Annotated in this window: 48 protein-coding genes and 2 pseudogenes (1 of these 50 running past the window's edge); 31 read left to right on the top strand and 19 right to left on the bottom strand. The window is 73.0% G+C overall.

Annotated elements, in window-relative coordinates:
• Both katG and ACZ4WH_RS26085 read right to left on the bottom strand, forming a co-directional pair.
• Nucleotides 1–592: the 5' portion of a catalase/peroxidase HPI gene (katG, locus tag ACZ4WH_RS26090; RefSeq protein ID WP_468184644.1), read on the bottom strand. Its footprint begins 1,634 nt before the window's first position; 592 of the gene's 2,226 nt are visible here — the first part of the coding sequence; its start codon is at nt 590–592; the stop codon falls past the left edge of the window.
• A gap of 33 nt (nt 593–625) precedes the next feature.
• Nucleotides 626–1,063 carry a Fur family transcriptional regulator gene (locus ACZ4WH_RS26085; RefSeq protein ID WP_468184641.1) on the bottom strand — a complete coding sequence of 146 codons (438 nt, stop codon included), beginning with the start codon at nt 1,061–1,063 and terminating at the stop codon, nt 626–628.
• 300 nt (nt 1,064–1,363) lie between these two features.
• Here ACZ4WH_RS26085 and ACZ4WH_RS26080 point away from each other — a divergent pair, with 300 nt between their 5' ends.
• Nucleotides 1,364–2,287, top strand: coding sequence for a hypothetical protein (locus tag ACZ4WH_RS26080; protein ID WP_468184639.1), 924 nt, complete (start codon nt 1,364–1,366; stop codon nt 2,285–2,287).
• Nucleotides 2,288–2,399: 112 nt separating this feature from the next.
• Nucleotides 2,400–2,771 carry a hypothetical protein gene (locus tag ACZ4WH_RS26075; RefSeq protein WP_468184636.1) on the top strand — a complete coding sequence of 124 codons (372 nt, stop codon included), beginning with the start codon at nt 2,400–2,402 and terminating at the stop codon, nt 2,769–2,771.
• A 260-nt stretch (nt 2,772–3,031) separates the two neighbouring features.
• Here ACZ4WH_RS26075 and ACZ4WH_RS26070 read toward each other — a convergent pair whose 3' ends face one another.
• Entirely contained in the window at nt 3,032–3,592 is a 561-nt protein-coding gene (locus ACZ4WH_RS26070) for an antibiotic biosynthesis monooxygenase (RefSeq protein ID WP_468184634.1), read from the bottom strand.
• A gap of 165 nt (nt 3,593–3,757) precedes the next feature.
• Here ACZ4WH_RS26070 and ACZ4WH_RS26065 point away from each other — a divergent pair, with 165 nt between their 5' ends.
• The 3 genes from ACZ4WH_RS26065 to ACZ4WH_RS26055 are packed head-to-tail and all read left to right on the top strand — an operon-like array spanning nt 3,758 to nt 7,429.
• Entirely contained in the window at nt 3,758–4,189 is a 432-nt protein-coding gene (locus ACZ4WH_RS26065) for a (2Fe-2S)-binding protein (RefSeq protein ID WP_468184631.1), read from the top strand.
• Between the two features lie 10 nt (nt 4,190–4,199).
• Nucleotides 4,200–5,201, top strand: coding sequence for an FAD binding domain-containing protein (locus ACZ4WH_RS26060; protein WP_468184628.1), 1,002 nt, complete (start codon nt 4,200–4,202; stop codon nt 5,199–5,201).
• Entirely contained in the window at nt 5,198–7,429 is a 2,232-nt protein-coding gene (locus tag ACZ4WH_RS26055) for a xanthine dehydrogenase family protein molybdopterin-binding subunit (protein WP_468184625.1), read from the top strand. Before ACZ4WH_RS26060 ends, ACZ4WH_RS26055 begins: the two co-directional genes overlap by 4 nt.
• Before the next feature lie 34 nt (nt 7,430–7,463).
• Here ACZ4WH_RS26055 and ACZ4WH_RS26050 read toward each other — a convergent pair whose 3' ends face one another.
• Nucleotides 7,464–8,609, bottom strand: coding sequence for a PP2C family protein-serine/threonine phosphatase (locus ACZ4WH_RS26050; RefSeq protein WP_468184622.1), 1,146 nt, complete (start codon nt 8,607–8,609; stop codon nt 7,464–7,466).
• A complete protein-coding gene (locus ACZ4WH_RS26045; RefSeq protein ID WP_468184620.1) occupies nt 8,606–9,355 on the bottom strand; it encodes a TetR/AcrR family transcriptional regulator in 750 nt (249 codons plus the stop codon). Before ACZ4WH_RS26045 ends, ACZ4WH_RS26050 begins: the two co-directional genes overlap by 4 nt.
• Before the next feature lie 99 nt (nt 9,356–9,454).
• On the opposite strand from ACZ4WH_RS26045, the gene ku reads away from it, so the two are divergent.
• From ku to ACZ4WH_RS26005, 8 genes and pseudogenes are all read left to right on the top strand, one after another.
• On the top strand, nt 9,455–10,486 hold the full coding sequence (ku, locus tag ACZ4WH_RS26040; RefSeq protein ID WP_468184617.1) for a non-homologous end joining protein Ku: 1,032 nt from the start codon (nt 9,455–9,457) through the stop codon (nt 10,484–10,486).
• A gap of 18 nt (nt 10,487–10,504) precedes the next feature.
• A pseudogene (locus ACZ4WH_RS26035) lies at nt 10,505–10,873 on the top strand (sugar phosphate isomerase/epimerase family protein); the annotation flags it as partial.
• A 139-nt stretch (nt 10,874–11,012) separates the two neighbouring features.
• Nucleotides 11,013–12,188: an acyltransferase family protein gene (locus ACZ4WH_RS26030; protein WP_468184615.1), complete on the top strand. Its 1,176-nt coding sequence runs from the start codon at nt 11,013–11,015 to the stop codon at nt 12,186–12,188.
• 494 nt (nt 12,189–12,682) lie between these two features.
• Nucleotides 12,683–13,576 carry an STAS domain-containing protein gene (locus ACZ4WH_RS26025; RefSeq protein ID WP_468184612.1) on the top strand — a complete coding sequence of 298 codons (894 nt, stop codon included), beginning with the start codon at nt 12,683–12,685 and terminating at the stop codon, nt 13,574–13,576.
• Nucleotides 13,573–13,953: an STAS domain-containing protein gene (locus ACZ4WH_RS26020; RefSeq protein WP_468184610.1), complete on the top strand. Its 381-nt coding sequence runs from the start codon at nt 13,573–13,575 to the stop codon at nt 13,951–13,953. The genes ACZ4WH_RS26025 and ACZ4WH_RS26020 overlap by 4 nt, the downstream gene beginning before the upstream one ends.
• Nucleotides 13,953–14,399: an ATP-binding protein gene (locus ACZ4WH_RS26015; RefSeq protein WP_468184607.1), complete on the top strand. Its 447-nt coding sequence runs from the start codon at nt 13,953–13,955 to the stop codon at nt 14,397–14,399. Before ACZ4WH_RS26020 ends, ACZ4WH_RS26015 begins: the two co-directional genes overlap by 1 nt.
• Nucleotides 14,396–15,460 (top strand): SpoIIE family protein phosphatase, encoded by a 1,065-nt coding sequence (locus tag ACZ4WH_RS26010; protein ID WP_468184605.1) that lies wholly within the window; start codon nt 14,396–14,398, stop codon nt 15,458–15,460. Before ACZ4WH_RS26015 ends, ACZ4WH_RS26010 begins: the two co-directional genes overlap by 4 nt.
• Nucleotides 15,444–17,111: a PP2C family protein-serine/threonine phosphatase gene (locus ACZ4WH_RS26005; RefSeq protein ID WP_468184602.1), complete on the top strand. Its 1,668-nt coding sequence runs from the start codon at nt 15,444–15,446 to the stop codon at nt 17,109–17,111. Before ACZ4WH_RS26010 ends, ACZ4WH_RS26005 begins: the two co-directional genes overlap by 17 nt.
• A gap of 87 nt (nt 17,112–17,198) precedes the next feature.
• On the opposite strand, the gene ACZ4WH_RS26000 is transcribed toward ACZ4WH_RS26005, so the two are convergent.
• Nucleotides 17,199–19,481, bottom strand: a complete 2,283-nt coding sequence (locus ACZ4WH_RS26000) for a catalase (RefSeq protein ID WP_468184600.1) — start codon at nt 19,479–19,481, stop codon at nt 17,199–17,201.
• Between the two features lie 419 nt (nt 19,482–19,900).
• Nucleotides 19,901–21,364: an aminotransferase class I/II-fold pyridoxal phosphate-dependent enzyme gene (locus ACZ4WH_RS25995; RefSeq protein WP_468184597.1), complete on the bottom strand. Its 1,464-nt coding sequence runs from the start codon at nt 21,362–21,364 to the stop codon at nt 19,901–19,903.
• Between the two features lie 142 nt (nt 21,365–21,506).
• On the opposite strand from ACZ4WH_RS25995, the gene ACZ4WH_RS25990 reads away from it, so the two are divergent.
• The gene (locus ACZ4WH_RS25990) at nt 21,507–22,673 is read left to right on the top strand and encodes an amidohydrolase (RefSeq protein WP_468184595.1); all 1,167 of its coding nucleotides are present in this window, start codon (nt 21,507–21,509) and stop codon (nt 22,671–22,673) included.
• A gap of 77 nt (nt 22,674–22,750) precedes the next feature.
• Here the strand turns inward: ACZ4WH_RS25990 and ACZ4WH_RS25985 are convergent, their stop codons facing one another.
• Nucleotides 22,751–23,101 (bottom strand): ANTAR domain-containing protein, encoded by a 351-nt coding sequence (locus ACZ4WH_RS25985; RefSeq protein WP_468184593.1) that lies wholly within the window; start codon nt 23,099–23,101, stop codon nt 22,751–22,753.
• Nucleotides 23,102–23,232: 131 nt separating this feature from the next.
• Here ACZ4WH_RS25985 and ACZ4WH_RS25980 point away from each other — a divergent pair, with 131 nt between their 5' ends.
• Nucleotides 23,233–24,177, top strand: coding sequence for a helix-turn-helix transcriptional regulator (locus ACZ4WH_RS25980; RefSeq protein WP_468184590.1), 945 nt, complete (start codon nt 23,233–23,235; stop codon nt 24,175–24,177).
• 19 nt (nt 24,178–24,196) lie between these two features.
• On the opposite strand, the gene ACZ4WH_RS25975 is transcribed toward ACZ4WH_RS25980, so the two are convergent.
• The 3 genes from ACZ4WH_RS25975 to ACZ4WH_RS25965 all read right to left on the bottom strand — a co-directional run bounded on the left by ACZ4WH_RS25975 (nt 24,197) and on the right by ACZ4WH_RS25965 (nt 30,008).
• A complete protein-coding gene (locus ACZ4WH_RS25975) occupies nt 24,197–26,737 on the bottom strand; it encodes a discoidin domain-containing protein (protein WP_468184588.1) in 2,541 nt (846 codons plus the stop codon).
• Nucleotides 26,738–26,876: 139 nt separating this feature from the next.
• Nucleotides 26,877–28,691 (bottom strand): RICIN domain-containing protein, encoded by a 1,815-nt coding sequence (locus ACZ4WH_RS25970; protein ID WP_468184585.1) that lies wholly within the window; start codon nt 28,689–28,691, stop codon nt 26,877–26,879.
• Between the two features lie 150 nt (nt 28,692–28,841).
• Nucleotides 28,842–30,008 carry an FAD-dependent oxidoreductase gene (locus tag ACZ4WH_RS25965; protein ID WP_468184583.1) on the bottom strand — a complete coding sequence of 389 codons (1,167 nt, stop codon included), beginning with the start codon at nt 30,006–30,008 and terminating at the stop codon, nt 28,842–28,844.
• Nucleotides 30,009–30,465: 457 nt separating this feature from the next.
• On the opposite strand from ACZ4WH_RS25965, the gene ACZ4WH_RS25960 reads away from it, so the two are divergent.
• The 6 genes from ACZ4WH_RS25960 (at nt 30,466) to ACZ4WH_RS25935 (ending at nt 35,368) form a co-directional block, all read left to right on the top strand.
• Nucleotides 30,466–31,473: a Ppx/GppA family phosphatase gene (locus ACZ4WH_RS25960; RefSeq protein WP_468184580.1), complete on the top strand. Its 1,008-nt coding sequence runs from the start codon at nt 30,466–30,468 to the stop codon at nt 31,471–31,473.
• Nucleotides 31,474–31,658: 185 nt separating this feature from the next.
• Entirely contained in the window at nt 31,659–32,000 is a 342-nt protein-coding gene (locus ACZ4WH_RS25955) for a hypothetical protein (protein WP_468184578.1), read from the top strand.
• 276 nt (nt 32,001–32,276) lie between these two features.
• Nucleotides 32,277–32,858, top strand: a complete 582-nt coding sequence (locus tag ACZ4WH_RS25950; RefSeq protein ID WP_468184721.1) for a DUF5110 domain-containing protein — start codon at nt 32,277–32,279, stop codon at nt 32,856–32,858.
• Entirely contained in the window at nt 32,855–33,631 is a 777-nt protein-coding gene (locus ACZ4WH_RS25945; RefSeq protein WP_468184575.1) for a polysaccharide lyase family 7 protein, read from the top strand. The genes ACZ4WH_RS25950 and ACZ4WH_RS25945 overlap by 4 nt, the downstream gene beginning before the upstream one ends.
• Nucleotides 33,632–33,725: 94 nt before the next feature.
• Nucleotides 33,726–34,208 carry a hypothetical protein gene (locus ACZ4WH_RS25940; protein WP_468184573.1) on the top strand — a complete coding sequence of 161 codons (483 nt, stop codon included), beginning with the start codon at nt 33,726–33,728 and terminating at the stop codon, nt 34,206–34,208.
• A 182-nt stretch (nt 34,209–34,390) separates the two neighbouring features.
• Nucleotides 34,391–35,368 carry an SMP-30/gluconolactonase/LRE family protein gene (locus tag ACZ4WH_RS25935; protein WP_468184571.1) on the top strand — a complete coding sequence of 326 codons (978 nt, stop codon included), beginning with the start codon at nt 34,391–34,393 and terminating at the stop codon, nt 35,366–35,368.
• 217 nt (nt 35,369–35,585) lie between these two features.
• Here ACZ4WH_RS25935 and ACZ4WH_RS25930 read toward each other — a convergent pair whose 3' ends face one another.
• From ACZ4WH_RS25930 to ACZ4WH_RS25915, 4 genes and pseudogenes are all read right to left on the bottom strand, one after another.
• Nucleotides 35,586–38,960: a pyruvate carboxylase gene (locus tag ACZ4WH_RS25930; protein ID WP_468184718.1), complete on the bottom strand. Its 3,375-nt coding sequence runs from the start codon at nt 38,958–38,960 to the stop codon at nt 35,586–35,588.
• A gap of 400 nt (nt 38,961–39,360) precedes the next feature.
• Nucleotides 39,361–39,519 carry a hypothetical protein gene (locus ACZ4WH_RS25925; RefSeq protein WP_468184568.1) on the bottom strand — a complete coding sequence of 53 codons (159 nt, stop codon included), beginning with the start codon at nt 39,517–39,519 and terminating at the stop codon, nt 39,361–39,363.
• Nucleotides 39,520–39,807: 288 nt separating this feature from the next.
• A pseudogene (locus ACZ4WH_RS25920) lies at nt 39,808–40,203 on the bottom strand (LLM class flavin-dependent oxidoreductase); the annotation flags it as partial.
• A 211-nt stretch (nt 40,204–40,414) separates the two neighbouring features.
• Complete coding sequence (locus ACZ4WH_RS25915) at nt 40,415–41,272, bottom strand: hypothetical protein (protein WP_468184566.1); 858 nt, start codon at nt 41,270–41,272, stop codon at nt 40,415–40,417.
• A gap of 466 nt (nt 41,273–41,738) precedes the next feature.
• Between ACZ4WH_RS25915 and ACZ4WH_RS25910 the strand changes: the two genes are divergently transcribed.
• The 7 genes from ACZ4WH_RS25910 to ACZ4WH_RS25880 all read left to right on the top strand — a co-directional run bounded on the left by ACZ4WH_RS25910 (nt 41,739) and on the right by ACZ4WH_RS25880 (nt 48,971).
• Nucleotides 41,739–43,832 (top strand): sensor histidine kinase, encoded by a 2,094-nt coding sequence (locus ACZ4WH_RS25910; RefSeq protein WP_468184563.1) that lies wholly within the window; start codon nt 41,739–41,741, stop codon nt 43,830–43,832.
• Nucleotides 43,829–44,236, top strand: coding sequence for a roadblock/LC7 domain-containing protein (locus ACZ4WH_RS25905; protein WP_468184561.1), 408 nt, complete (start codon nt 43,829–43,831; stop codon nt 44,234–44,236). The genes ACZ4WH_RS25910 and ACZ4WH_RS25905 overlap by 4 nt, the downstream gene beginning before the upstream one ends.
• A gap of 56 nt (nt 44,237–44,292) precedes the next feature.
• Nucleotides 44,293–44,640, top strand: coding sequence for a DUF742 domain-containing protein (locus tag ACZ4WH_RS25900; RefSeq protein WP_468184716.1), 348 nt, complete (start codon nt 44,293–44,295; stop codon nt 44,638–44,640).
• Nucleotides 44,621–45,259: a GTP-binding protein gene (locus ACZ4WH_RS25895; RefSeq protein WP_468184559.1), complete on the top strand. Its 639-nt coding sequence runs from the start codon at nt 44,621–44,623 to the stop codon at nt 45,257–45,259. The genes ACZ4WH_RS25900 and ACZ4WH_RS25895 overlap by 20 nt, the downstream gene beginning before the upstream one ends.
• Nucleotides 45,256–46,467, top strand: a complete 1,212-nt coding sequence (locus ACZ4WH_RS25890) for a cytochrome P450 (protein ID WP_468184556.1) — start codon at nt 45,256–45,258, stop codon at nt 46,465–46,467. The genes ACZ4WH_RS25895 and ACZ4WH_RS25890 overlap by 4 nt, the downstream gene beginning before the upstream one ends.
• A 106-nt stretch (nt 46,468–46,573) precedes the next feature.
• Nucleotides 46,574–47,800, top strand: a complete 1,227-nt coding sequence (locus ACZ4WH_RS25885; protein ID WP_468184554.1) for a cytochrome P450 family protein — start codon at nt 46,574–46,576, stop codon at nt 47,798–47,800.
• A 181-nt stretch (nt 47,801–47,981) separates the two neighbouring features.
• Nucleotides 47,982–48,971, top strand: coding sequence for an aldo/keto reductase (locus ACZ4WH_RS25880; RefSeq protein WP_468184551.1), 990 nt, complete (start codon nt 47,982–47,984; stop codon nt 48,969–48,971).
• A 221-nt stretch (nt 48,972–49,192) separates the two neighbouring features.
• On the opposite strand, the gene ACZ4WH_RS25875 is transcribed toward ACZ4WH_RS25880, so the two are convergent.
• Nucleotides 49,193–49,528, bottom strand: coding sequence for a DUF6343 family protein (locus ACZ4WH_RS25875; RefSeq protein ID WP_468184548.1), 336 nt, complete (start codon nt 49,526–49,528; stop codon nt 49,193–49,195).
• Nucleotides 49,529–49,900: 372 nt separating this feature from the next.
• Between ACZ4WH_RS25875 and ACZ4WH_RS25870 the strand changes: the two genes are divergently transcribed.
• The gene (locus ACZ4WH_RS25870) at nt 49,901–51,148 is read left to right on the top strand and encodes an MFS transporter (protein ID WP_468184546.1); all 1,248 of its coding nucleotides are present in this window, start codon (nt 49,901–49,903) and stop codon (nt 51,146–51,148) included.
• 562 nt (nt 51,149–51,710) lie between these two features.
• Here the strand turns inward: ACZ4WH_RS25870 and ACZ4WH_RS25865 are convergent.
• Genes ACZ4WH_RS25865 through ACZ4WH_RS25855 form a run of 3 tightly spaced genes read right to left on the bottom strand, consistent with a single transcriptional unit; the run spans nt 51,711 to nt 53,400 of the window.
• Nucleotides 51,711–52,442: a metallophosphoesterase family protein gene (locus ACZ4WH_RS25865; RefSeq protein WP_468184543.1), complete on the bottom strand. Its 732-nt coding sequence runs from the start codon at nt 52,440–52,442 to the stop codon at nt 51,711–51,713.
• Nucleotides 52,439–52,717 carry a BON domain-containing protein gene (locus ACZ4WH_RS25860; RefSeq protein WP_468184541.1) on the bottom strand — a complete coding sequence of 93 codons (279 nt, stop codon included), beginning with the start codon at nt 52,715–52,717 and terminating at the stop codon, nt 52,439–52,441. The genes ACZ4WH_RS25865 and ACZ4WH_RS25860 overlap by 4 nt, the downstream gene beginning before the upstream one ends.
• The gene (locus tag ACZ4WH_RS25855; protein ID WP_468184539.1) at nt 52,714–53,400 is read right to left on the bottom strand and encodes a hypothetical protein; all 687 of its coding nucleotides are present in this window, start codon (nt 53,398–53,400) and stop codon (nt 52,714–52,716) included. Before ACZ4WH_RS25855 ends, ACZ4WH_RS25860 begins: the two co-directional genes overlap by 4 nt.
• Before the next feature lie 284 nt (nt 53,401–53,684).
• On the opposite strand from ACZ4WH_RS25855, the gene ACZ4WH_RS25850 reads away from it, so the two are divergent.
• A complete protein-coding gene (locus tag ACZ4WH_RS25850) occupies nt 53,685–54,827 on the top strand; it encodes a PP2C family protein-serine/threonine phosphatase (RefSeq protein WP_468184537.1) in 1,143 nt (380 codons plus the stop codon).
• A 322-nt stretch (nt 54,828–55,149) separates the two neighbouring features.
• Nucleotides 55,150–55,908 carry an NPP1 family protein gene (locus tag ACZ4WH_RS25845; protein ID WP_468184534.1) on the top strand — a complete coding sequence of 253 codons (759 nt, stop codon included), beginning with the start codon at nt 55,150–55,152 and terminating at the stop codon, nt 55,906–55,908.
• Nucleotides 55,909–56,006: the final 98 nt, after the last annotated feature.

Raw genomic sequence — 56,006 nt, 5'->3', positions numbered from 1 at the left:
CCTCCTCCGCCTCCCAGACGTCCGCGCGGCCGCCGCCGAAGCCGAAGGTCTTAAAGCCCATCGTTTCCAGGGCGACGTTGCCGGTGAGGATCAGCAGGTCGGCCCAGGAGATGCTCTGGCCGTACTTCTTCTTGACCGGCCACAGCAGACGGCGGGCCTTGTCGAGGTTGCCGTTGTCCGGCCAGCTGTTGAGCGGGGCGAAGCGCTGCTGGCCGGCACCGGCGCCACCGCGGCCGTCGCTGATCCGGTAGGTGCCGGCGCTGTGCCAGGCCATACGGATCATCAGCGGGCCGTAGTTGCCGAAGTCGGCGGGCCACCAGTCCTGCGACGTCGTGAGCACCTCGGCGATGTCGCGTTTCACGGCCGCGAGGTCGAGCGACTTGAAGGCCTCGGCGTAGTCGAAGCCCTCGTCCAGCGGGTTGGCCACGGCCGGGTTCTTCGCCAGGATCTTCAGGTTGAGCCGCTCCGGCCACCACTGACGGTTGCCGCCACCCTGGGTCGGGTGCAGGGCCCGGTCGTGCGCGACGGGGCAACCGCCGCTCCCTCCCTCCGCCTTCGCGTCAGTGACGATCGCGTCGTGGTTCTCAGTCATGGCAATCCTTCCGAACTGTGCGGAACTCGGTGCTCAGGAACTGCGGCCGGTGGAACAGTCGGGGCACAGGCCCCAGTACACGACCTCGGCCTCGTCGATGGCGAAGCCGTGGTCGTCGGCGGCGGTCAGGCAGGGCGCGTCACCGACGGCGCAGTCGACGTCGGCGACGGCGCCGCAGGACCGGCACACGACGTGGTGGTGGTTGTCGCCCACGCGTCCCTCGTACCGGGCCGGGTGGCCGGCCGGCTCGATACGGCGTACGAGACCCACCGCGGTCAGCGCGTGAAGGGCCTCGTAGACGGCTTGCAGGGAGATGTGGCCTACGCGATCGCGGACTCCGGAGGCGATCGCCTCGACGCCGAGGTGGTCGCCGTCCCGGACGGTCTCCAGCAGCGCGACGCGGGCTGCCGTCACGCGCAGGCCGGCACCGCGGAGTTCCTCGGCGGTGGTCGGAGTCGGGGAGGCGGTCATGCGGAGGAACCTACCCTCATAAACACGAGGGGTTCAAGAAAACGAACAGTGCAATTTTGGCCGCGTGTCGTCGCCCGCCGTCCACCTCCGCGCCATCGGGGCGGAGGCTGGTCCGGGGCATGCCCGCATCATGCTGCCCCGGGTCGGCGTGATCCGCGCGGCGAGCCGGACCGTCCTCCGAACCGGTGACTCCCCGTCGCCGGTACACGCCATGGAGGACATGAATCCACACGGCACATGAACCGACCCGAGTGAGAAACTCAGAGCCCGTCATCGGGGTGACCGTCGAGAGGGACGCTCATGGACCTGGACGCCGTCGCCGACGAGCTGTACGGACTGCGGCCGGAGGAGTTCGTGGCCGCCCGTGACCGCCGCGCCCTGGACGCCCGCAAGGCCGGCGACCAGGACCTCGCCAAGGAGATCGGCGCGTTGCGGCGGCCGAGCCTGGCCGCCTGGGTCAGCAATCTGCTGGTGCGCCGGCAGCCGGAGGAGGTCCAGCCGCTGCTCGGCCTCGGCGAGGAGCTGCGCCGCGCGCACCGCGAGCTGGACGGGACGCGGCTGCGCAAGCTGGCCCGCCGGCAGAACGAGGTGATCGGCGCGCTGGGACGGCAGGCCCGCCAGCTGGCCGCGCAGGCCGGGCATCCGGTGGGCGAGGGCGTCCAGCGCGAGGTCGAGGAGACGCTGCACGCCGCGCTCGCCGATCCGGAGGCCGGGCGGGAGTGGGCGGCGGGCCGGCTGGTGAAGCCGCTCAGCTCGATGGCCGGGTTCCCGGCGGCCGACGAGGCCCTGCTCGGCCGCCGGCCCGCTCCGGAGCCGAAGAAGCCCGCCCGGGGCAAGGACCGCGAGCAGGACGAGGGCCGCAAGGAGGACAGGGGCCGGGCAGAGGACAAGGCCCGGGAGGAGGACGAGGAAGGGCGTCGGCGCCTGGCCGAGGTCCGCGAGGCCGAGCGGGAGCTGCGCGCACGGGAGGAGGAGGCCGACGACGCCGCGCGGGTGGCGGAGGAGGCCCGCGCCCGGCTGGCCGACGCGGAGGAGCGGGTGCGTGAGCTGCGGGAGCGGCTGCGGGACGCCGAGGAGGAGCAGCGGCGGGCGCGGGCGGCCGAGCAGGACGCGCGGGATCTGGAACGGCGGACCGGCCGGGCCGTCCGGGAGGCTCGGCGCCGGGCCGAGAGGGCCGCCGCGCGGTCGGAAGGGCCGGCCGCCGACGCGGGTTCTCGCGACTGACGGCGTGGGCCCTTCGACGGCGTCAGGCAACCCCCTGGCCCATTGCGAGCGCAAGCCCAAGGGGGCCGGCTCAGTGCCGGTCCCCTCGGTGACGGAACTGGAACTATCGGCCGTGGCCACCCCCACCGTGACCGCCACCACCACCGTGACCGCCACCACCGTGACCGCCACCACCGCCATGGCCGCCACCGCCGTGACCGCCTCCGTAACCGCCATGGCCTCCATGGCCGAATCCGTCATGGCCGTATCCGCCGTGGTCATAGCGGCCGTAGCCGTGGTCGCCGTACCAGCCGTAGTCATCGTCGTTGTACCGGACGTTGTCATAGCCCCGTCCGTAGCCGCCGTGACCACCGTGGTCATCGACGGTGGAGTGGGCTGCTGCCGGGGAGGCCGGAGCGGCGGAGGCCGACGCCGCGGCACCACCCAGCGCGAGGGTGAGACCCGCGACGGCAGCGAGAGGCCACTTCGCAAAACGCATAACTAGTCTCCTGCGTAGACGCTCTGAACGACTTTCTTCAGATGTTTTGGACATGAGGGACCGTCAGACCGTCGGCCGGGCATGCGAGTTGGCATGGACGGCGGCCCGCACACACGGACACCAATGCGAGTAATGTCCGTTTGATCCCCTTATTTCCTTTTCAACCGTGCGTCGGCCGGGATGAAGGGGCAAGCGCCGAGAGGGGTAGTGGCTCTACCCCCCTGCGGGGAGCATCACCCTGAGCGGAACCTCGGCGGGTACCGGCCTCAGCCCCTCGGGTAGAGCCACCGCCGCAGGGCCCGGCTGAGCCAGGGCATGACGGCGTACGTGAGCAGGGGTGCGAGGACCACCGGGAACACGAGGGTCCGCCAGGGCAGCGGCCAGCCATGGAAGTACTCGGCGACCAGTCCGTCGTAGAGCAGCGCGAACGGATAGACCGCGAGGATCGTGACGAGGGACATCTTCCACCGCGCGGGAGGATGGACAGGCGCTCCCGGCACGTTGAACCAGGTCTCCAGGCCGGTGGTGGTCAACTTCGGCCGTACGGAGCGACCGAACGGCCGTACGCGGTCCTCCCACGCGGCTCGCTCCGGCGAGGCGAGCCAGCGGTCCAGCGCGGCGGTGTCGGCGAACCGGACGACCGCGTAGTAGCGCCTGCCCTCCCCCTCGGGCCGCAGCCAGGTGACCCCGAGGTGACCGGTGAACACTGCCGCCGCCGCCTCGACCCCGTGCGCCCAGCGCTCGAACTCGGCGCCCCTGCCCGGCTCCACCTCCCAGGTGAAGACCACGGTCACCGCTTCATGAACCTCCGACGCGATGTCTCTCATACCGGAATCGTACGGTTGCGACTGTTTTGAGGCGGTATGAGAATGAAACTGCCCCTTTATTGGAGGTGACCCATGTCTGTACACGGTCCATCCCTCACCCAACGTGGGCAGACGCTCGCGGAGCGGGGCCCGGGCCCCGTCAGGGTCACCCTGTCGGTCAACGGCGTGCGGCATTCCCTCGAGATCGAGCCACGCGTCAGCCTGCTCGACGCACTGCGCGAACACCTCTCCCTCACCGGCGCCAAGAAGGGCTGTGACCAGGGAACCTGCGGGGCCTGCACCGTCTGGGTGGACGGCACCCGGGTGCTGGCGTGTCTGACGCTCGCCCTGACGTGCGAGGAACGTGAGGTCACCACGATCGAGGGGCTCGCGGAGGGCGACGAACTGCACGCCATGCAGCAGGCGTTCATCACCGAGGACGCCTTCCAGTGCGGCTACTGCACGCCGGGTCAGATCATGTCGGCCGTCGCCCTGCTGAAGGAGGGACACGCCGGCGACGACGCCGAGATCAAGGAGTGGATGAGCGGCAACATCTGCCGCTGCGCCGCCTATCCGCACATCCGGGCCGCGATCCGCGCCGTCCGCGACGGAACCTAGGAGCCCTTCCGTGCAGCCGATCACCTACTCCCGGGCCACCGACCCCGCGACCGCGGTCGCCGCCGTCAGCGCCGACCCCACCAGCGACTTCCTCGCCGGCGGCACCACCGAGATCGATCTGCTCCGCCAGAACGTCCTCCACCCCCGGCGGCTCGTGGACATCAATCACCTCCCGCTGACCGGCATCGAGCCGACCCAGGAGGGCGGCCTGCGCATCGGAGCCCTCGCCCGGATGAGCGAGGTCGCCGCGTCGCCCGTGGTGCGCGAGCGCTTCCCGCTGATCTGCCAGGCCCTGGAGCTGGGCGCCTCGGCGCAACTGCGCCACATGGCGTCGATGGGCGGTAACCTCCTGCAACGGGTGCGGTGTTCGTACTACCGGGACGCGCGGTCACCGTGCAACAAGCGCGATCCGGGCACGGGCTGCTCGGCGCTGGAGGGGTTCAGCCGTGGCCACGCCGTCCTCGGCACCAGCAAGCACTGCATCGCCACTCACCCGTCGGACGTGGCCGTGGCGCTGATGGCGGTGGACGCACGGGTGCACACCCTGGGTCCCGGGGGCGAGCGGACCTATGCCTTCGACGACTTCTTCCTGCTGCCCGAGGACTCTCCGCACCGTGAGCACCCGATGGAACACGGTGAGTTGATCACAACGATCGAGGTGCCCCCGATGCCCGTGGCGCGCCACTCGCTGTATCTGAAGGTGCGGGACCGCGAGAGCTACGAGTTCGCGCTCGCCTCGGTGGCGGCCGCGCTGTCACTCGTGAACGGCACGGTGGCGGACATCCGCGTGGCGCTCGGCGGCGTGGCGACGAAGCCCTGGCGGGCGCAGCGGGTCGAGGACTTCATGATCGGCGCGCCGGCGAACCGCGTCAACTTCGCCCAGGCGGCCCGGGCCGAACTGGCCGCCGCCCGGCCGACCGCCATGAACGCGTTCAAGGTCGAACTCGCCCAGCGCGCCATCGTGCGCGCCCTGGAGACCCTCACCGGCGACGGCACCGGGAGCCCGGCATGACGACCGCGACGGCCATCGGACAGCCTCTCGACCGCGTCGACGGCCGGTCCAAGGTCACCGGCAGCGCCCGGTACTCCGCCGAGATACCGATCCCCGGCACGGTCTACGCCTGCCTGGTCGGGTCCCGCGTCGCGAGCGGCCGCGTGACCGAAATCGACACGAGCACCGCGCTGGCGGAGGACGGCGTGCTCGCCGTCCTCACCCACCAGAATCTGCCGAGGATCGCGGAGCAGCCGCCGCTCATTCCCTCGCTGGCCGGCACCGCGGCGCCCGGCCAGACGTTCTTCCCCATGCAGGACGACGTGATCCACTACGCGGGCCAGCATGTCGCGATCGTCGTGGCCGACACCTGGGAGCGGGCCCAGCACGCGGCGAGCGTGCTGCGCGTCCGGTACGAGGAGACGCCGCCGTTGATCACCCTCGACCAGGGCCGCGACCAGGCATATGTGCCCGATCGCATCTTCGGCGGCTGGCTGCCGGGCCGGATCCGGCGCGGGGACGTCGAGGCGGGCCTCGCCGAGGCGGACGTACGGGTGGAGGCGACCTACACGTACGCCGCGAACAATCACAACCCCCTGGAGGCGTCGGGCACCACCGCCGTGTGGGACGGCGACGAGCTGCTGCTGCACGACTCGACGCAGGGCGTCAACGCCACACAGATCACCGTCGCCCGGCTGCTCGGGATTCCGCTGTCGAAGATCCGGGTCGTCAGTCACTACGTGGGCGGCAGTTTCGGCTCCAAGGCCATGATCCACGACCATGCCGCGCTGGCCGCGCTGGCCGCGCGCGAGGTCGGCAGGCCGGTCAAGCTGGTGCTGACGCGCGAGCAGATGTTCACGTCGGTCGGGCATCGCGAGGAGCAGGAGCAGACCATCGTCCTGGGCGCGGCGCGTGACGGCCGGCTGACCGGGGTCAGGCACCACAAGCTGTCACCGACCTCGCACTTCGACGACTGGGCCGAGCCGTCGATCGGCGTCTCCTCGGAGATCTACGCCTGCCCGAACTTCGACGGCGTCTACCGGATCTTCCGGGCCAACACGATGACCCCGACGTTCATGCGGGCGCCCGGCGAGGCGAGCGGCATGCTCGCGCTGGAGTGCGCGATGGACGAACTGGCCCAGGAACTCGGCATCGACCCGATCGAACTGCGCCTGCGCAACCACGCGGACGTGAGCCCCTCCTCGGGCCTGCCCTGGTCCAGCAGCGGCCTTCGCGAGTGCTACGAGCGGGGTGCCGCGCGCTTCGGCTGGGCGGGCCGCGACCCTCGGCCGGGCGTGCGCCGCGAGGGGAACTGGCTGATCGGGACGGGCATGGCCAGCGCCGGCTATCCGGTCGCCCCGCCGGCCAGTCCGCAGCGGGCGCGGGCCCGCGTCTACGCCGACGGGACCGCCGTGGTCCAGGCCGCCACCCCCGACTTCGGCACGGGTGTCGCCACGGTCATGACCCAGGTCGCCGCCGACGCTCTCGGCCTGCGGGTGGAGCGCTGCCGGTTCGAGAACGGCGATACGGACCTGCCCACCATCGCGGCCGCGGTGGGTTCCGCGGGCGCGGGCATGATCAGCGCCGCCGTGCACAGTGCCGGGACCGCTCTGCGGGACCAGCTCGTCCGCCGCGCCGTCGCCGACGCCGGCTCCCCGCTGCACGGTGCCGACCCGGCCGACGTGGTCGTGCGGGACGGGGTGATGACCGCCGGGACCGCGTCCGATTCGTACGCCGGTCTGCTACAGCGCGCCTTCCAGCCCGACGCCGAGGCGCTGGGCACGTGGAGTCCGCCGGGACAGGGCACCGAGTTCGCCATGATGACGTTCGGGGCGCAGTTCGCCGAGGTGGCCGTCGACCCGGAGCTGGGACTGGTACGGGTGCGGCGCATGACCGGGGCCTTCGCTCCCGGCCGGGTGCTCAACCCCAAGACTGCCCGGAGTCAGCTGATGGGCGGCATGCTCTGGGGCCTCGGCCAGGCGCTGCTGGAGGCCAACCACATGCACCCGCGCACCGGGCACTGGGCCAACGCGAGCCTGGGCGAGTACCTGGTCGCCGTCAACGCGGACGCCCCCGACGTCGACGTGGAACTGGTCGAGGTCGACGACAGCGCGGTGAACCCGCTGGGCGTCAAGGGCGTCGGGGAGATCGGTCAGGTCGGCGCCGGGGCCGCGATCGCGAACGCCGTCCATCACGCGACCGGCCGCCGGGTGCGGCGGTTCCCGATCACCATCGAAGACCTGCTGTGACGTCCGGCCGGGCCGGGCCGCGCGGCTCCGTCCGTCAGCCGGCGGCGGGCGCTCCGTCGCGTTGTACGACCATCATGGCCATGTCGTCGTGGACCAGTCCGCCGGCGTGGTCGCGCAGGTCGGCGACGATCTCCCGCAGGAGGGGGCCGGGGTCGAGATCGGACAACTTCGCCAGGCGTTCGGCGAGCGGATAGAACGTGCCGTCGCTGTCGCGGGTCTCGGTGACGCCGTCGGTGTAGAGCAGGATCCGGTCCCCGGCGTGGAAGGGGAAGGTCGCCGCCGTGTAGGTGGTGTCGGACAGGGCGCCCAGACCGAGCGGCGGGGCGGGGTCGGTGACATGGAGCGCGGTGGCGGTCCCCGCCGAACGGCACAGCAGGAGGGGCGGCGGGTGCCCGCAGCTGATCATGTGCACCACCGGCTGGTCGTCCGGGATGTCGAGCACGACGGCGGTGACGAACCGTTCCCCGACGTCCGGATCGACCTCCGAGAACTCGTTGAGGCCCCAGTGGACGGCGTCCTCCACATAGGCGACGAGTTCCGGCAGCGGGACCGGGCGGTGGGCGGCGGCGCGGAAGGCGCCCAGGACGATGGCGGTGTCGCTGATGGAGGCGAGGCCCTTGCCGCGGACGTCCCCGATGACCAGGCGGGTGGAGCGGGAGGTCCGGGCCGCGGCGTAGAGGTCGCCGCCGATGTAGGTGTCGGCCTCGGCACTGTGGTATTCGCTGGCGAGGGACAGCGGTCCGGTGCGGGTCGGGAGCGGACGCAGGACGACGCGCTGTGCGGTGTCCGAGACGGCCCGCGCTCTGAGCAGTTCCCGCCCGCGCCGGTCCCGCAGGTGGGTGAAGGCGACCAGGAGCGCGCAGAGCGCCGCGAGCGTGCACAGTTCGACCAGCACGCTCTCGGTGACGAGGGTTCCCCGCTCCGTCCCGGCGGTGATCAGCGCGAGGACGGCGAGGACGCCGACCAGCGTCGTGGGTCTCGGACCGTAGGCCATGGCGGTGAACGCGGTGGCGACGACCAGGAGGTGGGCGAGATGGATGTCCGGCGGCAGGAACGCGTCGGCCGTCGGGATGGCGATGACCAGCAGCAGAGGGACGGCCAGCCAGAGCGGGTGGGGTGATCCCCGGTTCCAGGCCGAAAGGACCTCGGTGGTGGATGTCTTCGTCGTCGCAGCCGTCACGTCGTGCTCCGGTCCGTGGTGCGGGATCCGTTGGTGCGGAATCCAGGTGTGGCGCCGTCGTCGATGAGCCGGGTGAGCCACTCGGCCAGCAAGGCTCCTTCCGCCGGCGTGAGCGACCGCGGAGGGTCGCGACGCAGCAGTGCCGCCAGGGTGGTGGCGGCCCGCCGCGTGCTCACCGGCGGGGACGCGTCGCACACGGACGCCTCCGGGGTCAGAACCCCGGCCAGCACCACGTCCCTGACCTGCGCCGACAGGTCGGCGTCGGGCCGCGGGCCGGGCCGGGTCAGCAGGGTGAGGGCGACACCGGTGTTCGCGGAGATCACGATGTCGGCCGCCCGGTCCGGCTCGACCGCCAGGCGCCCGGCCTGTGCCACGCGCTCCAGCGTGGCGTGCGTCAGCGCGTGCATCTCACTGATCGCCTTGGGTACGCAGGCCGGTCCGGGGGCGGCCATCAGGCGGTACAGATTGGGGTGCTCCAGGGCGAACTGGGTGTGCTGGTCCCAGCCACGCCGTAGGTCCGCCACCGGATCGGCGGTCGGCTCGGCGGCCCGTTTGGCGGCCAGATACCGCGCGAACCCGTGATCCACGACCGCGGCCAGGAGGCTGTCCTTGTCGCCGAAGAGGCGGTAGATGACAGGCTGCCGCACGCCCGCCTGCTGGGCGACGCCGCGGGTGGCCACGTCTCCGGTCGGTGACGCCTCCAGCAGCTCGGTCGCCGCCTCAAGGATCAGCGATCTGTTGTTCATGTTATCAACGATACCAAGAGACTATTTAATTGGGACATACCCTGTTTTTCCTGGATTCGACAGGACCCGGGACACCCGCAGGACGGGAGGCGAGGAGCCGTGGCGAGACCGATCTGGACCGGTGTCCTGACCTTCGGGCTGGTCACCCTGCCCGTGGGGCTGTACACCGCCACCGAGGACCACACCGTGCACTTCCACCAGCTCCAGCGCGGCACCTCGGACCGCATCCGCAACAAGCGGATCAACGAGCGCACCGGCAAGGAGGTCGCCACCCACCGGATCGTCAAGGGCTACGAGCTGGACGAGGGCGAGTACGTCGTCGTGCAGCCGGAGGAGCTGGAGGAGATCGCGCCGGGGCGGTCGAAGGTGATCGACCTGGCCGGGTTCGTGGACCTCCACCAGGTCGAGCCGGTCTACTTCGACCGCACGTACTACGTCGGCCCGCGCGGCAAGGAGTACGTGAAGGTGTACGAGCTGATGCGGGCGGCGCTGGACCGCGCGGACAAGGCCGGGATCGCCACCCTCACCATGCGCGGCAAGGAGTACCTGACCGCGCTGCGCGCACAGCCGACCGTCCTGGTGCTGCACACCCTGCACTGGGCCGACGAGGTCCGCGACCCCGCCGACGTGGTGGATCTGCTGCCGGAACAGCACGCCAGGGCGGACAGCAAGGAGCTGCGGACGGCCGAGCAGCTGATCGACGCCCTCAGCATCGACTGGGACCCGCGCGAGTACCGCGACACCTACGAGGAGCGCGTCAAGCGGCTGGTGGAGGCCAAGCGCACGGGCGAGGAGGTCGTCGGCGAACCGGAGCCGCCGGAGGCGACCAACGTCATCGACCTCATGGAGGCGCTCAGCCGCAGCGTCGAACAGAGCCGGTCCCGGGGCCGCGGGGGCGGCGACAGGAAGCCCGCCGCCCGAAAGCAGACCGCCCGCGGGAAGCAGACCGAACAGACCAAGCAGGCAAAAAAGGCCAAGCAGGGCGAGCGGTCCGAGGCGGCCGAGGATCTCGCGTCCCTGTCGAAGGCGGAGCTGTACGAGCGGGCGGGCGCCGCGGGCGTACCGGGCCGGTCGAAGATGAACCGCGAGCAGCTGATCGAGGCCCTGGGCCGGCCGGGTGCCGCGGCCTGAACCGGGTCAGGCCGGCGGCACTCCGAGTTCAACGGGCGGCCCGAGCGCGCCGCCGAGAGCGAGGCCGCGTTCTGGCGCTCGCTGGAGGAGCTGCTGCCCCTGTTCGAGCGAGAGGGCATCGCGCTGAACCTGGAGGCGCACCCGGACGACTTCTGCGAGGAGAACACCCCCGCCGTCGACCTGGTCCGCGCGGTCAACGAGCCGTGGGTGAACTACCTCTGTTGCGCCCCGCACTCCTTCCACCTCTCCGGGGCCGATCCCACGGCCGACATCGCGGCGATGCTGCGGTACGCCGGCGACAAGCTCCGGCACGTCCACATCGCGGACACCTTCGACCACAAGGGGTCCTCCGGAGGAACTGGCGTGCTCACTCGTGTGGGTGCACCCGGTCCCGCCGTCCGTGGCATACACGGTGGTCCGTCGTTCGGCAGCAGTGTGATGTTTCCCATGCGCCGTGATGGACCGGGAGTGAACGGGCAACGTACCCCTTCATGCTCCACGCGAACCCCCTGCGGCAGGTGATGTGATGACCACGGCGACGACCCCGGCGCTCGGGACGCCGCCCGCCCGGACCGGCGCGGCGGGCGCCGGGTCACCCGCACCGGCCGCCCCGCCCTCCCTGCCGTCTCTGACCGGGCTGCGCTGGATGGCGGCGCTGCTGGTGTTCGGACTGCACGTGCACAACTTCGGCTGGTTCGGCGGCACCGGTGGCCGCCTCGTCTCCTGGGCCTTCGGCGCCGGCGCCACCGGAGTGTCCTTCTTCTTCGTCCTGTCCGGATTCGTACTGACCTGGTCGGCGCGGCCCCACGACCGCGCGCTCACCTTCTGGCGGCGGCGCATCGCCCGGATCTACCCGGTGCACCTGGCCACCCTCGCCGTCGCGCTCGTCATGGCGTACACGCTGACGCACCAGGCACGGCCGACGGTGAAGCAGACGCTGGCGAACGCGCTGCTGCTGCACTCCTGGTGGCGCCCGTGGTGGCAGACGCTGAACCCGGTGAGCTGGTCGTTGGCCTGCGAGGCGTTCTTCTACGCCGCCTTCCCGCTGCTGATCCTGGTGCTGCGCCGGCTCGGGGCGCGCGGCGCGACCGCGCTGGGCGGGCTGTCGGTGGTGGCGGTCCTCGTCCTGGCCTGGGCGGACGCCCACCACTGGTGGACCCACTCGATCTACTCGTTGCCCGCCGCCCGGCTGCCCGAGTTCGTGCTCGGCGCGGTCACCGCGCGGCTGGTGCTGCTCGGCCGCTGGCGCGGACCCGGTCTGGAGGCCTCGCTCGCCCTGGCCGTCATCGGCTACTTCATGGTCCCGCAGGTCACTCCGGGCTACTCCGCCACCGTGTGCACCATCGCCGGGTTCGCCCTGCTCATCCCGGCGGCGGCGGTCGCCGACCTGCACGGGCTGCCGTCCCTGTGGCGGCGCCGGCGGATGGTACGGCTCGGGGAACTGTCGTTCGCCTTCTACATGATCCACCTGCTGGTGCTGCGCGGCGCGACGGAGCTGCTGGGCAAGAAGCCGCACTTCGGTGCGCCGGCGGGGCTGGCGGTCACCGCGGCGGCGTTCACCGTGTCGCTCGCCCTGTCCTGGGTGCTGTACGAGGCGGTGGAGCGCCCGGCACGGCGCCTGCTGCTGCGCCGCCGCCGGCCGTCCTCGCAGCCGGCCCCGGCACCGGCCCGCCGAGAGGCCCCGGCACCGGCACGCGACTGACCCCCCGCGGTCACGGCCGGTCGCACGCACGGGTGACGTCGGCAACAGCGAGGAGAGTCCCGCGGGTTTCGGGGTAATCGGCTCACCGACACCGGCCCGGCCCGGCACACACCGGCGGGCCGGCACCACGTGAACGCACCGAAGGAGCCGAGTCGACGTGCGCGGGAAGCAGACCGGGGCGAGCCGACGGCCGAGGACGGCCGGGCGGTGCCCTGCCCCTGCCCCGCGCCACGACACGGCGGCCGACGGCCCGGCCCGTCCGTCGCCACCCACGCTCACCCGCACGAACGCGGGGCCGCCCCCAGCCTGCCGAGCGGTGCGGTCAGCGCCGACAGCGCCCGCCCGGCGGCCCCGGCCAAATGACGCTGACCTGGGCAAAGTTGCCGTAGCCCCTGGTTTGGTCCGGTCGGACGGCGGGAGCTACGGTGGGCGATCGGCAATGATCGGTTCGGGGAGCCGGCCGACCGGCGGACCTGGCTGTGCGAGAGGAGAGGATGAGAGTGCCCGAGCAGGACACGGCCGAATCGGCACCGCAGGTGGTGAGTTCCTTCCTGGAACAGCGCAAGGAGCAGATCGCCCAGCGCTGGGCCGACGCCCCCCTGTTCCGCTCGGTCTTCACCGTCTCCCGCGACGAGGCGGTCGAGGCGTGCAAGGCCGTGGTGGACGCGCTGTCCGAGGTGGCCGTCAGCGGGCGGCTGGAGGACATCGAGGCGCCCGGCTTCGCTCCGGTACGTGACCAGTTGGGGCGGATGACCCAGACCCGGACCCGCACCGGATCCACCCCGTCCCAGATCGCCGACGAGGTGGCGGGCCTGCGCGTCCCCGTGGTCGAGCTGCTGCGCGAGGAGTTCGCCGACCCCAACGCCCCGCAGGCCCAGGAGTGCGCGCTGGCGCTGACGCTGCTGCTGGGCACGCTGCGCCTGGTGGTGATGGAGACGGCGCTGGACGCGAACGCGGAGCTGATCGAGCGGCAGCGGCAGCAGCTGCTCGAAGTGGCCACCCCGGTCATCAAGTTGTGGGAGGGCACGGTCGCCGTACCGCTGATCGGGACGCTGGACAGCGCGCGCAGCCAGGTCGTGATGGAGTCGCTGCTGGAGGCCATCGTCGACCAGCGGGCCCGGTACGCCATCCTGGACATCACCGGGGTGCCGACGGTCGACTCGCTCGTCGCGCAGCACCTGATGAAGACGGTGGCCGCGGCACGGCTGATGGGCGCGGAGTGCATCGTGTCCGGCATCCGGCCGGCCATCGCGCAGACCATCGTGCAGCTCGGCATCGATCTGGGCTCGGTGCTCACCCGCGCCTCGCTGTCCGACGCGCTGGCCTACGCGCTGGGCAAGCAGGGCATCGAGGTGTCCCGTGCGGACGCGGGTGCGAGCGCCCGGTGAACCATCCCACTCCCGGTCAGCCGCCCCAGGTCCCCGTGCTCGCCCTGGGCGACGTCCTGCTGGTCTCCCTTCAGGGCGAGCTGCACGACGGCATGGCCGAGCAGTTGCAGCACGACATCACCAACCGCATCGCCACCAGCCGGGTGACCGGTGTGGTCCTCGACATCTCCGGCGTGGACATCGTCGACTCGTTCCTCGGCCGGGTCCTCGCGGAGATCGCCTCCACGGCCGGCCTGCTGGCGGCCCGTACGGTCCTGGCCGGCATGCGGCCCGCCGTGGCGATCACCCTGGTCGAGCTGGGGCTCACCCTGCCCGGCCTGGTCACCGCCCTGGACGTCGACCGTGCCATGGAACTGCTGTCCCAGAGGGGGAGCTGATGCAGTCGTCCGGCCAGGCGTCCGCGACGAGCCTGCCCATCGGCTCGGACGCGGATCTGGCCTGGGTCCGACAGCAGGTGCGGCAGTGCGCGGCGCGGCTCGGCTTCGGTCTGGTGCAGCAGACCAAGCTGGTCACGGCGGCGAGCGAGCTGGCCCGCAACACGCTGGTGCACGGGGGCGGCGGCCGGGCGGAGATCACACCGCTGGACAACGGCCGTAGCCGCGGTCTGCGGATGTGTTTCATCGACAGCGGTCCGGGCATCCGCGACCTGGAACTGGCCATGACCGACGGGTACACCACCGGCGGCGGCCTCGGACTCGGGCTGAGCGGAGCGAAGCGGCTGGTGCACGAGTTCAGCGTGGACACCGAGCCCGGCCGGGGCACGACCGTCACCGCCGTCGCCTGGGTGGCCCAGGTGCCCGCGTCGCGTCCGGGGGTGGGATGAGCCGGGTGTGGGAGATCCCGGTGCACGACTCCACGCGTGTCCGGGACGCCCGGATCGCGGCCCGGGAGGCGTGCGGACAGGCGGGGCTCGCCGCCGCGCGCACGGCGGCCGCGGAGCTGGTCGCCACCGAGCTGGCCACCAACCTGCTCAAACACGCCGGCGGGGGCCGCATGGTGGTCAACCTGGTGGTGGCACCGCCCGGCGGCGGGGCGGACACGTCGGTGCAGCTGTTCTCGCTCGACCACGGCCCGGGCATCGCCGACGTCGGCGCCGCGCTGCGGGACGGCTGGTCCACCGCCGCCGGCTCGCTCGGCGCGGGCCTGGGCAGCTGCCGGCGCAGCGCCAACGCCTTCCATCTGTACAGCCTGCCGGGCCGTGGGACGGTGGCGGCGGCGCGGATCGACCCGGAGCCCGGCCGGCGCGGGACACCGGCGGCGCCGCTGCCGGCGGGCGGGATCACGGTGGCCCTCACGCAGGCCGAGCAGAGCGGTGACGCGTGGAGCTGGGTGCGCTCCGGGAGCCTGCTGACCCTGCTGCTCGCGGACGGTCTGGGGCACGGACCGAAGGCCGCGCACGCCTCCACCGCGGCGGTGGCCGAGCTGCGCCGCACCGCGCATCTGCCACCGGCCGACATCCTGCGCCGGCTGCACAGCGCGCTGCGGCCCACCCGGGGAGCGGCGGTCACGGTGGCCCAGGTGGACACGGAGCGGGAGGAACTCAGTTTCGCGGGGGTCGGCAACGTCGGCGCCCGGGTGCGCACCGGGGACTCCTGGACGTCCCTCGTCTCCCATCCGGGGATCGTCGGGGCGTACTTCCCGGCGCAGGTGCCCGTGCGCCGGGTGCCGTGGCGCCGGGACAGCCTGCTCGTTGTGCACAGTGACGGGCTGCCCAGCCGATGGCAGCCGCCGGAGGACCCCCGGCTGCTCGCCCACGACCCGTCGGTGGTGGCCGCGGCCATCCTGCGCGAGGCGGGCAGCCCGGCCCGCCCCGCACGCGACGACACCAGCGTGGCCGTACTGGCCCCCGACCGCCGGACCAGCGCCCATGACAGCCGCCTCTGAGAACTGGACGATCACCTCCGCCGCCGACGCGGCCCGCGCCCGTGCCCTGCTGGCGCGGCTCACCGCGGACGCCGGAGTGCCCGCGCTCGACCGCGCCCGCTTCCTGACCGCGCTCGGCGCCCGGCTGCGCCGTGCCCTCGGCACCGGTGGCGCGGGCCTGGCCGTGACCGCCGAGGCGGGCGGAAAACTGCGGGTCGCCGTGGGCGGGTCACAGCCGTGGCAGGACACGCTTGTCTGCCCCGTCCCCGTGACCGGCCCGCTGCCCGGCCTGGACGACGCCCCGCTCGCCGAGGCCCTGCTGGAAGCGGACGAGGACGCCGCCGCCCTGCTGGCGCACCTGGCGGAGACGGAGAAGCTGCTGCGGTTCCACCGGGAGGAGCTGCACCAGACCAACCAGGGGGTGCTGGCGCTGCACGCCGAGCTGGAGGCGGCGGCGCTGGCGCAGCGCGAACTCCTCGACGCGGAGCGGGTGGCGCGCGCGGAGGCGGAGAAGGCCCGCCGTCTGCTGACCTTCCTGGCCAACGCGAGCGCGGCGCTGAACGCCTCCCTCGATCACGAGGACATCCTGCGCCGGCTGCCCGAGCTGCTGGTCCCGGAGTACGCGCGGCACGTCGACGTCTGGCTCGTGGACGACGAGCGGACCCCGCCGGGCGAGCGGGCGGCGGCCACGGTGACGGCGGCGCGCACCGGCCGTCCGCAGCACGCGGGCCCCCGCCCCGGTGACCTCCCGGGCGTGGACGACCTGCCGGCCTCCGCGCTCTCCCCGGACCGGCCGCTGCTGTGCCTGCCGCTCGGCGCGCGCACCGTGCAGGGGGTGCTGACGCTGGCGGCGCCCGGCGAGCGCTTCGACCCGGACACCACCGTGATGCTGCTGGAACTGGCCCGGCGGGCGGGCATCGCCCTGGACAACGCCCGCCAGTACGAGCAGCACCGGGATGTCGCCGAGGCCCTGCAACGGGCCCAGCTGACCGAACTGCCCGCCACGCCGGGTCTGGACCTGGCCGCGCGCTATCTGCCGGCGACGCACGGTCTGAACATCGGCGGCGACTGGTACGACGCGTTCCCGCAGCCGGACGGCAGTGTGCTGGCGGTGATAGGGGATGTCACGGGGCACGGGCTGCGCGCGGCGGTGATCATGGGTCAGCTGCGGACCGCGCTGCGCGCCTACGCCGTCGAGGGCAACGGCCCGGCGCGCATCCTCACCCTGCTGCACCGGATGCTCCGCCATCAGCAGCCGGAGCTGTACGCGACCTGTGCGATCGCCCGGTTCACGCCCGGGGAGCCCGGGGTGGTGTGGGCGGCGGCCGGGCATCCGCCGGCCATCGCGCGCGGCCCGCACGGCGAGGTGCGGGTGCTGGAGGCCAGACCGGGGATCATGCTGGGGGTCCCGGTGCCGTTCTCGTACGAGGAGCACGCCGTCGAGCTGCCGGTGGGCTCGACGCTGGCGCTGTACACGGACGGTCTGGTGGAGCGGCGGTCGGCCGGGATCGACGCGGGCATCGACCGGCTCGCCCAGGCCATGGGGGCGCTCGGCCGGTCGGATCTGGCGGATCTGGACGCGGCGGCCGACGCGCTGCTCAAACCGATGCTCCACGACTCCGAGCACGACGACGACATCTGTCTGTTGCTGTGCCGCACCACGCCGGAGTGACCAGCCGGGCGCCGGCTCCCGGTGGCGTGGGGAGCCGGCATCCGGCCGGCGCTCTTGCGACGCGTCCGGACGACTGTGCGCAGACCGTCAGGCGGCGGACGGGAAGCGTTCCCAGACCCGGTGGGCGCCGAGCAGTCGGGTGAGCTGCTGGAGCACGGCGGTGGCGGTGTCGTCGGCGATGACACCGGGTGCCTCCAGCGGGATGCCGGCCGCCTCCAGCGTGCTCTCCCCGCCCTTGGCGGCGCCGATGGCCTTGCCGTGCCGGAAGGCCTCCGCCAGCAGCAGCCCCACCCGCGGGTCGGGGGTGGCCTGGTGGCCGTTGGGCTGGCCCGCCTTGGCGTCCCGGGCGCCGTAGGCGTCGGCGCCCACGCCGGGGGTGCCGGCCACCAGCAGCGCGTCGAACTCCACGGAACGCGCGGTGGCGTAGGTCCGCTGGACGGTCAGGGCGTCCGCGCCGTCGCCGAGGGTGCCTCCGGCCGGTGCGACGATCAGCGGGACCATGCCGCCGGCCAGCACCTCCTGGCGTACGGCCCGTACGCCGTCCAGGTCGCCGTCGGGGCCGGTGACGATGCCGATGATCCGGCCGTCGGTGGGCCAGGTGTGCCCGACCTGGGAGAGGGCGGGGCTCGGCTCCACGTCGGCGAGCGGCGCCGTGGGCGCGGGGGCGGGCAGGCCGAGGCCGACGGCGACGCCCTCGCACAGCTCGGGGTCGATGTTGGCCAGCACCTGCAAGGCCCGTTCCCGGATGGCCTGTTCGTAGCACTTGGCGAGTTCGAAGGTGTAGGCACCGATGATGTGCTCGCGTTCGGGCGGGCTCATGCTGAGCCAGAACCGGCGCGGCTGGCTGAAGTGGTCGTCGAACGACTCGGGTGCCTCGCGTACCTTGGTGGCCTCCGGGACGCGCACGGGGGTCTCGACGTACGCGCCGTCGAGGTCGGCACCGGGTGTGAAGGGACAGCCGCCGTCGACGGAGTTGGGGCGGTAGGGGGCCGCGCCCCGGTGCACGGCGGTCTGGTGCATGCCGTCGCGCAGCATGTCGTTGACGGGGGCGTGCGGCCGGTTGATGGGCAGCTGCGGGAAGTTGGGGCCGCCGAGCCGGGTGATCTGGGTGTCCAGGTAGGAGAAGAGCCGGCCGGCGAGCAGCGGGTCGTCGGTGATGTCGATGCCGGGGACGAGGTGGCCGACGTGGAAGGCGACCTGCTCGGTCTCGGCGAAGAAGTTCGACGGGTTGCGGTTGAGGGTGAGCAGCCCGATCGGCTGTACGGGGGCCAGCTCCTCCGGGACGATGTTCGTCGGGTCCAGCAGGTCGATGCCCTCGAAGGTCTGGTCGGGGGTGTCGGGGAAGGTCTGGATGCCGAACTCCCACTGCGGGTAGGCGCCCGCCTCGATGGCGTCGGCGAGGTCCCGGCGGTGGAAGTCGGGGTCGACGCCGTTGATGATCTGAGCCTCCTCCCACACCAGGGAGTGCACGCCCAGCTTCGGCTTCCAGTGGAACTTGACCAGGGTGGTCCCGCCGTCGGCGTTCACCAGGCGGAAGGTGTGGACGCCGAAGCCCTCCATCGTGCGGTAGGAGCGCGGGATGCCCCGGTCGGACATGTTCCACAGGGTGTGGTGGGTGGCCTCGGTGTGCAGGGTGACGAAGTCCCAGAAGGTGTCGTGGGCGCTCTGCGCCTGCGGGATCTCCCGGTCCGGGTGCGGCTTGCCGGCGTGGATGACGTCCGGGAACTTGATGGCGTCCTGGATGAAGAACACCGGGATGTTGTTGCCGACCAGGTCGAAGACGCCCTCGCTGGTGTAGAACTTCGTCGCGAAGCCCCGGGTGTCGCGGACGGTGTCGGAGGAGCCCCGGGAGCCGAGCACGGTGGAGAAGCGGACGAACACCGGTGTCTCGACGTCCTCGGCGAGGAACGCCGCCTTGGTGACGTTGGCGGCGGTGCCGTAGCTGCGGAAGACGCCGTGCGCGCCTGCGCCGCGGGCGTGGACCACGCGCTCGGGGATGCGCTCGTGGTCGAAGTGCATGACCTTCTCGCGCAGGTGGTGGTCCTGGAGGAGCACCGGGCCGCGTGGGCCCGCCTTGAGGGAGTGGTCGGTGTCGTAGAGCCGGGTGCCCTGGGCGTTGGTGAGGTAGCTGCCGCTCTGCGCCATCCGCGCCTGGTCCGCGCCGGTCGGCTGCCCGGTCGGCGAGACGGTGTCCGGGCCGCTCTGGTCGGGCTTGGGCGGGTACGGCTCATGGGGGTCGGTCGGCTCGGCGACCGGCGGCGACTTGGGTCCCGGCTTGCCGGGGATGCCGTCCTCGGGACCCGCCGGCCCGCCCTGCAAGGCGTCCGTCACCTTGTCCGCCGCTCGCTTCAGGGGGTTGCTCTCGCTCATCAGTTCCCATTCCTTCTCTGGTCACGGGGCGGGCCCGGCAGGGGCGAGGTGGGTCCGGGGCGCGGCGGCACCGCCGGGGGTTTGCGGCCGACACCGGGGACATACCGGGTGAACTTTGTTGAAAGAGGTACGTCGAACCTCGTACCGAGGTCCCCGGGCCGGGGCGTCCGAAACCGGGAATCACGGGGATTTCCGGTCGGGGTGAAGTCGGGCCGTCTCCTATCGAGTTGCCGGGGCGGGAGGCCCGCCGGACGCGCTGGCCCGGACCCGGGGACCACCGGCAGGGCCAAGTGCCCCCTGCCGAGGACGTGTTGGTCAGCAGGCCGGCTTCTTGACCCGGGGCAGGCGGTCACCCGGCGGCCGCCCGCACAGGCCACCCTAGGCGCTGACCCCGTCCGGCGCAGGTCGGGAGGGACCGGTCACGGCCGTGCCGTGACCCGCAGGGTCTCCAGGGAGGAGTCCGCCGCGTCCGGCACGAGGAAGCCGTGGGCGACACCGCTGCGCAGATAGTCGACGACCTCGGCGGTGATCACCTCGCCCGGGGCCACGACCGGCACGCCCGGCGGGTAGGGGCTGATCATCTCGGCGGCGATCCGGCCCACGGCCCGCTCGGCGGGCACCTCCTCGGCGGGGCCGAAGAAGGCCTCGCGGGGCAGCACCGCCTGCTCCAGTTCCAGGGCGTGCGGCTCGGGCAGGTGCACGGCGGGCCGTCGCTCGATGGTGTCCGAGCATTCGACCAAGGAGCGCACGGACTCCACCAGCAGCTTCTCGGTCTCCTCGTCGTCGGCGTGGGTGATGGAGGCGCTGATCCGGCAGGTGTCCGAGCCGCCCACGTCGATGTGGCAGTTGGCGCGCAGCCACTCGGCCGCCTGCATGCCGCTGATGCCGAGGTCGCGTACGTCGACGACGATCTTCAGGGGGTCGAACTCGGCGGCCAGGTGCTCGTCGATCACCTCGCCGCCCATCACCCGCAGCCCCGGCAGCTCCCGCAGCCGGGCCCGGACGCGCTCGGCCCGGTGCAGGGCCGCGTCCAGGAGGTCATGCCCCTGTTCGACCATCTGCCGCCGCCAGCCGTCGAGGGCCGCGTAGACCAGGCAGGAGGCGCTGGTGGTGCCGAGCAGGTCCTCGCGCTGCTTGAGCACGTCGGGCGAGACCCGGTCGTGCTGGAGGTGGAACACCGAACTCTGCTCGATCGCGCCGCCCATCTTGTGCACGCTGGTGACGACCAGGTCGGCGTCCGCGTCCATGCCCCAGGCGGGCAGGCCCGGGTGGAAGGGCAGGTGGGCGCCCCACGCCTCGTCCACGATGAGCGGGACGTCGAAGGCGTGGCAGGCGTCGGCCACCGCGCGCACGTCGGCGCAGGTACCCCAGTCGGTGGGCGTGATCAGCAGCATGCCCTTGGCGTCGGGGTGCTCGCGCAGCCGCTCGCGCACGTCGTCGGCCTCGGGCGGATGGGCCATGTGCCGTTCGGCGTCGAACTTGGGGTGGACCCAGATCGGCTCCACACCGTTGATGATCACCGCCGCGATGACCGACTTGTGGGCGTTGCGGGACAGCAGCAGCTTCTCCCCCGGTCCGGCGACCGAGCACATCGCGGTCTTCACGGACAGGGAGCTGCCGCAGGTGGAGAAGAACGCGTGCTCGGCGCCGACCGCGTCCGCCATCAGCTCCTGCGCCTGCTCCAGGACGCCCTGGGACTGGCGGCGGTCGTCCAGTCCGTTGAGGGTGAGCACGTCCGAGCGGAAGACGTCCAGACCGAGGATCTCGGCGACCCGGGGATCGGTACCGCGGCCCTGTTTGTGCCCGGGCGGCCCGTACACCACGTCTCCTCGCCGCCGGAACTCCTGGAGAGCCTCCAGGACGGGTACGCGTGAGTGATCCATGGCTGTCCTCCTGAGCTGGTCGGTGCCGCATCCATCGTGTTGCACCGGCCGGGCTGCCCAAACACGCGCGGTCGGTGTCAGGGGCCGTTCGGGTGGAACCCGGGCCGGCACGGAAGACGCCCGCCGAACCTCAGGAGGTCTCGTGTCGCTGTACCAGCGGATCCGGGAGGAGACCGCGCGCCGCGCCGACGCGCTGTGGAGCGTGGCGACCGCCCTGCACGCGGACCCCGAGACCGCGTTCTCCGAGCACCGCGCGGCGAAGCTGCTCACGGGAGAACTGGAGCGCGCGGGGTTCGCGGTGCGGCGGGAGGCCGCGGGCCTGCCGACCGCGTTCACGGCGCGCTCGGGCGAGGGCCGGCCGGTGGTGGCGTTCCCGCTGGAGTACGACGCCCTGCCCGGGCTGGGGCACGCCTGCGGGCACAACCTGATCGCGGCGGCGGGCCTCGGGGCGGCCCTGGTCACGGAGGCCGTGCGGGACGGCGCCGAGGGGACGATCCTCGCGGTGGGCACGCCGGCCGAGGAGGGCGGTGGCGGCAAGGCCCTGGAGGTGGAGGCCGGGGTCTTCGACGGGGTGGACGCCGCCCTGATGTTCCACCCCGGGGTGTACGACTGGGTGCGGGCGCCGCTGACCGCGCAGGAGCAGTACCGGGTCGGCTTCCGGGGGCGGGCCGCGCACCCGACGGGCAGTCCGACGGAGGGCATCGACGCGCTGGCGGCGCTGATCGAGCTGTTCAACGTCCTGTCGGCGCTGGGGCGGCGGCTGCCTGAGGGGTCCCATGTGCAGGGGATCATCACCCAGGGCGGTACGGCCACGAACATCGTCCCGGAGTACGCCGAGGGCCGTTTCGGGCTGCGCGCGGTCACGACGGCGGCCCTGGACGAGCTGGCGGAACAGCTGCGCACCGCCGCGGAGGGGGTCGCGCTGGCGACCGACACGGCCGTCACCGTGGAGCGCGCGAGCGTGCGGTACGAGCACTTCCGGGACAGCGCGGTGCTGTCCGAGCGGTTCGCCGGGCACCTGGACCGCGCCGGGATCGCGCTGACCGCGCCCACTCCGGGCGTCTACCTGGGCTCCTCCGACATCGGCAACGTCAGCGGCCGGGTGCCGGCCATCCACCCGTTCGTCGCGATCATGGGCGCCGACGGCTCCGACCACACGCCGGAGTTCGCCGAGGCCGCGGCCTCGGAGCGGGCCCGCCGGGTGCTGACGGCGGTGGTGGAGGCGCTGGCCTGCACGGCGGCGGACATCCTGCGGGACGCGGACCTGCGCGGCCACGCATGGGCGGACCTGCACCTGACCGCGGACTGACGGCCGCGGGTCCGCCGCCCCTGCGCACCGACCGCGGTACACCCGCCCGGCCCTGCGGCCCGACCGCGTACGACCGTTCAGCCCGGTCGGCCGCAGCGGACCTCGCGTTCGGCCTCCCGGCCGGCGGCCTCGGCCCCGGTGCGCACGTGCTCCACGGCGGCGGGCAGGGCCCGGCGGATCACCTCGGGCAGCCGGCCGCGCGCCGGCCACTCCACCAGGCAGCGCGCGACCTCCCGCAGTTTGATGTTGGTGTGCTGCGACATGTGCCGCAGGGCCTCCCACCCCTGCTCCGGACGCAGCCCGCCCACGGTGATGACCACGCCGATCGCCTGGTCGACCAGGGCGTGCGAGCCGAGGGCACGGCGCAGCTGCTCCACCTCCTCCTGGAGCGCCTTCACCTGGTCCGTCTGCTCGTCACGTCCGATCATGGGCTCACCCTCCGCAGCCCGGCCGCTCAGCACCAGCCGCCAGACGAACAACAGGGCAAATGGCCGTACAGAAAACGAAAAATCGCTGGTCGGCGGGCCCTGGAAGCGGAATTCGGGGGCAGCCGGAGCACATGGACACCCTCACCTTCGACAGCCACGACCTGGACGTGACGGAGGATTTCCTCAGCCGGGCCTACGCCAGGATGCGCATCGCCAGCGGGACGCCCGGCTCGACCCACGCCCGGATCCACCGCGCCGGCATCCCCACGGTGAGTGTCGACGAACTCGAACTCGACTTCGAGATGGCCTACTCGGTGGAACCGCTGGGCCGCATCTGCCTGTGCGTCGTGCACGAGGGAACCGTGCGGGACCACGGCTTCCAGGGCGTCGAGGACTCCTTCGGCCCGGGTGACGTGGCGCTGCTCGCGCCACCGGACCTGCCGTACGCGGGCCGCGTCTGCAACGCCCGCTACAACATCACCATGCTGGATCCCGCACTGCTGGGCCAGGTGGCCGGGGACGGCTCGCGACCGGTACGGCTGACCGGGCACCGGCCGCGCTCGGCCGCGGTGGCGCGCCATCTCAGCCGTACGATCGCCCATCTGCGGGACGATGTGCTGTCCGACGCCGAGATCGCGGACCAGCCGCTGATCGCCGCCACGGCCGCCCAGCACCTGGCGGCGAGCGTCCTGGCCGCGTTCCCCAACACGGCGCTGGACGAGCCCGCCGCCCACGACGCCGACGCGCACCCGGCGGTGCTGCGCCGCGCGCTCGCCTACATCGACGACCACGCGGACCAGCCCGTCACGGTGGCGGACATCGCCGCCGCGGCCCATGTGACGGTACGGGCGCTGCAATACGCCTTCCGCCGCCATCTGGACACCACTCCCCTGGCCCAGCTGCGCCGGGTGCGGCTCGCGCACGCCCATCAGGAGCTGGTGGCCGCCGACCCGGACGGCGGGGTCACGGTCACGGAGATCGCGGCCCGGTGGGGCTTCCACCACCCGGGCCGCTTCGCCTCCCTGTACCGGGACACCTACCGCAGGGCCCCGCACGAGACCCTGTCCGGCGGCTGACCGGCGGCTGCCGGGTGTCCTACGGGAAGGACGTCACCTTGGACGGGACCGTGTCGGTGCCCGAGGTGGGTGCGCCCGTGCTGTTGACGACGTGCGCGTACTGGCCCTTGCCGCCGAGGGAGATCACCAGCAGGTCGTGCATCCTGATCCCCGAGGTGACGGGTACCTGGAAGCCGTGGGCCTGGACGATCGAGGGATCGGCCGTGTAGTTGCAGTAGCTGCCCAGGCCCCATGCCTCATGGGTGGTGACGGAGTCGGCGACCTTGTAGGCCGCGTAGCCGGTGATGCCGTCGTGGGTGATGGCAGCGGCGTTCGGGGCGTCGTAGGCCTTCTCGTTCTGGAAGAAGATCGTCCGGCCGCGTTCCCCGCTCCAGTAGACGTCGTACTTGTTGAAGTGCTCCACGAACAGGCCGGTGGCCAGGACGTCGTCGCCGTTCACGCGCAGGCCGTAGTCGGCGCGGTTGGTGTCCCAGCCGACGCCGCTGCCGTGGTCGGCGCGCCAGATCCAGGTGTGGTCGATGACGACGTCGTCGCTGTCGACCACCACGGAGTTGGTGGCGAGCCCGGGGCCGGCTCCGCCGACGCGGATGAACACGTCCTGCATGGTGGTGGGGTTCGCGGAGTGGTCGGCGGTGGCGCCGGGGGTGCCGATGCGCAGCAGCGTGTCGGAGTTGACCGGGCCCGCGTCGATCAGGAATCCGGCGAGCCGCACCCCGTCGACGTCGGCGACGTGCATCGCGTCGATGCCGTTGTCCGGGACCAGGGTGGCGAGGCCGAGTCCGAGGACGACGGTGTTCGGCCGGGTGACGTCGATGGTCCGGTCGAGGTGGTAGACCCCGGGCGTGAACAGGAGGTTGAGCCCCTGGGCGAGGGCCTGGTTGATGGTGGCGGCCGTGGCGCCCGGCTTGACGACGTAGAACTGGTCGAGCGGGATCGACGTGCCGGCGTTCGCGGGCCAGGAGACGCCCCGGGCGTTCGTGCGCTTGGCCGGGACGAACACCTTGTAGGCGGAGCCGTCGAGGTAGAGGAACGGCTTCTCGCGGGAGACCGGGGTGGTGTCAAGGGTGGTGTACGGGCCGCTGTCGAAGTTGGTGGCGGGGGCGCCCGGGACGCCGGAGAAGGTCATGTTCCACACGCCGTTGGTCCAGCCGCCGACCGAGCTGTCCCGGGTGTACCACTGCTGCTGGGAGTACGGGCCCACCGTACCGTCGATCTTCGAGTCCGCGATGTAGCCGCCGGAGGCCCAGCCGTAGCCGTTGGGGGCCAGGTTGAGGCCGCCCTGGACGTGGATCCGGCGGAAGGGCGCGGCCTGGGCGACGGCCCAGCGGTCGGTGCCGTTGACCGGCTTGAGGGCGAGGTTCTCCGCCGAACGCCAGAAGTTCTGGGTGGCGTTGCCGTTGAACCAGCCCGCGTCGACCGTGATGTCACCGTTGATCTGGGTGTCGTCGGGGTTCAGACCGAGGCCGGAGATCGAGGTGTAGAAGCCTAGTTGGGCGTTGATGTTGTTGTAGGTGCCGGGCTTGAGCAGGAACTGGTAGCGGCCGGTGCCGAACTGGGCCGACTCCTGCTTGGCGAAGACGTCGTCGAACTTCTGCTGGAGGCCCGGGGTCGACGGGTCGACGACGATGACGTTCGGGCCGAGGTCGCCGCCGCCCTGGACGGGCGGGACGCCGGTGGTGCCGGTGTGCACGGCGACCTCCCACAGGGAGTAGCCGTAGCCGGTGCCGCGGGCGGTGCCGTGGATGCGGACGTACCGGCCGGAGCCGCTGACGTCGTAGGACGCCGTGCCGCCGGTCGCCCCGGTGACGCTCTTGAGGGTGTTCCAGTTCTGCCCGTCGGAGGAGGCCTGGATCTGGAAGTCCTTGCCGTAGGCGGCCTCCCAGTTCAGGTCCACCTCGCACAGGTCCTTGACGGAGCCGAGGTCGACCTGGAGCCACTGCGGGTCGGCGGCCTGGCTCGACCAGCGGGTCGCGGTGTCGCCGTCGAAGGCGGCGGAGGCGGGTGTGCCGGCGTTCTCGGTGGAGGAGGCCGTGGCGGGCCTGCCCTGGGCCGCGTTCGCGGTGCCGCAGCCCGCCTGGGCGCCGTCCGCAGTGCCGAACACCTGGAACTCCCAGAGGGAGTAGCCCCAGGCGGTGGCCCGGTGCACGCCGAGCATCCGTACGTACCGGCCCTGGCCGGACACGTCGACCGTGTCGGTGCCGCCGTCGGAGCCGGTGACGGACTTCAGATCGGTCCAGGTGGTCCCGTCCCCGGATATCTGGATCCGGTAGTCCTTGCCGTAGGCGGCCTCCCAGTTCAGGACGACCCGGGTGACGGTGGCGGTGCTCCCGAGGTCGACCCGGACCCACTGGTCGTCGGTCGCGGCCGAGGACCAGCGGGTGCCGGTGTCGCCGTCGACGGCCTTGGCGGCGGCGGTGCCGCTGTTCTCCTCGGACGACGCGGTGGCCGACCTCCCCTGGGACAAGGGGGTTTCGGCGGCGGCGGCCGAGGGGTGCGTGGTGGGCAGGGCGAGCAGCGCGGCCGTGGCGGCCAGCGCTGCGCCCAGGGATCTCAGTCTCATGCGGCGGCTCCAGACGTGTGGGGGTTCAACGGGCTCAGCCCGCGGCTTAGTTCATGTTTTGATTTAAGGGATGAACCAACCCGTCCACAAGCCTTCGGACACCAGATCCTTCAACTGCCGCACCGGAACACGCCGGTGGCTAGCCCCCGGCCGGGGTGAACGACAGGGTCTGTTCGGCCGGGGTGCGTCCGCCGCCGACGGTGCCGCCGGTGGTGTCCGTCCAGGTGCGCGGCGGTGTGGTCTCGGCGAGCCGGCCCCTGGTCGCGGAGAGGCCGAGCACGAGGCCGCTGTAGCGGTTGACCAGGCGGTAGGTGCCGTCGGCGGCGGAGCCGGGGATCAGGAACCACTGCTGTCCGACGGTCGGTCCGGCGGCCCGGGCGGGGCTGACCGTGGGCTTGGCGCCCCAGGCCCGGCCGGCCGTCCTCGCGGAGTCGACGCCCAGGAGCCTGCCGGTCGCCGCGTTGGTGAGGGTGAAGGCGCCGTCGCCCGTGGGCGTGAAGGACCACGACTCGCGGGCGGAACCGGTGGGCCGGGCCACGGAGGTGACGGCGGAACCGCCGGGCACCTGGGCGAGGACCCGGCCGCTGCCGGCGGCTACGCGGTACCGGCGGCCGGTGTCCACGGGCGGGGCGGCCGGCGCGGCGGGGTCGACGGTGACGTCGACGTACTCGCCGGAGGCGTCGTGGGAGCAGCCGAAGGAGCAGTAGGCGCGGACGGTCCTGCCGACGACGGCCGAGCCGGTGCGGCTGACAGGGTCCAGGAACCAGCGGTACCAGGAGGCGGTGGTGTAGTCGCCGGTGTCGCCGATGAGGTGCCACTTCTGCGTGGCGAGGTCGTCGGTGGCGTACAGGTACTGCGGTGCGTCGCCGCTCTGGTCGACGGCCTGCGGCGTGCCGATGTAGCGGCCCAGGTGGGCGTCGTAGGCGATGTTCATCACGAACAGCGGTGAGGTCGGGGGCATCGTGCCGGCCGCGATCTGCTCGGCGGCGGTACCGGTGTTGGCCGGGTCGTACTCTTCGGAGACCGGGGTGTAGCCGGTGGGGTGGCCGGCGTCGGCGGGGACGATGTCGCTCTCCCGGCCGCCGGTGCCGGGCTGGGCCCAGGCGCCGTCGTACCACTTGCGCCAGGAGCCGGGGGCCATCTTCGCGGCGATCGGGGCGCGGGCCACATGCTCGTGGAAGGCCTTCCAGCCGCCGCTCTTGTCGACGATCCGCGAGCCGTAGAAGACGTAGAAGTAGCCGGAGGCGGTGTCGACGAACAGACGCTGGTCGCCGTCGCCGTAGGAGTACGTCTCGTGCGGGAAGGCCGCCGTGTCTCCGCGTCGCGTGCTGTACGGCGAGGTGATCACGTGGTCCTCGATGCTCCAGGTGCGGCCCTGGTCGGTGGAGACGGCGTAGTCGACGGCGTCGTAGTGCAGCCCGTCGCCGAAGGGCTGCGGGGTGAACTCGTTGTGCACCAGGCCGTACCAGTCGCCGGTGTCGGGGTCGACCCACACCCCGGACAGGTCGCAGTAGTTCTTGCGCGCGTAGTGGGAGCCGGCCGGCGCGTACGTCGCCTCCCTGCCGGTGGGGCTGTTGTCGCACCGCCAGGTGGTGTCGTCGTTGCGGTCGGCGGGGTTGGCGGGGTTCACGGCCTCGCTGAGGGGCCGGTCGAAGGTGGCGGTGTCGAAGTCCTTGCCGGTGTAGAAGTCCCAGACCCGTGGGTCGGTGGCGCCGTAGAGCGCGGCGGACTGCTGGTAGTGGAAGGTGCCGTCCTTGTCGAGGTACGGGGTGGCGGGGGTGTCCGTGGGATGGGAGAACGGCACCGGCGTTCCCACGGTCACCGTGTAGTCGGCGTCGCCGGGAGGCGCGGTGTGCGCGGGGGACGCGGCGCCGCTGCCCAGGACCAGGGCGACGACCGTGGCCAGGACGCCGCCTGCTCTGCTCGACAGCCGCACGGGGCTCAACAGTCGCACGGGTGCTCCTTGTTGCCGAAGGACCGGTTGCACGGAACGATCCGGCTCCGGTGTCGTCCCGGCAATGGACTCCCGCACTCCGCCACTTGCACTTTCGTGCGTGAACTGCGGACGACGCGATCACTTTCGCGCACGAGGGGCGGGCGCGGGTCAGTTCGGCTCGGGCGGGGCGGCGGACAGCGGGGTGTCCCAGGCGAGTTGGCGGATCAGCTGCTCGTCCGGCCCGGCGGGAGGGGCCGTGCCGGGTGCCGGGCGGGACGGCGTGCGGGTGCCGCGGGTGAGGCCGCCGCTGACGGTGATGTTGTGCTCCGTCCGTGGGCGGCGGTGCCGCTCGTACCCGGCGCACGCGGCCTGCGGATCGGGCAGGTCGCGCAGGGCCTTGGCCAGGACGACGGCGTCCTCCAGGGCCATCGAGGCGCCCTGGCCGGTCGCCGGGGAGGCCGCGTGGGCCGCGTCGCCGACGAGCAGGACCCGCCCGGTGTGCCACGCGGTGCCGAGCGGCAGCTCGGTGGCGTTGGTGACCATGAGGGCGTCGGCGGAGGCCTCGACCAGTGCGGCGGCGGGGGTGTCGTCCTTCCTCAGCAACGGCAGCAGCCGCGCGCGCAGCACGGCGGGTGGCGCGGCGAGCGCTTCGGCGGGCAGCGGGTCGCCGCCGGCGCGGGCGAACCAGTACGTCTCCCCGGTCGGCGACACCGCGTACCCGAAGGCGGTTCCGCTGCCCCGCACCATGGTGATGGCGCCGTCAGGGCCGGGCCCGGGAGCGGTGGCGGTGTAGCCGTAGTGGACCCGCTGACCGGCGTACCGGGGCCGGACCTCGGGCATGAGCAGCCCGCGCACGGTCGAGTTCAGGCCGTCGGCGCCGATGAGCAGGTCGCCGCCGGCCGTGGAGCCGTCGGCGAAGCGGGCGGTGACGTCGTCCGGGCCGTCCGTCACGGACACCAGCCGGGCGCCGTTGCGCAGCCGGATGCCGCGCCGGACCGCCTCACCCTGGAGGGCCGCGTTCAACTCTCCGCGGCGCAGACAGCGGTAGCGCAGGGCGGGGTCGTCCGCCTCGCCGAGCGGCGCGTGCGCGACCTCGGCGCCCTGGCTGTCGAGCAGCCGCAGCGAAGTCAGCGGAAAACCGACGGCCGTGACGGCGTCCGTGGCGTCCAGCTCGGCCAGCGCGCGCATGCCGTTGCTCGCCAGGGTGAGGAAGGCGCCGATGTCCTCGGCCGTGTCCGGGTGTGCCTCGAACACGGTGACGTCGAGACCGGCCTTGTGCAGGCCCAGGGCGGTCGCGGTCCCCGCGATGCCGCCGCCGATCACCAGAACTCTCATCGCATCCGCTCCGTCACCTGCCGCTGCGCGCGCCGACCGTGGGCGTGACCGTCCGGCCGGCAGCGGCTCCGACGCCCGGCCGCCCGTGATCGTGACCATCTAAGGGCAGCGGTGGGGCCGCCGGGTTTCGCGGGGCCGGGATTCGGACAGGCGACGTCGGGCGGGGGAACCGGAGTTCACTGTGCTGCTGCCGTCGGGGGGGAACCTGGTTGGAGGCGGCCGTCCGAGCCGGGCGCGGCCGCGCTGGGCCGGAGCCGACATGGACCCGGTGTGCGAGAGTGTGCGCGCACACCGCCGTGCGGCGGGCGTCCCCCGGACCCGGGCCCGTGCGCCTCGCGCCACCGGTCCGCCCCGTACGGCCGCGCGAACCGGTGCTGAGGCACGCGGCCGGCTGGCTGTGCGCCGGCACGCCCCCCGTGCGAAGCGTTGTCGCCGGTGAAGTGGGTACTCCCCGGCCATGCGGGTGAGCGTGGTGGATGCGGGGTCGAACACGGTCCGATTGGTGATCGCAGATGTGGAAGGTGGTGTTCCGCTGCCGGTGCACACCGTCAAATGGAAGCTCCGCCTGTCCGAACAGGTGGGCCCTGACGGCACCATCGCCGACGAGGCGGTGGAGCGACTGGTGAAGGCGGTGGCCGCGGCGGGCGCCACGGCCCGGCGGTGGCGTGCGACGGGCCCGCTGGCCTTCGCGACCGCGGTCGTGCGGGGCGCCCCCAACCGCCATGAGGTGCTGCAACGGGTGGCGTCCGGCACCGGCATCCGCATGTGCACCCTGCCCGGTGAGACCGAGGCCGAGCTGACCTTCCTGGCGGCGCGCCGCTGGCTGGGCTGGAAGGCGGGGCCCCTCGCGCTGCTCGACATCGGCGGCGGCTCGCTGGAGGTGGCCTTCGGCCGGGGCCGGCTGCCCGACTTCGCCGCGTCCCTGCCGCTCGGCGCCAACCGGCTGACCCAGGAGTACCTGGGCGTCCAGGACCCGCCCGGCTCGGGCGAGCTGAAGCAGCTGCGCCGCCGTATCCGCCATGAACTGCGGGACGTCGCCTCGCGGATCCGCTGGGAGCGTCCGCGCACCGCCGCCGTCACCTCCCGTACGTTCCAGCAGCTGGCCCGCCTGTGCGGGGCCGCGCCGGGGCGGCACGGCCCGTTCGTGGACCGGGAGCTGGCCTGCCGGGACCTGCGCTCGGCGGTGCACGCCCTCGCCGCGCTGCCCGCCGCCGAGCGCGCCCAGCTGCCCGGGATCTCCGCGCCGCGCGCCGCCCAGAGCCTGGCCGGAGCGGTCGTCGGGCACACGGCGCTGAAGCTCATGGGCCTGTCCCGGGCCGTCGTCTGCCCCTGGGCGATCCGCGAGGGCGTGCTGCTGCGGTACGTCGAGGACGGCGCCGACTGGTGGACGGACGCCACCGGCGAGACCGGCACCACCGCGGCGACACCGGCGGCGCCGCTGCGCATCGCGAGTCCGTCCCCGTGACGGGCGGGCGGCGGGCGGCCGCGCGGCTCGCCTGACGGTCTGCGGCGTACCGGGGGACCGCCCGCTCCCCTCGATCGAGTGAGCGGTGCTTCAGGACGGTTGGCCGGGTGGCACGCTCCCGCGTGAGGCCGGGTCCGGATCATCACCCGCCGTCTCACCCGTCCGACCCCCAGAAGGGACACCTCATGCGCGCTCGACCCACGCGCCGCCGGACCGCGACGACCCTCTGCCTCGGCCTGCTGACCGCAGGCGGCGCGACGCTCCTGGCCCCGGCAGCCGTCGCCGCACCCGCGCCGCTCGCGGCGACGCCCTCCTACTACGACTGCGTCCGCACCTACGACGACCGGAAGTCCGGCACGCTCGTGGGCGAAAGCTGCACGAAGGTCTACGAGACCACCGAGGGCGACGGTGTCTACATCGAGGACTGGGCAAGCCGGAACGACTGGCGCTGCGACCGGATCGACGACGTCGGCACCAGCACGGTCAGGGGCAACGGGTGTCAAGCGGTGGAGAAGGGCTCCTGGTAAGGGAAGGCCTGTCCGGGCCGACGGACTCGGCCCGTGCACGGCGGCCGGGCGCGGTCCACGAGGGTCACCCCGTGCCGGGCAGCCGCCTCGGCGGTCCGCAGGCGCGTCATCGACACGCCGGGGAAGTGCGCCTCGATCCGCGGCCGGGAGAACCGGGAGGGCGCGCGGCGGCGCTCTTGGCATGAGCCTGCCGACAAGTATCCTGGCCGGAACCGCGCTCGCCGCCCCGGCCCCGGCCGCCGCCACCGTACTGGACCCCGCCCACAGCAGCGTCGACTGACAGAGCCCGGTCTACGCCAAAGGCACCGGCCGAAGGGCATCTGGACCGGCTACTGGACCGGCCGCACCTATCAAGGGCCGACCACGCTCAACGGCTACCAGGCCCCGCTGGACACCCTCCCGCCGTTCGTGCGCGCGGGCGCGATCGTGCCCATGCGGCCGAAGGGGACGACGAGTTGGCAGACCCGAGACCGGCACGCCGGACTGGACCTGTACCCGGCGGCGCACGGCACCAGCCACTACACGCCGTACGAGGACGACGGAGTGACCCGTGACTTCGCGGAGGGCGCGGCGGCCACCCAGCGGGTGTCGGTGCGCGCCGACGCCGGGGGTACGACCGTGACGGTCGGCGCGAGCAGGGGCGACTACGCCGGCAAGCCGGCCGCCCGCGCCGAGGCTGCCGCTCGACCGGCGGTCCACCGTGCGGCTGGCCGGCACCCACTCTTGACGTGTCTGGTTCAGACCTTTAACTTCTCGGGTCACCAGCGACCAAGGATGCGGTCATCGTTCACCATACTGAACGCGTCCTTGGTCCACACCCGGTCCACACCCGGCCCGACGAAGGGACCCCCCACATGACCCGATCCCGGCTTCTCGCGGCGACGGCCACCGCCGGCCTCACCCTCGCCGTCACCGCCCTGGGCACCGGCGGCGCGGACGCGGCCGACCCGCGTGTCGCACCCGGCGGCAACTTCGACCTGTCCGTGTGGCAGCTCCAGGAGCCCGTCGGCTCCCCCGGCAAGCCCACGACCATCCCGTCCTCCCGGCTCCAGGGCGCGAACGGCTACCAGGACGCGTACTTCTACACCGACACCCGCGACGGCGCCATGACGTTCTGGGCGCCCGAGAAGGGCGTCACCACGCCGAACTCCCAGTACGCCCGCTCCGAGCTGCGCGAGATGAACCGTGACGGCTCCGCCGCCGACTGGGCGCTCAGCGGCAGCCACCGGATGAGCGCGACCCTGCGCGTGGTGTCCGTGACCAAGAACGTCTGCGTCGGCCAGATCCATCTCGGCTCCGGCGGCTCCTCCACCAAGCCGCTGGTGGAGCTGTACTACCGCGCGAACGGGGACATCGTCCTCGGCACCGAGGACTCACCGGCCGGCGGCCAGACCCAGCACCCCGTCGGGCACGTGTCCGTCGGCAAGACGTGGAGCTACACCATCGCCGTGTCCGGCGGGAACACCATCGACCTGACCGTGAACGGCACCACCACGCACTACGCCATCCCGTCCTCCTTCAAGCCGTACAAGCAGTACTTCAAGGCCGGTTCCTACAACCAGTCCTCCTCGGACAGCACCACCAGAGGTGCCCGCGTGGCGTTCTACGGGCTGACCGTCTCGCACGGCTGACACGCGGCCCGACCTGCGCGACTGGTGCAAACGGCGGGACGGTCGTAGCGTCGGGTGAACGCGGTCGGACACAGCACGACGGGTGGGAGCGACCATGCGCGGATCAGTGATGGGAACGGCGGTCGTCCTCGCGGCGGGAGCCCTGCTGACAGCGGCGATGACCACGGCAACGGCCAGTCCGCCGGCCACCGCCACGACGCAACCCCGCGCCGGCACATCGCCGTCCCACACCGGTACGGCGCGACCGGTCCTGGTCGACTGCCTGTGGAACCGCACCGTCCGCCCCGATGACTTCATCCTGGCCTGCGGCGACGGCAACAGCCGCCTCACCGGACTCCACTGGACCCAGTGGAGTCCGGAGGGAGCGACCGCTGTGGGCATGAACATGGTCAACGACTGCAAGCCGTACTGCGCGGCCGGCTCCTTCCACGCGTACCCGGTGACCGTCCGGCTCGACAGCCCCAAGCCCTGGAAGAAGCACCCGCAGACGCAGCGCTACAGCCGGATGAGCCTCACCTACCAGGAGGGCCGTCCGGAGGGCTTCAAGCAGGTCATGACGTACCCGCTCTGGGACTGACGGCACCGCCGCGGACCGCACAGCCGGGCCCTGGGTGGCCCGGGCGTGCCTCGTACGGCGCGTGCCGGTGGTCCGCGTGGGCGATCCCGCGGCCCCGGCTCCCACCACCGGTGACCCGTCCCCCGTCATGTTGGTGTGACCCCGCACGCCGGCGCCCCGCGCGCCGACCGAAAAGAGGTCACATGCCCCGACTCCCCCGTCTGACCGGTGCCGCCACGGTTGCGCTCGCGTTGGGTCTCCTCGCCGCCGCGCCCGCCAGCGGCCATGAGCCGCTCGTCACCGACGCGCGCGTCCTCGCCCATTTCGACCTGGCCGCCCGCCAGACACCCGAGAACATCGCGCTCGACCACGACGGCTCCGCCGACCTGACCTTCGCCTTCGCCAGGCAGATCGCCCATGTCACCCAGGACGGCCGCATCCGGACCCGCGCCACCCTGCCCGCCGTCGCGCACCCCGCCACGCCCCTCGTGCGCAGCGCCGTCGTCACCGGCATCGCCCGCGCCCACGACGGCACGCTGTACGTCAACTACGCCACCGGCACCAGCGCGACCGGCGTCTGGCGCCTCTCCCCCGGCGACGCACCGGAGCAGATCGCCACGCTGCCGGCCGACGCACTGCCCAACGGGCTGGCCCTCGACGAGCACCGGGGCGTGCTGTACGTCGCCGACTCGGCGCGCGGCACCGTCTGGCGCGTCCCGCGGGCGGGCGGTCCGGCCACGGCATGGGCGACGGGCACGGCGCTCGCCCCGCTCCCGGCACCGCCCGCGCACGGCCACGGCGCGAACGGCATCAAGGTCCGCCGGGATGCCGTGTGGGTGTCCAACACCGACCGGGGCACGCTGCTGCGCATCCCCGTCGGACCGGACGGCTCCGCCGGCCCCGTCGAGACCCGGGCCGACGGGCTCCACGGCATCGACGACTTCGCCTTCCCCGGCCACGGCAAGAGCGTGCTGGCCGCGCTGAACTCCGGCAGCAGGGTCGTCCTGGTCCGCGCGGACGGCACTGTCACGACCGTGCTCACCGCACAGGACGGACTGTCCAACCCGACCTCCGTGGCCGTCCGCGGCCGGACCGTGTACGTCCCGAGCGCCGCGTTCTCCACCCGCCACGACCCGAACCTCCTCGTCGCCCACCTGCGCCACCTCATCGGCCGGGGGTAGCGCAGGCACGGGGTCAGCGGAGCGTGCGCCGCCCCGCGCCGCCCGTACGCCGCTCACCGGAGACCAGGCCCGGGCTGGGCTCACCGGGGACCGGGGCCTCGCCCGGCTCAACGGGCATGCCGGGCGCCCTGCGCTCCGCGCCGCCGGCCGGAGCGGTCCGGTCGGCGGCGGGCGCGAGCGCCGGTGTCAGGGGGCGCGGGCGGGAGGGGTGCCGGTGTCAGGTCAGTTCTGCCAGGAGGTCGCCGCCCTCCACCTGCTGGATGCGGGTGATGGCCAGCCGGGAGACGCGGCCCGCCTTGGGGGCGGTGATCGTGGCTTCCATCTTCATCGCCTCGATGGTGGCGATCGTGGCGCCGGCCGCCACCTCGTCGCCCTCGGTGACGGCGAGGGTCACCACACCGGCGAAGGGTGCCGCGACATGGCCGGGGTTGGCGCGGTCGGCCTTCTCCGTGACCGGGATGTCGGAGGCGGCCGCACGGTCACGGACCTGAATGGGCCGCAGCTGTCCGTTGAGCGTGGACATCACGGTGCGCATGCCGCGCTCGTCGGCCTCGCCGATCGCCTGGAGCTCGATCAGCAGCCGGACGCCCGGCTCCAGGTCGACGGCGTACTCCTTCGCCGGGCGCAGGCCGTAGAAGAACGCCTTGCTGTCCAGCACGCTGGTGTCGCCGAAGGACTGGCGGTGCGTCTCGAACTCGCGGGCCGGGCCGGGGAACAGCAGTCGGTTGAGCGTGGCCCGGCGGTCCTTGGCCAGCCCCTCGCGGTCCTCGGCGGACAGCTCGGGCGCGGGCTTGGGCGCCGCCCGGCCCTGGAGCGCCTTGGTGCGGAACGGCTCCGGCCAGCCGCCGGGCGGGGTGCCCAGCTCGCCCCGCAGGAAGCCGATCACCGAGTCCGGGATGTCGAACTTGTCGGGGGTCGCCTCGAACGCGTCCGGGGAGACCCCGGCGCCCACCAGGTGCAGGGCCAGGTCACCGACGACCTTGGAGGACGGGGTGACCTTGACCAGGCGCCCGAGGATGCGGTCGGCGGCGGCGTACATGGCCTCGATGTCCTCGAAGCGGTCGCCGAGACCGAGCGCGACGGCCTGGGTGCGCAGGTTGGACAGCTGGCCGCCGGGGATCTCGTGGTGGTAGACGCGGCCGGTCGGGGAGGCGAGGCCCGCTTCGAACGGGGCGTAGATCCTCCGGACGCCCTCCCAGTACGGCTCCAGGTCGCCGACCGCCTGGAGGTCCAGGCCGGTGGGCCGGTCGGAGTGGTCGGTGGCGGCGACGATCGCGGACAGCGACGGCTGGGAGGTCGTACCGGCCATGGAGGCCACGGCGCCGTCGACCGCGTCGGCGCCGGCCTGGATCGCGGCGAGATAGGTGGCGAGCTGGCCGCCGGCGGTGTCGTGCGTGTGCAGGTGGACCGGCAGCTCGAACTCGCGGCGCAGCGCCGAGACAAGCTTGGCGGCGGCCGGGGCCCGCAGCAGGCCCGCCATGTCCTTGATGGCGATGACGTGGGCGCCGGCCTCGACGATCTGCTCGGCGAGGCGCAGGTAGTAGTCGAGGGTGTAGAGCCGCTCGTCGGGGTCGTTGAGGTCGGCCGTGTAGCAGAGGGCGACCTCGGCGATCGCCGTGCCCGTCTCGCGTACGGCGTCGATGGCGGGGCGCATCTGGCCGACGTCGTTGAGGGCGTCGAAGATGCGGAAGATGTCGATGCCGGTGGCGGCGGCCTCCTGCACGAAGGCGTCGGTGACCTCCGTCGGGTACGGGGTGTAGCCGACGGTGTTGCGGCCGCGCAGCAGCATCTGGAGGCAGATGTTGGGGACGGCCTCGCGCAGGGCGGCCAGCCGCTCCCAGGGGTCCTCGGCGAGGAACCGCAGCGCGACGTCGTAGGTGGCGCCGCCCCAGCACTCCAGGGAGAGCAGCTGTGGGAGGGTGCGGGCGACGACCGGGGCGACGGCGAGGAGGTCCTTGGTGCGCACCCGGGTGGCGAGCAGGGACTGGTGGGCGTCGCGGAAGGTGGTGTCGGTGACACCGATGGTCGGCGACTCGCGCAGGTGCCGGGCGAAGCCCTCGGGGCCGAGGTCCACGAGCAGCTGACGCGATCCGGCGGGCGGCTCGCCGGCGGGCAGCGGCGGCAGCTTGGTCAGCGGGTCCAGCAGGTCGGGCCGCCGGCCGTGCGGCTGGTTGACCGTCACGTCGGCGAGGTAGGTGAGCAGCTTGGTGCCGCGGTCGGCGGAGGAACGGGCGGTCAGCAGGTGCGGGCGCTGCTCGATGAAGGAGGTGGTGACCCGGCCGGCCTGGAAGTCCGGGTCGTCCAGGACCGCCTGGAGGAACGGGATGTTGGTGGCCACGCCACGGATGCGGAACTCGGCGACCGCGCGCCGGGCCCGGCCGATCGCGGCCTGGAAGTCGCGGCCCCGGCAGGTCAGCTTGACCAGCATCGAGTCGAAGTGCGCGCTGATCTCCGTACCGGCGTGGGTGGTGCCGCCGTCGAGGCGGATGCCGGAGCCGCCCGGGGAGCGGTAGGCGCTGATCCGGCCGGTGTCCGGGCGGAAGCCGTTGGCGGGGTCCTCGGTGGTGATCCGGCACTGGAGGGCGGCGCCGCGCAGGGTGACCGTGTCCTGGGAGAGGCCGAGGCCGGCGAGGGTCTCGCCGGAGGCGATGCGGAGCTGGGCCTGGACCAGGTCGACGTCGGTGACCTCCTCGGTCACGGTGTGCTCGACCTGGATGCGCGGGTTCATCTCGATGAACACGTGGTTGCCGTCGCGGTCGAGCAGGAACTCCACCGTGCCGGCGTTGCGGTAGCCGATCTCGCGGGCGAAGCGGACGGCGTCGGCGCAGATCCGGTCGCGCAGCCGAGGGTCCAGGTTGGGCGCGGGGGCCAGCTCGATGACCTTCTGGTGGCGGCGCTGGAGCGAGCAGTCCCGCTCGAAGAGGTGGATGACGTTGCCCTCGCCGTCGGCGAGGATCTGCACCTCGATGTGGCGGGGCTCGACGACGGCCTTCTCCAGGAAGACGGTCGGGTCGCCGAACGCGGAGGCGGCCTCGCGGGAGGCGGCCTCGATGGACTCGCGCAGCTGGGCCGGGTCCTCCACACGGCGCATGCCGCGCCCGCCGCCGCCGGCGACCGCCTTGACGAAGACGGGGAAGCCGATCTCCTCCGCGGCGCGCGCCAGTTCGTCCACGTCGGTGGAGGGCTGGGAGGAGCCCAGGACGGGCACGCCCGCGGCCCGGGCGGCGGCGACCGCGCGGGCCTTGTTGCCGGTCAGCTCCAGGGTGGCCGCGCTGGGGCCGACGAAGGTGATGCCCGCCTCCTCGCAGGCGCGGGCCAGTTCGGGGTTCTCCGAGAGGAAGCCGTACCCCGGGTACACGGCGTCGGCGCCCGCCCGGCGGGCGGCGCCCACGATCTCCTCGACGGAGAGATAGGCCCGCACGGGATGCCCCGGCTCCCCGATCTCGTACGCCTCGTCGGCCTTCAGCCGGTGCAGCGAGTTGCGGTCCTCGTGCGGGAACACGGCGACGGTGCGCGCGCCGAGTTCGTAGCCCGCCCGGAACGCGCGGATCGCGATCTCTCCACGGTTGGCGACCAGCACCTTGCGGAACATCATGGATTCCCTTCAGCTGCCTGCCGGCGACGAACACCCTGGTGTCAGCCACACCTGCCGTACTCGCGGCCACCCTAGGGGGTGCCCGCACGGGTCGATGTGCGAAAACCATCACACTGACGGGGTGGGCGGCGCCACAGGGGCGCGCCGGAGCGGCCCGGTCAGAACCGGCAGCGCAGTCCCTCGGGGAAGGACGGCGGGGGCGCGGCGAGGGCCGAGCGGATCGATTCCCCCGGTGAGTTCGGTGATGTTCCCCGGGGCTCGGCCAGGACGAGGCCGAACAGCTCCCGGTGGCCGAGCTCTTAGGGGTGGCGGGCCAGGACGTGGGCGGTACGGCGGTGACTGCCCGCGGTGACCAGGGTGCCGCCGCCGCTGGGCGCGATGTCGGAGAACAGGCCGATCAGGAGCAGGCCCTGGTGTGCGGTCCCGGTATGCCGTCCTCCGCCGTGGGGACGGGGGCCGTCACGGGGGCGGGCCGGCGCAGTGCGGCGAGCAGGTCCCGGCGGTGGGCCGCCTTCAGGAACGGCATCACCCTCGCCTCGTCGATCGTCCAGGTCATCGAACGGGTCCCTCCTCGGTCGGGTCCGGCTCGCTCCGGTAGCACCGGAGGGCCTCGGCCAGGACGCGCTGCGCCGCCGCGCGATGGGGGTTGAGGTTGCAGACGAGGTGGTCGACGCCGAGGTCGCGGTAGCCGGCGAAGCCGGCGGCCAGGTCGGCGAGGGTGCCACTGAGGACGGGCCGCCGCGGGTCCGGTGGGTCCGCAGGGCCGGTGGGTACGACGTTGACCCCGGGCGGTGACGCACAGGGTCGCCGGGTCGCGGCCGGCGGCGGCGCAGGCCTCGCGCACGGTGCGCAGCGCGGGTGCGAAGCCGGCCGGGTCCCCGAACCAGCAGCCGTTACACAGGTCGGCGTGGCGGGCGGTCGCCCGGAGCATGCGGGGACCGGAGCCGCCGATCAGCAGGGGAGGGCCCGCGGGTCGCACCCCGCGCGGGCGGAGTTCGCCGCCGTGGGCCCAGAAGTGACGGCCGTCGAATTCCGCCTTCCCGGTGCGCAGCAGTGACGCGATGAGGTGCACGGCTTCCTCGAAGCGGGCCACGCGGTGATCGAAATCGATGCCGAACGCCTCGAATTCCGGCCGGTGCCAGCCAGCGCCCAACCCGAGAATGAGCCGGCCATTGCTGATCGAGTCGAGCGTCACGGCCATTTTCGCGAGGACGGCGGGATTCCGGAACGACGTGCACAGGACGAGCGTTCCGAGCTGAATACGGGAGGTGGCCTCGGCGAGCGCCCCGGGCGAGGGCTCTTATCTCTTCGCGCGAGGGCTGTTTTCCGGGATATTCCGCCAAAGGCAGAGTGATGCCGGCCTTCATGGACCCTCGCCCCCCGAACCGCGATGTTCTGAGATCGCCATGGCCGGAAGTCGGGATATTTCCCGGGAAAGGTTTCTGCTGATTCTAACGTTCGAGGAAAGACGCCGAGACCTTGGCGTCGGTATTCCCGGGACGGTCGGTCGTCAGGGTGGCGCCGGGGACGGACGCGGGGGGCGGGGTGGGCGTGGGTGTGTGCGGCGGTCGTCGGCGCGTGGGCAGCAGTGACCGTACGGCGGCGCGGAGCCGCTCCCCCCGGCCGTGCAGCAGGCCGAGGACGATCGCCGCGGCCACCGCGATCAGGTGCTCGCGGCCGGCCAGGTTGGGGACGGCGATGGACTCCCACACCATCGAGCCGCCGGTCAGCGTGAACACCACGGGCGCGCGCCGGACCACCGAGAGATAGGTGAACAGGCCGACCACGGCCGCGGAGGGCCCGGTGTCCAGCACCTGCCCGGCCTCGGGCGGCAGCCCGAACCCCCACCAGCCGGGCCCCAGCGCGATCATCAGGCGGGCGGTGAGGGTGCCGGCCAGGGTGGTGGCGTAGGCGATCGCCAGAGTCCGGGCCCGGCCCAGGGCCAGTTCGGCCAGGGCGAAGGCGAGGAACAGCTGGGTGATGCCCGCCCATACCGGCAGGTCGAGCGCCGGGACGTACAGCGACACGGGGGTGCGCAGCAGGGACAGCCACAGCGGCAGCTCGGCCCGGACCCCGCCGAGCCGTTCCACCCACAGCGCTCCTGCGGGGTGCTGGGCGATGTCGTGGAAGGAGACGACGCCGGACGCGGCGACGAAGGCCAGCAGCAGCCCGGACAGTCCGCGCCGCGCGAGCCGCCGCACGGGGTCGACGACGATGGCGTGCCACTCGCCCCACAGCGTCCGCCCCGTGAACCGGGCGAGCCGCGCGAGCAACGGGCGGACCCGTCTGGTGCGCCCTTCAGCCGTCATGAGGCACGGCAGCCCATCGCCTTCGGTTCCCCCGTCACGCGCATCGCCCCCTTCACCTCGCTCCCGGCGGTCCGACCGTGCGAGGTGTTTGTCCGTCATCCGACCGTTTCAGGCGCCATCGTATAGATGTACGGATCGCTCCGGTCCGACCCTCCCCTCCGTGCAGTCCAGCGAGCCGGGAGGCGGGCGTCAAGATCCGTCGCGAGGGCACGCCGGTGTGGGAAGACCCACAGGCGTACGGCGCGGAAATCAGGGGCCGGGGGGCAACCGACACCCCCGCGGAACCGTCCTCCGGTACAAGCTTTACCGAGGCTCGGTCCGCAACGGACACAGAACCTTTCTGTTTCGATCACGAACTCTCGTATAGTGACCGCCAGTTCACCACCGGTGTCACGTCTCACCACCCGATGTTCCTGCCAGCCCCGCCCCAGCCTGCCGTCTCTGCCGCGAGGACCAGACCGGACCGATGACCGCGCCCACGTATCCCGGCGACCGACCTTCCCTCCGTACGTTCGTCTCCGCCCTCGCCCTGACCGGTGTGCTGTCGGCACTCGTGGTCTGCGCGGCCGTGGCGGCGGCACCGGACTCCGTGCGCACCCCGCTCGCCTGGGGCGCGGGCGCGGCGGCGGTCGCGCTCAGCACGGCGGTGGCCACCGCCGCGCACGCCCTGCGGACCGCGCGCGGCACCCGGCGCCGGCTGGAGAGCGTCACCCAGGACGTCGGACGGCTGCTCCAGCAGCAGGCCCGTACGACCGAGGAGGCACGTCAGGAGCAGCAGCGGCTCATCGACGAACTCGCGCAGCAGCGCACCGAGTTCACGGAGTCGTTCGCGGCCGAACGCACGCGTCTGGAGGAGAAGGGCGCGCGGGAGCTGGACCGGCTGGAGAAGGAGAACGCCCGACTCTCCGGTGAGTTGGAGCAGGCCCGGCGGGAGCGGGCCGCCGCGGTCGCCGCGACCTCCAACGCCGCCGCCCGGATGCAGGCCCTCGCCACGGCGACCCTCGCCGACCTGCGGGCGATGGAGGACCGGCACACCGACGAGGACGTGCTGGCCGACCTCCTCCATCTCGACCACCGCACCGCCCAGGCCGGCCGGCTCGCGGACTCCGTCGCCGTGCTCACCGGGGCGCGTTCGGGCCGCCGGTGGGCGCGGCCGATCGGGATGGAGTCGATCCTGCGCGGCGCGATGGGCCGGATCGCCGGGTACCGGCGGGTGCGGGTGCACTCGGTCAGCGAGGCCGCCGTCGCCGGGCACGCCGCCGAGGGCGTGATGCACGCGCTGGCCGAACTCCTCGACAACGCGGCGAACTTCTCGCCGCCGACCGCCGAGGTCCACGTCTACGTGGAGGAGGTGCCGGCCGGGGTCATCGTGTCCGTGGAGGACAGCGGGCTGGTGATGGGCGAGGTGCAACTGCGCCGCGCCGAGCGGGCCGTCTCCGGTGACGTCTCCGAGTTGGGCGGTCTGACCGGCACCCGGCTGGGGCTCGCCGTGGTCGGCCGGCTGGCCCGCAAGCACGGGCTCAAGGTGTCGTTCCGGCCGTCGGCGCGCGGCGGCACGGGCGTGCTGCTGCTCATCCCGCAGGAGATCCTGACCAGCCCCGCCCCGGCCGAGCCGGCCGCCGCGGACCCGCGCCCGGAGAGCGGCCCGTCCGCGCAGGCGCCGGCCGCCGTGGACACCGCCGTCGTCCACGAGCCCGCCGCGCCGCCGGAGGAGGGCCCGGCCGGCCTGCCCAGACGCCGCCGGGGCCGCACCCTCGCCCAAGCGGAACGCGCCCGGACGGCACCGGGCACGGCCAAGCACCGTACGACGCGGAGCACTTCGGAACACGGCACCACGTCGAGCACCGACGCACCTCGCACCACGCCCACCTCCGCCGAAGACGGCAACACGCCGGGTGACACGGAGCACCGCACCGCGTCGAGCCACGCCGAGCACGGCACAGCGCCGGGTGACTCGGGGCACCGCACCACGCCCACCTCCGCTGAATACGGCAGCACGCCGGGTGGCACGGAGCACGGCACCGCGTCGAGCACCGACGTGCCCCGCACCACGCCCGCCTCCGCCGAACACCGCACCGCGTCGAGCGACGCCCAGCACGGCACCCCGTCGGACACCGCCGAGCACCGCATCGCACCGGATGGCGCCGAGCACCGAACGTCACCGGCCAGCACCGAGCACTCCACGGCACCGGCCACCCACGCCCCCCGCACCGCACCGGCCTCCGACGCGGGCAGGACCCGCGCCGCCCGCTTCAGCAGCTTCCGTCAGGCGGTACGCCCGTCCGCCCCCGGCACCCGCCGCCCCGGCCCCGCGCCGGCCGACCCCACCACCCCCTCGCCCGCCACAGCGCCGGACGAGTCGGCCGTCGTGCCCGCGCGGGAGGCCGTACAGAACGGTCGTACGGTCAACGTCCCGCACAGCCTCGCGCCGGACGAGCCGGCCGTCACCCCGCCCTCGGAGGGCGTGCCGGCCGGCGACACCTCGTACGGCGCCGGCGAGCACAGCTCCCCCGCCCCCTCTCACCCGCACGCGTACCCGGAAGGCGACACCACTTCATGACCGGCCCGACCACCGCCGACGACAAGCTCACCTGGCTCCTGGAGGGCCTGCTGGAGAGGACCCCGGGTGCGCGGCACGCGCTCGTGCTGTCCCGGGACGGGCTGAAGCTGTGCCGCACGCCGGAGCTGAGCGTCGACCAGGCCGACCAGCTGGCCGCGATCGCCGCCGGCATCCAGTCGCTGTCGCACGGCGCGTCCGTGGAGTTCGGCGACGGCAGCGGCGGTGTGCGCTCGGCGATGACGGAGTTCTACGGCGGTGTGCTGTTCATCGTGGAGGCGGGCGCCGGCGCCCACCTTGCCGTGATCGCCGCGGAGGACGCGGACGCCGGTGTCGTCGGACACAACATGAGCGAACTGGTGGAGCAGCTCGGCGAGCACCTCACCGCTCCGCCCCGCACGTCATGAGCCGACCGGACATGAACCGGTCGAACACGGACCGGCCGGACATGAACCGTCAGGGCATGAACCGTCCGGGCCGGGACGACGCTCCCGACCGGCTGTACACCATCACCCAGGGACGCACCCGCACCGGCCCCGACAACCCGTTCGACCTGGTCACCCTCGTGGTCGCCGAGTCGGAGCCGGCGGCCGGCATGCAGTCGGAGCACGTGGCGATCCTGGAGCTGACCCGGTTCCCCGCCTCGGTGGTGGAGATCGCCGCCGAACTGCGGCTGCCCGTGGGCATCACCAAGGTGCTGCTGTGCGACCTGCTCGCGGCGGGCCGCGTCAGCGCCCGGCATCCGCGCAGACCGGCCATTACCGATCCCGACATCCTGGAGCAGGTGCTCGTTGGACTCCGCAACCTCTGACGCGCGCACCCCCGCGCGCACCCCGTTGGGTGCCTCCGCCGACCAAGGTTTCAAGATCGTGGTCGTGGGCGGCTTCGGCGTCGGCAAGACCACGCTGGTCCGCTCGGTCAGCGAGATCCGCCCCCTCAACACCGAGGAGACGATGACGCAGGCCGGTGCGACGGTGGACGACATCCGCCAGGTGCGCGGCAAGTCCGCCACCACGGTCGCCTTCGACTTCGGCCGGATCACCCTGGACGCCCGCAAGGTGCTGTACCTGTTCGGCGCGCCGGGCCAGGAGCGGTTCTGGTTCCTGTGGGACCGGCTGTTCTCCGGCACGCTCGGCGCGGTCGTCCTGGTGGACACCCGGCGGATCGACGACTCGTGGTACGCCATCGACCGGCTGGAGCACCACGGCACGCCGTTCATCGTGGCCTGCAACGACTTCGGCGGCCCGGTGCGCGCCGGCGCGGCCGTCCGCGAGGCCCTCGACCTGGACCCGCAGGTGCCGCTGGTCGACTGCGACGCCCGCTCCCGGGAGTCGGGCAAGCAGGTCCTCATCACACTGGTGCAGCACGTGAAGAACCGGTACGCCGACCCGTCCGCGCGGGCGGTCCTGCCCCGACAGGAGTTCGTGTGACCACGCCCGACGCCGTCCCGCTGAGCGGGCCCCGGTTCCAGACCGAACCCGCCCGCCTGTACCGGGAGATGCGGCGCGACCACGGCGCCGTCGTGCCGGTGCTGCTCGACGGCGGCATCCCGGCCTGGCTGGTGCTCGGCTACCGGGAACTGCACCAGGTGACCGGTGACCCGGTGCTGTTCAGCCGGGACTCGGACCTGTGGAACCAGTGGGAGAACATCCCCGCGGACTGGCCGCTGCTGCCGATGATCGGGCACAAGCAGCCGTCGATCCTCTACACGGTCGGCGAACGGCACCGGCAGCGCGCGGCGATGATCAGCAACGCGCTGGAGGCGGTGGACCCGTTCGAACTGCGCGCGCACGCCGAGCGGTTCGCGGACGAGCTGATCGACGCGCTGTGCGCGGCGGGCGAGGCCGATCTGGTCGCGCAGTACGCGATGCTGCTGCCGGTGCGGGTCCTGGCCCGGCTGTACGGCTTCCCGGACGAGGACGGTCCGGGGCTGGTCACCGCCCTGAACGACATGATCGACGGGCGGGAGCGGGCACTGGCCGGGCAGGCCCATCTCGCCACGTCCATGGGGCAGTTGCTGGCCGACCGGAAGAAGGAGCCGGCGGCCGACGTGGTCTCCCGGATGCTCGCCGACGAGAGCGGGTTCAGCGACGAGGAGATCGCGCAGGACCTGATGGTGATGATGGCGGCCGGGCACCAGCCGACCGCCGACTGGATCGGCAACTCGCTGCGGCTGATGCTGACCGACGACCGGTTCGCCGCCTCCCTGTTCGGCGGGCGCAACAGCGTCGCCGAGGCGATGAACGAGGTGCTGTGGGAGGACACGCCGACGCAGAACGTGGCGGGCCGCTGGGCCGCCCGCGACACGCACCTCGGCGGCCGGCGCGTCAAGGCCGGCGATCTGCTGCTGCTCGGTCTGCAAGGGGCCAACTCCGATCCGCAGGTGCGGACCGACGCCTCCGCGCTGACCGGCGGCAACAACGCGCACTTCTCCTTCGGTCACGGCGAGCACCGCTGCCCGTTCCCGGCGCAGGAGATCGCCGAGGTGATCGCGCGCACCGGCATCGAGGTGGTCCTGGACCGGCTCCCGGACATCGATCTGGCGGTGCCCGCCGAGTCCCTGACCCGTCGGCCGTCGCCCTGGCTCAGGGGACTGACGCGGCTGCCCGTCCGGTTCACTCCGGTACCCGCCCGCTGACCCGCGTCGCCTCGGCCGACCCGTTGTTCCGCCGCAGGCCCGGGGCCGTCCCCGGACCGGCGCCGTACCCGCCGTACCCGACCCCTGCCCTGGGAGGCACGTCACGATGACGACCGGTACCGAAGCACCCCGCATCGCCCTCGACCCCTTCGTCACCGACCTGGACGCCGAGAGCGCGGCGCTGCGCGCGGCCGGCCCGCTCGCCGCCGTCGAACTGCCGGGCGGTGTCCCGGTGTGGGCCGTCACCCACCACGCCGAGGCCAAGGCGCTGCTCACCGATCCGCGGCTGGTGAAGGACATCGACGTCTGGGGCGCGTGGCGGCGCGGTGAGATACCCGCGGACTGGCCGCTGATCGGCTTGGCCAACCCGGGCCGCTCCATGCTCACGGTGGACGGCGCCGACCACCGCCGGCTGCGCACCCTGGTCGCCCAGGCGCTCACCCCGCGCCGGGTGGAGCGGATGCGGGAGCGGATCGAGAAGCTCGCCCAGGACCTGCTGGACGCGCTGCCCGCGGACGGCGGGACCGTCGACCTGAAGGCGGCCTTCGCCTATCCGCTGCCCATGTACGTCATCGCCGACCTCATGGGGATCGAGGAGGCGCGGCTGCCCCGGCTGAAGGTGCTGTTCGAGAAGTTCTTCTCCACGCAGACCCCGCCGGAGGAGGTCGTCGCCACCCTCACGGAGCTGGCGCAGATCATGACGGAGACGGTGGCGGCGAAGCGGGCCGCGCCGGGCGACGACCTGACCAGCGCGCTGATCCTCGCCTCGGAGGACGGTGACCACCTCACGGACGAGGAGATCGTCTCCACCCTCCAGCTGATGGTGGCAGCCGGTCACGAGACGACGATCTCGCTGATCGTCAACGCCGTCGTCAACCTGTCCACCCACCCCGAGCAGCGCGCCCTTGTGCTGTCGGGCCGGGCCGACTGGTCCGCGGTCATCGAGGAGACGCTCCGCTACTCCACGCCCACCTCCCACGTCCTGATCCGCTTCGCGACGGAGGACGTGCCGGTCGGCAACAAGGTGATCCCGGCCGGGGACGCGCTGATCGTGTCGTACGGCGCGATCGGCCGGGACGAGAACGCCCACGGCCCGACCGCCGGAGAGTTCGACATCACCCGCGACACGAAGAACCGGCACATCTCCTTCGGCCACGGCCCGCACGTCTGCCCCGGCGCCGCCCTGTCCCGCCTGGAGGCGGGCGTCGCCCTGCCCGCGCTCTACGCCCGTTTCCCCGGCCTGGACCTGGCGGTTCCGGCGACCGAGCTGCGCAACAAGCCGGTGGTCACCCAGAACGACCTGTTCGAACTCCCGGTCCGGTTGAATCCGTAGGCCCGGCCTGGCGCCCCTTGACTTCGAGAGCGCTCCAGCTCGTAGCGTCGCAGAACACCGGTGCGTGTGCCCCGCACCCGGTCTCCCCACGGGATGCCGGGTGCCGGATTCCGTCGCTAGATGGAAGAAGGCCCTCGCACCGGAGAACGACCGACGAGTGCACGAAAGGCTGTGACCCCACATGCAGAAGCGCAGGCTGCGGGACCTCCAGGTATCGGCCATCGGGCTCGGATGCATGGGAATGTCCGCCTTCTACGGCTCCGCCGACCAGGAGGAGGGCATCGCGACCATCCGCCGTGCCCTCGAACTCGGCATCGACTTCCTCGACACGGCGCAGGTCTACGGGCCGCTCACCAACGAGTCGCTCGTCGGCGAGGCGATCAGGGGCCACCGCGACGAGTACGTCATCGCGACGAAGTTCAACTACCGGATGGACGACGCCGTCCCCGGCGACATGAGCACGGTCGGCCGGCAGGACGGCTCGGCCGAGCATGTGCGCAGCTCGGTGCACGGCTCGCTCCAGCGGCTCGGCACCGACCACATCGACCTGTACTACCAGCACCGGGTCGACCCGAACGTGCCGATCGAGGAGACGGTCGGGGCGCTGGGCGAGCTGGTCGCCGAGGGCAAGGTGCGGTACATCGGGCTGAGCGAGGCGAGCGCGGAGACCATCAGGCGGGCGCACGCCGTCCACCCGGTCACCGCGGTGCAGAGCGAGTACTCGCTGTGGTCGCGGGACGTGGAGGCCGAGGTGCTGCCCACCTGCCGGGAGCTGGGCATCGGTTTCGTGCCGTACTCGCCGCTCGGCCGGGGTTTCCTCGCGGGCCGCTTCACCTCGCCCGACGAACTGGACGAGAACGACTTCCGGCGCACGAACCCGCGTTTCGCGGACGCCAACCTCCAGGCGAACCTGCGGCTGGCGGAGAAGGTGAAGGAGATCGCCGCCGAGAAGGACGTGACCCCGGCCCAGCTGGCCATCGCCTGGGTGCTGGCCCAGGGCGAGGACCTGGTGCCGATCCCCGGCACCAAGCGCCGTACCTACCTGGAGCAGAACGCCGCCGCGGTGGGCATCGAGCTGACCAAGGACGACCTGGCCCGCATCGACGCCGAGTTGCCGCGGGCGGCGGGTGAGCGCTACGACGAGGCCGGGATGAGGGCCGTCAATCGCTAGGGCGCCGGGCAGGGACCCGGCGACCGCGGGTCCCTCGTGGTCGCTCCCGCCCACGCCGCGGTAGCCGTGGATCGGGGACGGCCCCGGTGCCCCCAGGGGGCGCCGGGGCCGTCCCCCGCTCGCGACGGCGCCGGTCGTCCCGAACCTGAGCGTCCAGGTGGACGTGGACGCGGCCTGCGTGGTCCTCCGGGAGAGCGGCGCGGGATCGTGCACCCGTGCGATCACCGTCCCCGGCCCCGTTCCCGCCGTGTGCGCCCGGACACCACCACGAGGTCCAGCGCCGCCGCCAGCGCGAGAAGCCCGCACACCGCCGCGAGGGTGGTCAGCGGGCCGGTGCCCGGGCTGTCGCCCGGGCCCTCGTGCGCGGCCCACACCGCGAATCCGGCGGTCGCCGCGGCGAACAGGGGCAGGAAGACGGCGGAGAGCAGCAGCCGCAGGCGCAGGGCGCTGCGCGCGGTGGCCGGTTCGGTGCCGGTGCGGGGGACGCGGCGGCCGATCACACCGGAGCGCGACCGGCGGACCGGTGCCGTCGTCCGTCCGTGCTGGTGCTGGCGCATGACGTGCCTCCTTCGGCGGGGCCGCTCGGTCCGCCGCCCTCCGCGTACCAGGACGGACAGGGCTGAAACCGGCCTTGTGAGGAACCCCACGCGCGCCCCAACTGCCGTACGCCCGGGGCCGTTTCACGGATGCGGCCGGATGCCCGCGGACGCGGTGGCGTCGACCGTGCCGTCCCGTCTGCCACCATGGTCGGCGCCCTGACAGGCAGCCCCGGCCGTGCAGCGCTGCCGACCCGACGGGCTCGCCGGTCTTCCCCGATTTTCCCGGTTGTCGAGTACCCCGTCGTGTCTTCTGACCCTGCCCAGCCCCCGTCAGCACCCACCACCGCCCCGGCCTCGCGTTCGCCGTGGCGTTCCCTCCGGCACCGGGGCATGCGCTGGTGGTCGGCCGCGAACTTCGTCTCCAACGCCGGCACCTGGATGCAGCTCACCGTGCAGAACCTGCTCGTGCTGCACATCACGGGTTCGGCGGCGGCGACCGGTCTGTCCATGTCCGTCCAGGCGGCGCCCGCGCTGTTCGTGAGCCTGCTCGGCGGCGCCGCCGTGGACCGCTGGCCCCGGAAGCTCACGGTCACCGTCAGTCAGGCCCTGCTCGGCGCGGTCGCCTTCACCACGGCGCTGCTCGTGGCGCTGGACCGGATCGACATGACGGCCCTGCTGGTGCTGGCCGCCGTGACCGGCGTCATCGCCACCGTCGACGGACCGGCCTGCGCCCTGCTCGGCAACGATCTGGTGCCGGTGGAGGACGTGCCGTCCGCGATCGGGGTGGGCGCGCTGGTGCACAGCGCGGGCCGGCTGGCCGGCACCGCCCTCGCCGGGGTGACCGTCGGTTTCCTCGGCACGTCCGCCGCGTACGCCGCCAACGGGCTGTCGTTCCTGTTCGTGGCCGCCGTGGTGCCGTTCCTGCGGCCGGTGCCCGGGGCCGCCGGGAACCCGGCGGCCGGGCCGCGGGCGGTTCCGGCGCGCGCGGGCATGACCGTACGGGAGGGCCTGTCCTTCTTCGCGCGCAGGCCCCGCCTGGTCGCGCTCGCGGGCATCACCGGGCTCAGCTCCGTCTTCGGCCGCAACTACGGCCTCACCCTCGCGGTCCTCGTCACCGGACCGCTGGCCGGCGGCGCCGAGGCGTTCGGCACGGTCTCCACGGTGCTGGCCGTCGGCGGCATCCTCGGCGCGGTCCTCGGCGCCCGGCTGCGCAGGCCGTCCGTGCGGACCGTGGGTCTGCTCGCGGCGGCGGGTGCGCTGCTCCAGGTGGTGGCGGGACTGTCGCCGTCGCTGGCCGTGCTGCTGGTGCTGGTGCTGCCGATGGCGATCGTGGAGTCCGTCTCCGACACCGCCGGCACGTCCGTGCTCCAGACCGACCCGCCGCCGCATCTGCGGGGCCGGGTGCTCGGCGTGTGGAGCAGCGTCGGCACGGTGTGGAGCCTCGGCGGTCCGCCGCTGCTGGGCCTGCTCATGGAGTGGGCCGGCGCACGCGGCGCGCTGGTGGCGGGCGGTCTGCTCATCGCCGGGCCGATCGGCGCGGGCCTGCTGCTGCGCCGCCGCACCGAACCGGTGCCGCTGACCCTCCCCACGAAGGACGGCGACATCACCGACCGCGAGACCCTGAGCACGGCGGCCTGACACACCCCGGGCGGGACCAGCGGCGACGACCGACGGCTCCGCCGGGCGCCGGGCGCGTCGACGGGGCGGGGGGCTGGCGCCGGGCCGACGGCTCCGCCGGGCGCCGGACGCGCCGCCAACGGGGAGGGACTTGCGCGGGCCGACGGCTCCCTCGGGCACCAGCCCGCGCCGGGCGCGAGCCGCCCCCGCCAGACGCCGCCCGACCCACCCGGCTCGGCGTCACTCGCACCGGCGGACGCCAACTGCCCGGCGCACATGCGCCGGCTGTCCTCCCATCCCGTCGGGCGGCGCCCCACCTCGCCAACGCCACCAGCGCCACCCGACCCATTCCGCCCGGCGTCACCCGAGCCAGCTGACCAAGCCCGCCCGACGCCAGCCGCGCCAGTCGGCGTCCGCTTTAGGGCGCCATCCGACCGACGCGCCCCGGCGTGACCCGCACCGGTCCCCGCCTCCGCCCCGCGCCAAGCGCCACCTCCATCGCCAGCGCCACCTGGCCTAGCCCCGCCACCGCCACCAGCGCCATCCGACCGACCCGCCCCGGCGTCGGCCGCGCCGCCCCCCGTCAGTCGTGTCGCCCCGGCAAGTGGTACACGTGGAACGCCTGGCCGATCACCGGCTGGGCCACGTTGCGTACGCGGACGCCCCCGCTGGTCATGCCGTGCTCCGTGCCGGCGTGGGCGTGGCCGTGCACCGCGAGGTCGGCGCCGCCGGTGTCGATGGCCTCCGCGAGGAGGTAGCTGCCGAGGAAGGGGTAGATCTCCAGCGGCTCCCCGGCCAGGGTGTCCGGTACCGGCGAGAAGTGGGTCAGCGCGATCCGTACGTCGCAGTCCCACTCGTTCAGGTTCTTCAGGGCGCTGTGCAGGCCGTCGGCGGTCCGCCGGGTGTAGCGGACGAACTCCTTCATCAACGGTTCGCCGAACTCCCCCGCGCAGCGGCCGACGAAGCCGCCGCCGAACCCCTTGGTCCCGGCGACCCCGATCCGCGCGCCGTCGGCGGTCACGACGGCCGCCTGCCCCTCGAGGACGTGCGCGCCCGCGTCCCTGAGGATTCCGGTGACCTCCTCGGGCCGCTCGTCGTGGTGGTCGTGGTTGCCGAGTACGGCGACGACGGGCACCCCGAGGTCCTTGATCTCCCGGGCGACGATCGCGGCCTCCTCCGGTGTGCCGTGCCGGGTGAGGTCGCCGGCGAGCAGCAGGACGTCGGCGCACGCGGGCAGTGTCTCGAAGGAGCGCCGCAGGGTGCCCTGGCTCTCGGGGCCCATGTGGATGTCGCCCACGGCCGCGACGCGGATCATGTCAGGTCCTCTCCGTGGTCGGGCGAGGAGGTCCCGGCGATGAGCAGGTCGCTGTGGACCGGGTGCCCCGCCAGTTCCTCGCGGGCCATGCGCAGGATGTCGTCCCGGCACTGGGTGGACGGCACGGTGCCGGTGAGCAGGACGGCGTCGCCGCGCAGTTCGAGCCGTACGCCGAGTTCCGCGAGGTCTCCGGAGGCGAGGTGTTCGGCGAGGTGGGCGACGCGGTAGTCCAGGTTCCCTGCCGCCGGCCGGGGCGGCGGGCTCGTGTCGGTCATGGCTGCCCCTTCTGGGCGTCGATCACGTTCAGCCGTTCGAGGAGGAAGAGGAAGGCGGCCGGCATGGGCTGGTCACCGCAGGTCGTGCGGACCTCGTCCCAGTCGACCTTCTCGCGGACGGCGCGGGCCACCGGCAGGACCGACCCGAAGTCGCAGTAGTGCTCGGAGAAGGCACTGATCAGGCTGCGGATCAGGTCGGTCGGCGACAGGACCGGCATGAGCACCGAGTCGACCGGCAGGACGTGGGCCCGGTCGAGCATGGCCCGGGTGACGGGCTGGTGGGCCAGCGCGAAGATGATGTCGACGTTCTGCCCGTGGCAGGTGGTCTTCACCAGCCAGTCCTCCGGCGGGGTCCGCACGGGGAGGCCGGCCTCCCGCAGTGTGGCGGCCACCGCCTCGGCGTCCTCGGGCAGGATGGCGAAGTCCGCGTCGTGCTGGAGATAGCGGCTGCCGCCGTGGGCGTAGACGGCCACGCTCCCGGCGAGCGCGAAGGTGTGACCCGCGCGTTTGAGGAGCGCGCCGATCTCCTTGGCGGCCTCCAGGATCGCCTGGCTGCGATCGTGCGGCAGTTGCGCCGGATCCGGCGCGGACGAGAACTCCAGGTCCGGCCCGTCCGAGGCGAGGCGGAGTTCGGTGACCTCCGGTCGCCGGAGGGGCGCGGTGTCCTCCCCGTTGTGCGTCATGACCTCTCCGTTCGGCACCCTGCGTCCCGGGGCGGCCGGATCGGCCCCGGGGTCGGTACGGGTACCCGGCGCGCCGCCGGCGACACGGTGTCACCGGAAGGGTTCACTCCTCCACGACGTGCGCCGGACCGCCGCCGGTGATCTCGCCGGCCGGGAGCCACGTCCAGCCGGCGAGGCGGGCCGAAACGCCGTGCCGGTTCCCGTATGGCGTGCGCCGCTTCCGCCCGCGTCGCTCCCCCGTCGGCGAGTGGCCACTCGACCGGGCCGGGAGCACGCTGGTAGGCATGGCGACCCGGGCCGCGCGCGTGCGCCTCCGGCAGCCGTGGCAGTCGGTCCACGCGCTGCTGGTGCTCCCGGTCGTGCTCATCGTGGTGATCACGGTGGTGGACCTGCGGCTGCCCTGGGACATCCATCTCGGGCCGACCCTGGTGATCGCGCCCGCGCTCACCCCCTCCTTCGCCGGACCCCGGGCCACGGCGGGCATCGGGGCGCTCGCGGTGGCCGCCCAGTTCCTCATCGGCGTCCACCGCGGCGGGCTCGGCACCACCAATCACATCGTGCAGATCATCACTCTCACCATCCTGGTGGTGCTCACCATCCTCTACAGCGCCCTGCGCGAGCGCCGGCAGGCCCAGCTGGCCCAGGTCCGCACGGTCGCCGAGGCCGCGCAGCACGTCCTGATGTGGCCGCTGCCCGAGCAGATCGGTCCGCTGCGGATCGCCTCGCTGTACCTGGCCGCCGAGGACGAGGCCCAGATCGGCGGCGATCTCTACGCGGCGACCGTGTGCGACGGCTCGGTGCGCCTCCTCATCGGCGATGTCCGCGGCAAGGGGCTGCCCGCCATCGGCGAGGCGGCGCTGCTGCTCGGCTCGTTCCGGGAGAGTGCCCACCGGCACATCCCGCTGGGCGAACTGGCGACCCGGCTGGACCAGAGCGTCACCCGCTACGCGGCCGACCTGGAGACCCCGGAGGAGGTGGGCGAGCGGTTCGCCACCGCGCTGCTCGTGGAGATCCCGGACCGCGACCCGGTCCGCATGACCAGTTGCGGCCATCCGCCTCCGCTGCTGCTGAGCCCCGGCCACGTCGTGACCGTGCCGAGCCTGCACCCCTCGCCGCCGCTCGGGGTGCACGCCGCCGCCGAGCACACCCTGGACGTGTTCTCCTTCGAGCCGGGCGACACGCTGCTGCTCTACACGGACGGGGTCATGGAGGCCCGGGACGAGCACGGCCGGTTCTATCCGCTCGCCGAACGGGTCGCGCGGTGGACCGAGGACAGCCCCGAGGCGCTGATGCACCATCTGCGGCGCGATCTGCTCGCCCACGTCGGCGGCCGGCTCGGCGACGACGCCGCGCTCATCGCGGTGCACCGCACCCCCGTCGAGCGCCGCCGCCACCACGGCCGCGGCGAGGTCGCCCGCCACGCGTGAGCGCCCGCCGAGGTCGCCCGCCACGCATGAGGGCCCGGCGGGGACGCCGGCCGGCGGTCGATCCGGAGGACGATCCCGAGGACGGCCGCGAGACGGCTGGGGGCACCGGCCGGCACACGGTCCAGGCGGCGGCCGACCCGCGTCTTACGGCCGGAACCGGGGCGAACGTCTGACTTCCGGCGGATAGCGGTACGACAGCACCCACTCGGGTGGCTTCGGCAGCCACGTTCAACTGGCCTTGCGACAAAGTTCAGTTCGAAGGGTGGCCCCTCCTGCCGAGGCGTTGCGAGAATCTGCGGCGCCTCGACAACAGGGAGCCCCCGTGCGTCAGTTGAAGTCCGCGCTCGCCGCCGCCCTCGGCGCGCTCGCCCTCGTCCTCACCTCGCCCGGCACCGCGGGCGCCAGCGTCCTGCAACTTCTGCCGCAGAACGCCGACGGCCTGGAACAGACCTTCTCCCCCGCCTACGACTACGACGGCGACGGCTGTTACGCCACCGCCGCCATCGGCAGCGACGGCACCATCAACCCCGGCCTGAAGCTGGGCGGTGACGTCAACGGCCACTGCCACGACTACGCGCAGCTCGCGAACGCCAACACCTACTCGCGCGAGAAGTGCAACAACGGCTGGTGCGCGGTGATGTACGCCAGCTACTTCGAGAAGGACCAGGCGACCCTCGGGCCCGCCGCCATCGGACACACCCACGACTGGGAGCACGTCGTGGTGTGGATCAAGGACAACACGGTCGAGTACGTCTCGGTGTCCCAGCACTCCGGCTACCAGGTGGCGGCCCGCTCCTCGGTGCGCTTCGACGGCACCCACCCGAAGATCGTCTACCACAAGGACGGCGTCTCCACCCACTGCTTCCGGTTCGCGAACACCAACGACGAGCCGCCGGAGAACGTGACCGGCGGCTGGTTCTATCCCCGTCTGGTCGGCTGGAACGGTTATCCGGCCGGCTACCGCGAGAAGCTGCTGAGCGCGGACTTCGGGGCGGCCACCATCAAGATCAAGGACGGTGACTTCCAGTACGCGCTGGCGAACTCCATGCCGTCGGGCATCGCCTTCGACCCCAACGCCTGACCCCGGCGGGGGGGGGGGGGGGGGGGGGGGGGGGGGGGGGGGGGGGGGGGGGGGGGGGGGGGGGGGGGGGGGGGGGGGGGGGGGGGGGGGGGGGGGGG

This window comes from Streptomyces sp. NPDC029138 (assembly GCF_055564375.1).
The sequence above is the reverse complement of the archived record's forward strand: the minus strand, read 5'-3'. Positions and strand labels throughout refer to the sequence as shown.

Excerpts from the sequence above, each read along its gene's own strand:
- ACZ4WH_RS26085 (WP_468184641.1), bottom strand. The coding sequence starts at position 1,063 with ATGACCGCCTCCCCGACTCCGACCACCGCCGAGGAACTCCGCGGTGCC.
- ACZ4WH_RS26005 (WP_468184602.1), top strand. The coding sequence starts at position 15,444 with ATGACAGCCGCCTCTGAGAACTGGACGATCACCTCCGCCGCCGACGCG.
- ACZ4WH_RS25900 (WP_468184716.1), top strand. The coding sequence starts at position 44,293 with ATGAACCGTCCGGGCCGGGACGACGCTCCCGACCGGCTGTACACCATC.
- ACZ4WH_RS25995 (WP_468184597.1), bottom strand. The coding sequence starts at position 21,364 with ATGGATCACTCACGCGTACCCGTCCTGGAGGCTCTCCAGGAGTTCCGG.
- ACZ4WH_RS25975 (WP_468184588.1), bottom strand. The coding sequence starts at position 26,737 with ATGAGACTGAGATCCCTGGGCGCAGCGCTGGCCGCCACGGCCGCGCTG.
- ACZ4WH_RS25960 (WP_468184580.1), top strand. The coding sequence starts at position 30,466 with ATGCGGGTGAGCGTGGTGGATGCGGGGTCGAACACGGTCCGATTGGTG.
- ACZ4WH_RS25880 (WP_468184551.1), top strand. The coding sequence starts at position 47,982 with ATGCAGAAGCGCAGGCTGCGGGACCTCCAGGTATCGGCCATCGGGCTC.
- ACZ4WH_RS25905 (WP_468184561.1), top strand. The coding sequence starts at position 43,829 with ATGACCGGCCCGACCACCGCCGACGACAAGCTCACCTGGCTCCTGGAG.
- ACZ4WH_RS26030 (WP_468184615.1), top strand. The coding sequence starts at position 11,013 with ATGACCACGGCGACGACCCCGGCGCTCGGGACGCCGCCCGCCCGGACC.
- ACZ4WH_RS26045 (WP_468184620.1), bottom strand. The coding sequence starts at position 9,355 with ATGAACAACAGATCGCTGATCCTTGAGGCGGCGACCGAGCTGCTGGAG.
- ACZ4WH_RS25935 (WP_468184571.1), top strand. The coding sequence starts at position 34,391 with ATGCCCCGACTCCCCCGTCTGACCGGTGCCGCCACGGTTGCGCTCGCG.
- ACZ4WH_RS25980 (WP_468184590.1), top strand. The coding sequence starts at position 23,233 with ATGGACACCCTCACCTTCGACAGCCACGACCTGGACGTGACGGAGGAT.
- ACZ4WH_RS25925 (WP_468184568.1), bottom strand. The coding sequence starts at position 39,519 with ATGACCTGGACGATCGACGAGGCGAGGGTGATGCCGTTCCTGAAGGCG.
- ACZ4WH_RS25940 (WP_468184573.1), top strand. The coding sequence starts at position 33,726 with ATGCGCGGATCAGTGATGGGAACGGCGGTCGTCCTCGCGGCGGGAGCC.
- ACZ4WH_RS26080 (WP_468184639.1), top strand. The coding sequence starts at position 1,364 with ATGGACCTGGACGCCGTCGCCGACGAGCTGTACGGACTGCGGCCGGAG.
- ACZ4WH_RS25870 (WP_468184546.1), top strand. The coding sequence starts at position 49,901 with ATGCGCTGGTGGTCGGCCGCGAACTTCGTCTCCAACGCCGGCACCTGG.
- ACZ4WH_RS25955 (WP_468184578.1), top strand. The coding sequence starts at position 31,659 with ATGCGCGCTCGACCCACGCGCCGCCGGACCGCGACGACCCTCTGCCTC.
- ACZ4WH_RS26025 (WP_468184612.1), top strand. The coding sequence starts at position 12,683 with ATGAGAGTGCCCGAGCAGGACACGGCCGAATCGGCACCGCAGGTGGTG.
- ACZ4WH_RS25985 (WP_468184593.1), bottom strand. The coding sequence starts at position 23,101 with ATGATCGGACGTGACGAGCAGACGGACCAGGTGAAGGCGCTCCAGGAG.
- ACZ4WH_RS25885 (WP_468184554.1), top strand. The coding sequence starts at position 46,574 with ATGACGACCGGTACCGAAGCACCCCGCATCGCCCTCGACCCCTTCGTC.
- ACZ4WH_RS25865 (WP_468184543.1), bottom strand. The coding sequence starts at position 52,442 with ATGATCCGCGTCGCGGCCGTGGGCGACATCCACATGGGCCCCGAGAGC.
- ACZ4WH_RS26070 (WP_468184634.1), bottom strand. The coding sequence starts at position 3,592 with ATGAGAGACATCGCGTCGGAGGTTCATGAAGCGGTGACCGTGGTCTTC.
- ACZ4WH_RS25855 (WP_468184539.1), bottom strand. The coding sequence starts at position 53,400 with ATGACGCACAACGGGGAGGACACCGCGCCCCTCCGGCGACCGGAGGTC.
- ACZ4WH_RS25945 (WP_468184575.1), top strand. The coding sequence starts at position 32,855 with ATGACCCGATCCCGGCTTCTCGCGGCGACGGCCACCGCCGGCCTCACC.
- ACZ4WH_RS26055 (WP_468184625.1), top strand. The coding sequence starts at position 5,198 with ATGACGACCGCGACGGCCATCGGACAGCCTCTCGACCGCGTCGACGGC.
- ACZ4WH_RS25930 (WP_468184718.1), bottom strand. The coding sequence starts at position 38,960 with ATGTTCCGCAAGGTGCTGGTCGCCAACCGTGGAGAGATCGCGATCCGC.
- ACZ4WH_RS25860 (WP_468184541.1), bottom strand. The coding sequence starts at position 52,717 with ATGACCGACACGAGCCCGCCGCCCCGGCCGGCGGCAGGGAACCTGGAC.
- ACZ4WH_RS25875 (WP_468184548.1), bottom strand. The coding sequence starts at position 49,528 with ATGCGCCAGCACCAGCACGGACGGACGACGGCACCGGTCCGCCGGTCG.
- ACZ4WH_RS25850 (WP_468184537.1), top strand. The coding sequence starts at position 53,685 with ATGGCGACCCGGGCCGCGCGCGTGCGCCTCCGGCAGCCGTGGCAGTCG.
- ACZ4WH_RS26010 (WP_468184605.1), top strand. The coding sequence starts at position 14,396 with ATGAGCCGGGTGTGGGAGATCCCGGTGCACGACTCCACGCGTGTCCGG.
- ACZ4WH_RS26015 (WP_468184607.1), top strand. The coding sequence starts at position 13,953 with ATGCAGTCGTCCGGCCAGGCGTCCGCGACGAGCCTGCCCATCGGCTCG.
- ACZ4WH_RS26000 (WP_468184600.1), bottom strand. The coding sequence starts at position 19,481 with ATGAGCGAGAGCAACCCCCTGAAGCGAGCGGCGGACAAGGTGACGGAC.
- ACZ4WH_RS25965 (WP_468184583.1), bottom strand. The coding sequence starts at position 30,008 with ATGAGAGTTCTGGTGATCGGCGGCGGCATCGCGGGGACCGCGACCGCC.
- ACZ4WH_RS25910 (WP_468184563.1), top strand. The coding sequence starts at position 41,739 with ATGACCGCGCCCACGTATCCCGGCGACCGACCTTCCCTCCGTACGTTC.
- ACZ4WH_RS25915 (WP_468184566.1), bottom strand. The coding sequence starts at position 41,272 with ATGACGGCTGAAGGGCGCACCAGACGGGTCCGCCCGTTGCTCGCGCGG.